A 55,346-nucleotide genomic window follows, 5' to 3' on the forward strand; every position below is an offset into this window, starting at 1 on the left:
GGTGCCGATCTGAACCGTGCGGCCGTCGCGCATCATCGCGATCCGGTCACCGAGCCGCATGGCCTCGTTGAGGTCGTGGGTGATGAACAGGATGGTCTTGCCCAGCTGCTCCTGGAGTTCCACGAGCTGGTCCTGCATCTCCCGTCTGATCAGGGGATCCAGTGCGCTGAAGGCCTCGTCCATGAGCATCACGTCGGTGCCGGCCGCCAGGGCGCGGGCCAGGCCTACTCGTTGGCGCATGCCTCCGGAGAGTTCGTCCGGCATGGATCCACCCCAGCCGTCGAGACCGACCATCTGCAGGGCCTCTTCGGCCTTGCGCTCCCGATCCGAGCGGTTGAGGCCCTGGACCTCGAGGGCATAGGCGGCGTTCTGCCCGACCGTGCGGTGCGGGAGCAGCGCGAAGTGCTGGAACACCATGGAGACCTTCTCGCGGCGCACCCGGCGCAGCTCCTTGGCCGAGAGTCGCGCGATGTCTTCACCGCCGACCTCGATGCTTCCGGCGGTGGCTGGCAGCAGGCCGTTGATCATGCGGATCAGCGTGGACTTTCCTGAGCCGGAGAGGCCCATCACGACGAAGACCTCACCGGGCTGGACGTCGAAGCTCGCGTCGATGACCGCGGCGGTGCCCAGGTCCTTGACGTCCTCGCGACCGGCCCCTCCCTTGATGCGTCGGACGATCTCATCGGGGCGCTTGCCGAAGGCTTTGAACACGTTCCGCGCTCGGACTACGGGCTCGGTGGTGCTGGAATTCAAGATTCTCCCCCGTTGAAGTAATGGTCTTCGACCTTACCAGGAGCCGCATATAACCTGTTTACAACCTGTTAACGAGCGATTTCAGTATGTCGAATGCGCGGTGTGTTCCACGCTACTCGCGTACCGGCAGCAGTGGTGTGCATCACCGGCCATGTGACTCCGGGCGGTATGCTCCATAGGTATGCGGACAGCACGAGAAACCTCACAGTCGAGGGAATCGTCCCAACGGGCCCAGCTGCGCTCCATCGAGCGCGCCTCGGTCGAGTCTGAAGAGGACGGCTTCGATCTGATCGCGCTCGGCAGGCGTCTGCGCCACCTGCGCAAACAGGCCGGAATGACACTCGATGCCCTCGCGGAGGCGCTGGGCACCGCGCCGAGCCAGCTCTCGCTGCTGGAGAACGGTCGCCGCGAACCCAAGCTCTCGCAGCTGCAGCAGCTGGCGAAGGTGCTCGAGGTCAGCTTCGACGACCTCTTCGGCGCCGAGCCGCCTTCGAAGCGCGCCGCCCTGGAGATCGAGCTGGAGAAGGCGCAGCGCGGCCCGCTCTACGCAGCGCTGAACCTGCCCCCGGTGCGGATCAGCAACCGGCTGCCCATGGACGTCTTGGAATCCCTGGTGGCGCTGCAGCGCGAGCTGCGCCGTCGTCTGGAGGAGCAGGCCGCGACTCCGGAGGAGGCGCGGCGAGCCAATACCGAGCTGCGTGAAGAGATGCGCGCCAAGCACAACTACTATCCCGAGATCGAGGCTGCCGCCCAGGGGCTGCTGGAGGCGGTGGATCACCGCGACGGTCCGCTGTCCCACCACGTCGCCGCGGACATCGCGGCGCATCTGGGGTTCTCGCTGCGCTTCGTGAAGAACCTGCCGGAGTCCACGCGCTCGCTGACGGATCAGAGGAACCGGATCATCTACCTCACCCAGGGCGCCTCCCGGCAGTGGGACGCGCGCTCGGTGCTGCTCCAGGCGCTGGGGCACCAGGTGCTGGGTCACACCGAGCCGGAGGACTACTCGGAGTTCCTGCGTCAGCGGGTCCACACCAACTACTTCGCGGCGAGTCTGCTGATGCCCCAGGCCACCACGGTGAAGTTCCTCCAGGAGTCCAAGGCGCGCAAGGAGATCGCGATCGAGGACCTGCGGGATGCCTTTGCGGTCTCCTACGAGTCGGCGGCACACCGGTTCACCAATCTCGCGACCGAGCACCTGGGCATCACGTGTCATTTCCAGAAGGTCCATGAGTCCGGGATCCTGCACAAGGCCTATGAGAACGACGGCGTGAACTTCCCGGCGGATCACTCCGGGGCCATCGAGGGCCAGACCATCTGCCGGCAGTGGACCTCCCGGCAGGTCTTCGAGGTCGACGACAAGTTCCGCTCCTTCCACCAGTACACCGACACCACGGTGGGCACCTTCTGGTGCACTGCGCGCACCGAGGCGCACTCCTCGGGGCTGTACTCGCTCTCCATCGGGGTGCCGTTTGAGCACGTGAAATGGTTCCGCGGCTCCGACACCACCTCCCGGTCCGCCTCCCGCTGTCCCGATGATCCGACCTGCTGCCGGCAGCCCCCGGCCGAGCTTGCCGCTCGCTGGGAGGGCCAGGCCTGGCCGGCGGCGCGCGCCAACAGCCACCTGCTCGCGGCCATGCCGCAAGGAGCGTTTCCGGGAGTGGACACCACCGAGGTCTATGAGTTCCTGGAGCGGCACTCGCGTCAGGACTGAGCATCCTGGTGGGCGGCCGGGCCTGTCCGGGTGCATCTGGGCGGAGAAATCCGAGCGGGATTGTTGAACAATCCTGCGTCGTCAGGCATTCTTGACTCAGCTCACACTGAGACGTGGGCAACATCTGCTCAAGGAGGACCCTGTGGCACAGATCGACCTGAACAGCGACGTCGGAGAGTCTTTCGGCAACTGGACCATCGGCGACGACGCCGCCATCCTGCGCACCGTCTCCAGTGCGAACATCGCCTGTGGATTCCATGCCGGGGACCCGATGACCATTCGTGCCACCGCCACCGAGGCGGTGGCGAATGATGCCGTCATCGGTGCGCACATCGGCTACCGCGACCTGGCCGGCTTCGGCCGCAGGCACCTGGAATGCTCCCGTGACGAGCTTGCCGCCGATGTGCTCTACCAGCTCGGCGCGCTGGAGGGGATCGCGGCCGCGGCCGGCTCCCAGATCCGCTACGTGAAGCCCCACGGCGCCCTCTACCACTCGATGATCTCGCACACCGAGCACGCCCACGCCGTCATCGACACCATTGCGGCCTATCAACAGAGCACCGGACGCGATCTGCCGGTGCTGCTGCTGCCGGGCTCGATCGCCCTGGACTTCGCCGCCGAAGCCGGTCTGCGCGGGGTCTCCGAGGCCTTCGCCGATCGCAGCTACAACCCCGATGGCACACTGGTCTCCCGGCGCGAACCCGACGCGGTGCTCCACGACACCGAGCAGATCGTGGAGAACATGCTGCGCCTGGCCGAGGAGTCGGTGCTGATCGCCCGGGACGGCACCCGCATCGAGACCCGCGCCGAGTCCATCTGCACCCACGGCGACACGGCCGGGGCGGTGGCCATGGCGCAGGCGGTGCGCACCGCCCTGGAAGGTGCCGGGGTCGAGATCCGCAGCTTCGCATGATCAGCTCCGTTCGTGAGGCCGGCCCCCGCGCGCTGCTGCTGGAGTTCCAGACCCTGGATGAGGTTCTCGCCTGCCACCAGCAGCTGCGCCGCGAACCGCTGCCCGGTCAGCTGGAGGCCGTCGCGGCGGCGCGCACGATCCTGCTGCGCTTCACCGCCCGTCCGGCGCTGCGCCAGGCGCGAGAGAGCCTCTCCACCCTGAGGTTCGAGGAGTTCTCCGCCGCAGACGCCCGCCACGTGGAGCTGGAGGTGGTCTACGACGGCGCGGACCTCGAGGACCTGGCCTCAGAGCTGGTGATCAGCGCCGAGGCACTGATCCACTGGCACAGCAGCACCACCTGGACCGGCGCCTTCGGCGGCTTCGCCCCGGGGTTCACCTACTGCGTGCCCAGCGCCGAGTCCGGTCAGGACCTCTCGGGCGAGTCCGCCTCGGTGGCGTCCGGGCGGTTCGACGTGCCGCGCCGCAGCAGCCCACGCACCGCCGTGCCCGCCGGTGCCGTCGCCCTGGCCGGTGAGTTCTCCGCGGTCTACCCGCGGGTCTCCCCGGGCGGCTGGCAGCTGATCGGCCACACCCCGGCCACCATGTGGGATCTCTCCCGCGAAGCCGACGCGGAGTCACCGGCGCTGGTCCGCCCAGGAGACTCAGTGCGCTATAAGCCCGTGCCCGCCCGGTCGGTCACCAGCGGATCCACCGCCGGGCAGCCCACCTCAGGGCAGGAGGCCCAGCAGGAGGACGACGCCGCGCTCACGGTCCTCGACCCGGGCCTGCAGGCCCTGATCCAGGACCTCGGCCGCAGCGGGCTCAGCGACCTCGGTGTCTCCCGCGCGGGGGTCGCCGACGAGGCCGCCGCCCGCCAGGTGAACCGGCTTCTCGGCAACGACCCGCAGGCCGCGGTGATTGAAGCGCTGCACGGCGGACTCACCCTCCAGGCAGAGACCACCGTGGTGCTCGCCGTGTCCGGTGCCCAGGTGCCGATGCAGGTCACCGCCCCCGACGGCGCCAGCCGCAGCGTCCCGCTGCGCGCCCCCTTCGCCCTGAGCGCGGGGGAGACTCTGAGACTGGGGAGTCCCGAGCGTGGTCTGCGCAGCGTGATCGGCCTGCGCGGAGGTGTCCACGCCACCCCGGTGCTGGGCAGCGTCTCGGCAGACACCATGTCTGGGCTGGGCCCCGACCCGCTCGCGGTCGGCGACCGGCTGCGCACCGCCGGGGCCGTCCGCGGCGCCGTCGAACCGCCGATGGACCCCCGGCCCCAGCCCGGGGCGGAGCACGGCTCCACCGAGGCCGGTCCCGTGCTGCGCTTCACCTACGGCCCCCGCGCCGACTGGTTCAGCCCCGAGGAGGCCGCCCGGCTGGCGGCTCAGCCCTGGTCCGTGTCCCAATCCTCGAACCGGATCGGAATCCGACTCGGAGTCCCCGAGAGCGCCGCCGGCACCGAGAACACCGCCGGCACTGAGCATGACACCGGCACTGAGCATGACACCGGCACGGAGCATGACAGCAACACCGAGGAGGCCGCCGGAGCCCCGCGCCCGCTGCGCCGGCTGAAGGAAGGCGAGCTGCCCAGTGAGGGAGTGGTCCGTGGTTCGCTGCAGATGCCCCCGGCGGGCACCCCGGTGCTCTTCCTCAACGACCACCCCGTGACCGGGGGATACCCGGTGATCGGAGTGGTGATCGACGAAGACCTGCCCCGCGCGGCCCAGCTGGCCCCCGGAGACCAGATCACGCTCCTGCCGGTGGACCCCGACACGCTCACCCCGCTGCCAGGTCCCCACGACCCGCCTGTCCCGGACACCCTGGCAGCCCCTGCCACCCAGACCGCCACGACCCCTGACGCAGAAGAGAAGACCTCCCCATGAAGCGCATCCTGATCGCCAACCGTGGCGAGATCGCCGTCCGCATCATCCGCAGCGCCCGCGAGTCCGGGTATCACGCCGCAGCCGTCTACGCGGATCAGGACGCTGATTCGCTGCACGTGCAGCTCGCCGACGACGCCGTCGCGCTGCACGGCACCACCCCGGCCCAGACCTATCTGGATCAGCAGAAGCTGCTCGCCGCGGCCCGCGAGGTCGACGCCGACGCGATCCACCCGGGTTACGGCTTCCTCTCCGAGAACGCCGACTTCGCCCGGGCAGTCCTCGAGGCCGGGCTCACCTGGATCGGACCCCGACCGGAGACCATCGAATCGCTGGGGAACAAAGTCACCGCCCGGGCGCTCGCGGTCAAGGTCGGTGCACCCCTGGTGCCCGGCACCGACGGCCCGGTCGCCGGCGCCGAGGAGATCCGCCGGTTCGTGGCCGAGCACGGCCTGCCGGTCGCGATCAAGGCCGCACACGGCGGCGGCGGGCGCGGCATGCGCATCGTCCGCGAGGAGGCTGAGATCGAAGACGCCTTCGCCTCGGCCGTGCGGGAGGCCGAATCGGCCTTCGGTCGCGGGGAGTGCTTCGTGGAGCGCTTCCTTGACCGGCCCCGGCACGTGGAGGCTCAGGTCCTCGCGGACACCCAGGGCAACGTCGTCGTCATCGGCACGCGCGACTGCTCGCTGCAGCGGCGCAACCAGAAGCTGGTGGAGGAGGCCCCCGCGCCGTTCCTCAGTGAGGACCAGCGCGCGGAGATCCACCGCTCCGCCCGCGCGATCTGCGCCGAGGCGGGCTACATCGGGGCGGGCACCGTGGAGTACCTGCTCAGCCCAGGCCAGGGGCAGCAGCCCGGACTCCTGAGCTTCCTGGAGGTCAACACCCGGCTCCAGGTGGAGCATCCGGTGACCGAGGAGACCTCCGGCGTGGACCTGGTGGCCGAGCAGCTGCGCATCGCCGAGGGCCAGCCGCTGCGCTTCACCGAGGATCCGCCCTCGCGCGGACACTCGGTGGAGTTCCGGCTCAACGCCGAGGAGCCAGCCCACGGGTTCCTGCCCACCCCTGGGCCGGTGGAGCTCTTCGCCGCGCCCACCGGGCCCGGCATCCGCGTGGACACCGGGGTGCGCAGCGGTGATGAGATCTCCGGGGCCTTCGACTCGATGCTGGCCAAGCTCGTGGTGACCGGCCCGGATCGGGCGACCACGCTGCGCCGCGCCCAGATGGCCCTGGCCGAGATGCGCATCGAGGGCCTGCCCACCGTGCTGCCCTTCCACCGCCAGGTCCTGGAGGCCGAGGACTTCCTCGCCGCCGAGGGAGCCGAGAGCTTCCGCGTCCATACCCGCTGGATCGAGACCGAGTTCGAGGCCGCCTACGGCGAGTCCATGGCCGAGTCCGAGCATCTGGCCGCGGCGCTGCGCCACCGTGAGCAGCGGATGCGTCGCAGCACCGTGGAGATCGACGGCCGAGCCGTGAGCCTGGGACTGCCCGGGGCTCTGCTGAACCTGCTCAACGCCGGCGGCAGTCAGGCGACCAGCCCGGACGACGACGCCGCGGCCACCACCGGGGGGCAGACCGCACCCGGCGCCGTGGTCTCGAAGCTGGCGGGCAGCCTGGTCAGCTTCGCGGTCCAGGACGGGGCCGAGGTCGCCGCAGGGGATCCGATCGCGGTGGTGGAGGCGATGAAGATGGAGTCCACCGTGGCGGCGCCGCGCGGTGGACGATTCCACCGGGAGGACCTCGCGCCAGGTGCGGCGCTGCAGGCCGGTCAGGTGCTCGGCAGCATCGAATGACACGGACTGCCAGACGTTGAGGTGCAGGGGGGGGGCGTCTCGGATAGATTGAGGTCATGACCGACGTGATGTGGAGCTCGTTGTCCGCCGAAGGGCTGCATGAGCACGCTCAGGCGCCGGAACGGGTCGCGGAGCTGCTGCGCGGAGCCATCTCAGCCGGCACCATCCGTCCAGGGTCCAAGCTTCCCGAGGTGGAGCTCACCCGGCAGCTGGACATCTCTCGACACACGTTGCGCAGCGGCTTCCAGATCCTGGCCTCGGAAGGCCTGGTGGAGCGGCACCCCAACCGCGGGGTGTTCGTGCACCAGCCCACGGCGGCCGACGTCGCGGAGGTCTACCGGGTCCGCCGGGTGCTGGAGGTCGGGGCCGTGCGGACCGCGGAATTTCCTCCGGAGGAGCTGGAGCAGCTGCATCGGATCGTCTCTGCCGCCGAACTGGCGCGTGAGTGCGGAGACGTCCCCGCCATGGCCCAGGCGAACCAGGTCTTCCACCGCACCATCGCCGCCCAGGTGCGCAGCGCGATGATCGACGCTCTCATGGAACAGGTGCTGGCGCGGATGCGACTGGCGTTCTACGCCAAGTCCGAGCAGCCGAGCTTCCATCACGCCTACATCGTGCGCAACCGGGAGCTGGCACGGCTGCTGAGCCAGGGCGATCGGGCCGCGGCCGAGGCGTACCTGCTGACCTACCTCGATGCGGCCGAGGCCGAGCTGGTAGAACATCTGGACAGCTGAGCTCGGCGGGCCCCCGGGACGGTCGCCGCGGAGCTCTTCGGGGACATGACCCTGGCGCCTTCGGGGCCGGACTGGGCGAGTTCTTCGGGGCTGGACCTGACGGGTCCAGCCCCGAAGATCAGCGTTTCTGCCGGTAGGGATCGAACTGCGGCTTCTGGTAGGCGTACTCTCCACCCTGGCGTCCCCCGTATGGGCGGCCGTGATCGGCGTACTCCTCGCGCAGGAACACCACCCGCCAGACGCCCAGGTCGATCCGGGATCCGGTGCGCAGGGTGACCGGGGCTCCGGGCTCGGCGCTTCGAGAGCCGCCGATGGAGCCGTGCCGGACGATCACATACTCATCGAACTCGTCATGCAGGATCTCGGCATGAAGCGGCTCCAACCCCGAGAGCAGGAGATCTGAGGATTCATCGCTGCCGATCAGGGTGCGATCCGAGACCAGGTTGAACTCCAGCGGGCCCGCCCCGGGATAGTCCGTCCGGCTCATGATCAGCCGGGGACGTCCCGCCCCTCGCGGAGCGTGGGTGGTCGTGACCCGGCGTCGGATCATGCGGTTGAAGGTCGGAGCTGGGGGCCAGGGGGTCTCCGGCGGGATCAGCGAGGAGGCGCCCTGGGTGTCACCCGATCCGGCACCGGCGAAGCGCGGCAGAGACTTCAGCGAACCCAGCCGAATATGCTTCGACCGGGTCAGCACCCGGCTCATCACCGTGGGCTTCACCGCCCCGAGACTCACGATCTCCCCGTCGGGACCGATGATGGAGAGCGTCAGGTCCCGCGCCGCGAGCTGACTGGCGAATCCGTCAGCGGCGCGGGTGATCGAGCGAGGCATCCCATCGAGCAGGGAAGAATCGTCCGTGCGGACCTCGATGTGGCGGCCGGCTGCTGTGATGGTGGCGTTCACCGGCGCAGCCGGGGTGCCGTCTTCTGCGACCTGGGTGAGACTCACGGCAAGATCGATGTCTAGACGCATGGCTCCTCCAACCTCAGTCGTTCACCGTCAGCTTGCGTCGTCGCTGGTGGTCACCCGCAGGGTGCCGTTGAACTTCCAGATCGCCCGTGGAGCGTCCGGGCCGATGTCGCGGGGGACCTCTACGGTCATGTCTTGGAGCGTGTAGTTCACCACGGCGCCCCGGCCGGTGAGGTAAGACCACATCTCCTGGCCGAGATCTGCCCAGTCACCGATCTGGTGGGGCTGGTTTCCCTGTGGGTTCACGCTCTCGGGGCGGGTGCTCTCAGTCATGGCTGCTTCTCCTGAACAATGTCGGCGCCGCATGGCTGCGGTGCAGAGGATCGGTGAGCTCTCGCTCACCGTCATCATCACTCGGAGAAGCCCCGTTGGGAAGACCTCGCGTGCCGCTGACCTCACATTACGTCGTATTACATGACCGGCCGTGTGACCAGATGCCGCTGCGCCGGAGCGTCTGCACCCCGGTATCGCTCCGAAGCTGCCTCCAAGCGCTCCGAAGTGCACCGGCGACCCCGACCAACGCGGCGACGCGGGGCTCCCTGTGGCGCTGCCGACAGGGTGCCGAGTCACAGAACAGCACCGGTCTGTCCCGGCAAGTAAGGTGCTGACATGGATCTTTCCCAGAAGCTGCTGGTGGCGGCGAGAGTCACCGCTCTGATCCACGTGGCCGTGGTGATCCTGCTCTTCGTCTCCGCCGGGTTCCTGGTGGAAGAGTCCCGCGCCCTGGGTGTCCATGGATTCGGCGCCATCGCGCTGCACGTGACCTCGGGAGTGCTGGCCCTGAACCTCCTGGTCCTGGCCTGGCGGGCGAAGACCGGTGGAGTCGCGGCCGCGGTATCGGTGGCCCTGTTCGCCCTGACGTTCCTCCAGGCATCCCTGGGCAGCGCGTTGGACATCGCGATGCACATCTCCGGCTCCGTGGTGCTGACCCTGATGGCAGCGAGCCTCGCATCCTGGACGTTCTCGACCAAGCTCTCGCCCCGTAGCTCCACGACCCGCCGCTCCACGCCCAGCCGTCCCACGCCCCCGTCCCTCGACGCCGACCGCCCGCTCGACGCCGACCCGCGGCGCGAGACTCTCCGAGAAGGAAGACCATGATGACTGATTCTGCCCCGAGCGCCGCGCTGCCCAAGACCCTGCTCGCGTCGCTGGCCCTGCCGGCTCTGCTGCTGCTCACCTCCTGCGGCGAAGGCTCCCAGGAGCAGTCCCCGGCCGAGGACCAGGAGGCGGAGCAGGCGGAGACGACAGAGCTCGATGAGGCTGACTCCGGCGAGGACCCCGTCGAAGAGGACCCCGTCGAGGAGGATCAGGCCGAGGAGGAGCAGCCCGAGGGCACTGACTCCGAGGGCGCGGAGCAGGCGATCTCCATGGCCGAGGTGGAGTCCAACGACTCACCAGACTCCTGCTGGGCCGTCCTGGATGAGACGGTCTATGACCTGACGACCTGGATCGAGGAACACCCCGGCGGCGAGGCGCGCATCGAGCAGCTCTGCGGCACCGACGCCACCGAGGACTTCGGGGCCCAGCATGGCGGGGACTCCGCCCCTGAATCCCAGTTGGCCGAGCTTGAGATCGGTGAGCTCGAAGGCTGATCGCACCGTCGCTTCGGGGTGGCCGCACCTCGGCTGGGTGGTCTGAAAGCTGGTCTCAGGCGCGGGGCGGATCTTCCCGCCGCACGCCCACATAGACCGTGTTCGAGGAGATCCCACCGGTGAGGTGATTGGCGAACTCCACCACGTGCGCCGCAGTGTCATCGAAGACCGTCGCGAGGGTGGCCATGAACTCCTCATCAGGCCGATCATCGGACCACAGGGTGAAGACCCCGCGCTCGGTGAGATGCTGCGCGAGGATGCCCAGCCCTTCGGTGGTGTAGAGATCGGCGTGACTGGGGTGAAGCGTGTGCCGAGGGGAGTGGTCGACGTCGAGCAGGATCAGGTCATGGCGAGCTGCGTCAGGGGCCGGCGGGGTTCCCATCACCGCGAAGAAGTCGTCGTGGCGCAGGGTGGTGCGCGAGTCATCGACGAGCTCTGCTGAGACCGGCAGCAGCTTGCGCCGGTGCCAGTCGATGACCGCTGGGAGCGCATCGATCACCTGCAGCCGGTGGACCCGGGAGTCACCGAGCGCGGTCACCGCCGTGTAGCCCAGGCCCAGACCGCCGACGACGACGTCGAGCTGCTCGCCCCTGGTCGCAGCCAGACCCAGCACCGACATCTGCTCCTCCGCCACGGTGAACAGGCTCGACATGAGGAACTCCTCGCCGAGCTTGACCTCATAGATCTGGGTGCCGGTGCCGGGCTCGGTGCGCCGACGCAGCATCAGTTCACCCATCGGGGTCTGCTGCCAGTCCAGCTCTTCGAACCGTGCGATCATGCCGGGGTCTCTCCTCGGGTAGGGGTCCTCTCGTGTGGGGGAGGGGTCGTCGCACCCTCAGTGGCGAACTGGGTCCGGTAGAGCTCGGCGTAGCGGCCATCGGCGGAGAGCAGCTCGGTGTGCGTGCCGCGCTCGACGATCTTCCCGGCCTCGACCACCAGGATCGCATCCGCTGCGCGCACGGTGGAGAGCCGGTGGGCGATCACCAGGGCGGTCCGGCCCACCAGTGCCTCGGTCAGGGCCGCCTGCACGGCGGCCTCGGAGGTGGAGTCCAGCGCGGCGGTGGCCTCATCGAGGATCACCACCTGAGGCTGGGCCAGGAGCAGCCGGGCCAGGGTCATCCGCTGGCGCTCGCCGCCGGAGAGCCGGTAGCCGCGTTCCCCGACCACGGTGTCGAGGCCATCGGGCATGGAATGCACCACCGCCTCCAGCCGGGCCCGGCGGATCGCGTCCCAGACCTGCTCGTCGGTGGAATCCGGCGCCGGCAGGGTGAGGTTGGCCCGGATGGTGTCGTGGAACAGGTGTCCGTCCTGGGTGACCACACCGAGGGTCGCGCGCAGCGAGTCGAAGGTGGTCTCGCGCAGGTCCACGCCGGCCATGCGCACCGCGCCGGAGTCCACGTCGTAGAGCCGGGCCAGTAGCGCGGCGATGGTGGACTTTCCGGCCCCGGAGGATCCCACGATGGCCACGGTCTGGCCCGGCTCCACCCGCAGGCTGATGCCGTGCAGCACCTCCTCGCCGCCGCGCTGGTCCAGTGTGGCGACCTCCTCCAGGGAGGCCAGCGAGACCTTCTCCGCAGAGGGGTAGGAGAAGCTGACGTTCTCGAACTCGACGGCGGTGGGGCCCTCGGGCAGCGGCTGGGCGTCTTCCTTCTCGGTGATCAGCGGCTTGAGGTCCAAGACCTCGAAGACCCGCTCGAAGCTGACCAGCGCACTCATCACCTCGACCCGGGCGCTGGCCAGGGCGGTCAGCGGCGCGTAGAGCCGGGTGAGCAGCAGCGCCAGGGAGACCACGGCGCCAGCCTCGAGGTTGCCGGCGATCGCGTAGAAGCCGCCCAGGCCATAGACCAGAGCCAGGGCCAGCGCGGAGACCAGGGTCAGCGCGGTGATGAAGGTGGACTGCAGCATCGCGGTCTTGACCCCGATGTCCTGCACCCGGCGGGCGCGCCGCTCGAACTCCGCCGACTCCTCCTCGGGGCGTCCGAAGAGCTTGATCAGCGTGGCGCCCGGGGCAGAGAAGCGTTCGGTCATCTGGGTGCCCATGGTGGCGTTGTGGTTTGCCGCCTCGCGCTGCAGCTTGGCCAGCCGGCCGCCCATCAGACGAGCAGGCACCACGAACACCGGAAGCAGCACCAGGGCCAGCAGCGTGACCTGCCAGGACAGCGAGAGCATCGCGATGATGGTGAGCAGCACCATCACCAGGTTCCCGACGACGCCGGAGAGGGTGCCGCTGAAGGCGCGCTGGGCACCGATGACGTCGTTGTTCAACCGGCTCACCAGCGCGCCGGTGCGGGTGCGGGTGAAGAACGCGATCGGCATCTTCTGCACGTGGTCGAACACGGCGGTGCGCAGATCCAGGATCAGACCCTCGCCGATCCGTGAGGAGAGCCAGCGGCTCAGGATGTTGAACCCGGCATCGGCCACGGCGATGATCGCGATCAGCACGGCGAGTCGGATCACGACCCCCACCTCCGCGGAGCTGGTGATCGCATTGATGACCTGGCCTGCCAGCAGCGGAGTCGCCACCGCCAGTGCGGCGGTGACCACCGAGAGGATCAGGAACCAGATCAGCCTGGTGCGATGCGGGCGGGCGAACCGGCCGATCCGGGTCAGCGTCTCCCGGTTGAACGGCCGGTAGTCCTTCTTCGCGTGGGTCATGCTGTACAGCGAGCCCCATGCCGCGCGTTCCATGCTCACGCACTAACCCCCAAGATCTTCCCGGGTGCCGCGCTGGCTGCGACGGCACCGTTGAGCGCACAGGCCACAACCGACACCACGCTACTCGCATTCCGATGCCGCGCCCCACCCCAGGTCAGCCCACCCTTGAGCCTGGAGTCGCCGCCGCTTAGGGTCGCAGACATGACCAACGCCGCCATGTCCAGCCTGATTCTGATCTTCGGGCTCGGAGCAGTCATCGCCTTCATCGTGGTCGCCCTGATCCAGGTGGCTCGCGAACCGTTGCTGCCCCCGGTGCTGCGGGTGTGCTGGGTGATCGTGCTGGTGGGCTTTCCAATCATGGGCACACTGATCTGGTTCGGGTTCGGGCACGGCATCAACCAGCGGATCCTCTCCGGGACCTGACCGCGGTGCAAGCCGCCGACCAAGCCGCTGAACGTGTGACGGGCATGTAAAACCTGGGCGGATTGTTCCACAATTCCTTGCCTGGATTGTTGAACAACAGTACTGTGAGCTGTGATCCACGGAATAGACGTGCGTCACATGTGCCACCGGCGCAGTGTCCACGGTGTTCCCCCTACTCACCCCGGAGGGCTCCTGTGGCTGACGCCTCAACCCCCAGATCCTCTGCCGCGGATGCACCCCGCAGCTCCCAGACCGAGACTCCCGAACCCAGCGGACCGGTGCTGATCCGCACCCGTCGCACCGCGCTGCTGGGTGCCATGTTCCTGATGGCCACCAGCGCCGTGGGTCCGGGCTTCATCACCCAGACCGCCACCTTCACCTACCAGCTCGGCGCCGCCTTCGGCTTCGCCATCCTGATCTCGGTGCTGGTGGACATCGCCGTGCAGCTCAACGTCTGGCGGGTGCTCGGAGTCTCCGGGCTCTACGCGCAGACCCTGGGCAACCGGATCCTTCCCGGACTGGGCTGGGCGCTGGCCGCGCTGATCTTCTTCGGCGGGGTCGTGTTCAACATCGGCAACATCGCCGGTGCCGGGCTGGGCCTGAACGCGATGACCGGCATGGACGCCCGCATCGGTGGCGGCCTCTCGGTGATCTTCGCGCTGCTGATCTTCCTCTCCAAGAAGGCCGGGGTCGCGCTGGACCGGATCGTGGTGGCCTGTGGCGCCGTCCTGATCCTGCTGATGATCTTCATGGCCGCCACCACCGCCCCACCGCTGGGCGAGGCGCTGCGCCAGACCTTCGTGCCCGACCAGGTGGAGTTCCTGTTGATCACCACCCTGATCGGCGGCACCGTGGGCGGATACATCACCTATGCCGGCGCCCACCGGCTGATCGCCTCGGGCAACACCGGGGTCGAGAACGTCAAGGCGATCTCCCAGACCTCCATCCTGGGCATCGTGGTGGCCACCGTGATCCGCTTCCTGCTCTTCCTTGCCGTGCTCGGCGTGGTCTCCACCGGTGTGGTGCTGGCTGAGGACAACGTCGCCGCGGACGCGTTCTCCGTGGCGCTCGGCGAGATCGGGTTGCGCGTCTTCGGCGCGGTCTTCTGGGTCGCCGCGATCACCTCGGTCCTGGGCTGCACGTACACCACGGTGTCCTTCCTGACGACGAAGAACACCACGGCCCGGACCAAGAACTGGTACTTCCTAGGATTCCTGGTGCTCACCACCGGCGTGTTCCTGATGTTGGGTCAGGCACCCCAGACCCTGCTGATCATGGCCGGCGCCTTCAACGGCACCGTGCTGCCGCTGGGCTTCGCGGTGATCCTCTACGCCGCCTGGCGCCGCCGCGACCTGCTCCAGGGCTATAAGTACCCCAAGTGGCTGCTGATCCTCGGCGTGCTGGTCTGGCTGCTGACCATCTACATGGGCTACAACTCGCTGGGCGGTCTGGCCAGCCTCTGGACCGAAGGATGAGCCAGGCCGCAGGTTCCACGGCTGCGCTGAGTCCCGCCGCAGCCCGCGCGCAGTTCCGCGCCGGGCTGCGGCGGCCCACCAGTGGGATCAGCCCTGGCTTCGCCCAGGTCAACCTGCTGGCGCTGCCTCGAGAGCTGGGCTTCGACATGCTGCTCTTCGCCCAGCGCAACCCGAAGTCCTGCCCGGTGCTCGGCGTCTTTGAACCCGGGCAGTTCCACGACGCCGGGGCGAGGAATCCGCTGCTGGCAGAGGGTGATCTGCGCACCGACATCCCGGCCTACCGGGTCTACCGCGATGGTGAGCTCACCGCCGAGCCTGGTGACGCAACACAGCACTGGCGCGAGGACCTGGTGGCCTTCCTGATCGGGTGCAGCTTCACCTTCGAGGCCCCGCTGCTCGAGGCCGGGATCCCGATCGCCCACATCGAGCAGGGCGTGAACGTGCCGATGTACAAGACCGCCATCCGCTGTGAACCGGCGGGCCGGCTCAGCGGGCCCCTGGTGGTCTCGATGCGCCCGCTGCCCGCGGATCTGATCGCCGACGCGGTCCGGATCACCTCGCGTTATCCCGGGGTGCACGGCGCTCCGGTGCACATCGGCAGCCCCGCCGAACTGGGGATCACCGATCTCGACGCGCCGGACTTCGGGGATCCGGTGCAGATCCCCGCGGGCTGGACCCCGGTGTTCTGGGCCTGCGGGGTCACGCCGCAGGCGGCGGTGATGGAGTCCGCACCGGAGCTGGCGATCAGCCACGCCCCGGGGCACATGTTGATCACCGACCTGCCCAACACGGCGCTGCAGGTGCCCTGAGCCTGGGGCCATCAGGCATCAGCGCGCTTGCGGCGCGGGGCTGCCGGGCGCCACCCCTCCTACCGAGGGGGCTGGGCGCCACCTGCGGTGCTGGACGCTGCGGTTCATTCCCGAGACCGGTGTGGGAAACCTCATGGGCATTGTCGTGAGACGGTCCTTGCGGGTCCTCTGGCTGCGGCCATACAGTCGAAGGCATGAGCACCGAATCAACCCAGACATCCTTCCCCGCCATCAGCGAGCTGCAGGGTACCCAGCTGGCCTTCGACGATCCCACCACCCGGCACAGCAAGATCTCCCCGCCGAAGCAGGATCAGGCCGAGCCGGGCCTGGAGGTGGACGCCGAGCCGACGCCGGACATCGGGCTGGACTCCTACCGCGGACTGGGTCGCCTGCAGGGCCGGAAGGCTCTGGTGACCGGCGGTGACTCAGGGATCGGCGCGGCCACTGCTGTCGCCTTCGCCCGTGAGGGTGCCGATGTGGCCATCGCCTACCTTCCCGCCGAGGGCAAGGACGCCGAGCGCGTCATCGCCGCGATTGAAGCCGCCGGACGCACCGCGGTCGCGCTGCCCGGTGATCTGATGGACAAGGACTACCGTGAGGGCCTGGCGGACGCCGCCGCCGAGGGCCTGGGTGGACTGGACATCCTGGTCAACAACGCCGGCAAGCAGATCGTCAACGACTCCCTGGAGGAGCTCACCGACGAGCAGGTCGATGAGGCCTTCCAGATCAACATCAAGTCGATGTACACGCTCAGCCGCGCCGCGCTGAAGCATATGGGCCCGGGTTCGACCATCGTGAACTCCACCTCGGTCCAGGCCTACCAGCCCAACCCGATGCTGCTGGACTACGCGGCCACCAAGGCCGCGATCAACAACTTCACCAAGGGTCTGGCCCAGCAGCTGGGCCCCCGGGGCATCCGGGTCAACGCCGTGGCGCCGGGCCCGGTCTGGACGGTCATCCAGCCCAGCGATGGTCAGCCGAAGGAGAAGCTGCCCGAGTTCGGCCACGACACCCCGCTGGGTCGTCCCGGGCAGCCGGTGGAGATGGCGCCGGCCTTCGTGTTCCTGGCCTCCCCGGAGTCCAGCTACGTCAGCGGTGAGACGCTCAACGCCAACGGCGGCACACCCACGCCGTAATGGTCACTGAGACCGGAGCAGCTTTTTGATGCACACAGGCGGGGCGGCGCAGATGCGTCGACCCGCCGGTGTGCGCGGCGACCGCTCATCGAACGCCGAGCAGGGAACGTGCCCTCGGCGTCAGCCGGCCAGCGCACTGGACCCGGCGCCGCCGTCGTCCTTGCCCCGGGTGCCGGAGCGTGGGATCCGTCGCGCCACGCCCTGGTGCACGTCGTGTCGGCCATGGACCAGCCAATAGAGCACCAGGGAGACCACGACGACGCCGGCGCACATCGCGTACATGAAGCGGTAGTCCGCGAAGCTGACCAGTGGGCCCAGCAGCAGCGGGGAGAAGCCGAAGCCGGCGTCGAGCATGATGAAGAAGGTCGAGATCCCGATGCTGGTGCGATGCGCCGGCAGGTCCGAGGCGATGATCGCCTGGAGCACCGGCAGCAGCGAGCCGAAGCCGAAGCCGGCCAGCACCCCGGCGGTGAGCAGCACCGACTGATTCGGGGCCCAGGCGAGCAGTCCCATGGCGATGATGTAGAAGATCACCGCCGGGTACACCGCCGCGTTGTCCCCGAAGCGGTCTTGGATCTTGCCCATGAAGAGCCTGGAGACCAGCACGGCGCCGGCGTAGATCACGAAGAAGATCGAGGCTGCGTCGACCATGTCCAGGCTGCGGGCGTAGCCGTTGAGGAAGGTCATCACCGATGCGAAGCCGATGCCCAGCAGCATCGCGACCAGCGAGATCTTGAACGCGCGCGGCTCGATGATGTCCCGGGGGCGCAGGGTCAGCTTCTCGCGCAGGCTCATGCGCCAGGGCTTGTCCTCGGGCAGGCGCAGGAACAGCGAGAAGATCAGCGCGATCACCGAGACGATGGTGACCGCGACGAACATCGCCCAGAAGTCATAGCGCTGGGTCAGCTGGATCGCGGCCAGCGGCCCGATGGCCGGGGGCAGCGAATTCGCCAGCAGGTAGTACCCGGCACCCTCGCCGCGGCGGGTATGCGGGATCATCGCGAAGACTCCGGCGTTCAGCGCGGTCTGTCCGAAGCCGAAGGAGATCCCGTGCACCGCGCGCAGCGCGATGAGCATCTCGTAGCTGTCCACCACCAGATAGGCCAGGCCCGCCAGGACATAGACCACCAGGCAGGCCAGCACGGTACGCCGTCTGCCCAAGAAGTTCACGTACTTCCCGGCGAAGATCCGGGCGGCCAGCGCGCCCACCACGAAGGCCGAGGCGGCGAACCCCGCCGCGGTCTCTCCGGCGGAGAACTCCTCTGCGGCATAGACCGCCAGGCCGGTGACCAGGACGAAGAACACGATGGCCAGGAAGAGATTGATCAGGATCGCCAACAGGAAGTCCCGGGTGAAGAGCGGCTCCTTCGGGGCAGCTGCGGACTTCTTGGGTAGGATCACAGCCTGATTGTTTCATGGTTCGCAGGGGAAACGACTGCCGGTGCCGGGTTCTCGCCCCTCCTCGGAATCCCGGTGTGTCCGCCTGGGTATGGCACGCTGGGGGAATGATTCACAGCGTCCGGGAAGTGGGGCAGCGGGCCCTCCTCATCGAGGTCACCGCGTCGAAGGACGGCCCCAGCTTGATGACGCATCTGAGCGAGCAGCCCTTCACCGGGCAGCTCGATCTGATCCCAGGGGAGAAGACCGTTCTGGTGGACTTCCGTCGCCGCCGGGACGCCCAGGCGGCGCTGAAGCCGGCCAAGCGGCTCAAGCTGCGCCGCCGCAGCGGCACAGCATCCTCGCATCCCACGATCCCGCGGTCCTATGCCGCGGGACTGCGACCGCAGGAGCGTGAGGCCGTGGTGCAGGTGCTGCCACTGCTCGCCGAGGAGATCCCTGGGGTGGTCCTGGTTCAGGACCCGGGCAGGTTCGGCTTCGGCGCCCAGGGCGTGGGCCGCGCCGGACCGGCCGACTTCTCCGCCGCGCGGCAGGCGAACCGACTGATCGGCAATGACGACTCCGCCGCCGTGTTCGAGATCTGCTCCGGCGCGTTCAGACTGCGTCTGTGCCAGACCTCGATCCTCGCGGTGACCGGCGCGGAGGTGCCCCTGGAGATCACCACGCAGGAGGCGGCCCCGGTCTCCCGCGGCGGCACCGAGGTGGCCCAGCTCACCGAACGGACCCGCAGCGTGCCAGGGCGCGCGCCGTTCTGGGTCTTCCCCGGAGAGGTGCTGCACATCGGGCCGCCGCAGCGCGGGGTCTACAGCTACCTCGGGATCTCCGGCGGGCTCGAGGTCCCGGCGGTGCTGGGCAGCGCCTCCACGGACACGGGTGCGGAGATCGGCCCGGCCCCGGTGCAGGTCGAGGATCGGTTCGGGCTTGCCGGCGCGGCGTCACGCTTCGTTGGCATCGCCTCCGTGGCGCCCACGCCGCTGCCGGTGCCGGGTGAGGCCACAGTGCTGCGCTACGTGCCTGGGCCCCGGGTGGAGTGTTTCGGCACCCGACGCGCCGGCGCCGCGGGTCTCGCCCGGCTCGAAGGTCAGCCCTGGGAGGTCATGGCCGGCTCCGGCAGGTCAGCCCTGATGCTCGAGGGCGATGACCCGATCAGACGAACCCAGCCCGAGCCGCTGCCGGCGGAACCGCTGCTGCGGGGAGCGATCTGCGTCACGGAGTCCGGTCAGCCCTCGGTGGCGCTCGCCGAACACCCGGTGACCAGCACCGAGCCGGTGCTCGGCGTGGTGGTGCGCGAGGACCTCTCCCTGGCGGCGCAGCTGCCAGCAGGGGCCGAGGTGCGCTTCCAGGCCGTGGACCCAGAGACGTTGGGAGCGGTCCGCGCCCGATGAGATAATGTCCGACGTCGTGGGGCCCAGATGAGGTCACCGCGTCCGCTTCCCGAAACTCATCACCCAGGAGTCCATCATCGCTGCCGAGTCTTCCGCCTCACCGGCCGGTCCGCAGGGCGACGTCGCGCCCGCGGCGCCCCGGGATACGCCCCACACCCCGCCGCCAGCTCGCCGCACCTCGCTGCCGGGGAACCTGATCCGCGGAGCGATGATCGGCACGGTGGAGACCGTGCCCGGAGTCTCCGGCGGCACCGTGGCGCTGGTGGTCGGGATCTACCGCCAGCTGATCGATTCAGCCTCCCACGTGGTCTCCGCCGGCAAGGCGCTGATCACCGGTCCGGACCGTCGGGCGGGTTTCATGCACCACCTGCGCCAGGCCGAGTGGAAGATCATCATCCCGGTCATGATCGGCATGGTGATCGCCGTGTTCACCGTGGCGGGTCCCATGGCCACGGCGGTGGAGACCTATCCCGAGCTCACCCGCGCGACCTTCTTCGGCATGGTGCTGGCCTCGATCTTCGTGCCGCTGCAGATGGCCTGGTTCGACCGGTCCGGGCCGTTGAAGGTGTCGCATCTGTTCGCCGGGATCCTCGCCGCAGCCCTGACCTTCTGGTTGGTCTCGCTGCCGGCCACGTCCGTGGAGCCCACCTGGTACGTGATCCTGCCCGCGGCCGCCATCGCCGTGTCGGCGCTGCTGCTGCCCGGGCTCTCCGGGTCCTTCCTGCTGCTGACCTTCGGGCTCTATGAACCGACGCTGCGCGCCGCTGCTGACCTCGACCTCGGCTACCTGAGCATCTTCGCGCTGGGCCTGGCGCTGGGCATGATCTGCATCGTCAAGGGCTTGAAGTGGCTGCTCGATCATCGGCACCGGATCACCATGATCGTGCTCACCGGGGTGATGGTCGGGGCGCTGCGCACGCTGTGGCCCTGGCAGGACGAAGCCAGGGGACTGCTGGGCCCAGGTGAGAACCTCGGACTGGCCCTGGGGCTGGGAGCCGCAGGGTTCGCCGTCGTGCTGGTGCTGGTGCTCCTGGACTACCGGCTGTCCCAGCGTCAGGCGCGCTGAGCGTGAGCCGGAGGACGACGGCGCGGCGTCGGTCCCGTGGAGCGCTGCTGGCCGCGGCGCTTTTGAACCTCCTGCCGCCGGTGGCCTTCGCGCTGGTCGTCTCCACTGTCATCAGCCCGAGCCAGTTCAACCTCGCCGCCGGGACCGGGTCACTGGCCGCAGCGGGCTGCACGCTCTACGCGCTGCACCGCGCCTCGCCGGCCCGGACCCTGCACCTGCTGCTGGGCGCGGTGGCGGTGCTGGCGGCGGCGCTGTTCCTCGGTGGCGACGCCCTGGTGCGCGCCATGCCCACCGAGAGCATCGGACCCGGGCTGGTGCCGCTGATGGGTCTGCTGCTGCACCTCTGCGCGGCGGTCACCCTGTTCACGCTGGGGCTGATCCAACAGATCCCGAGCACCTCCTCGCGACGGCGCTGAGGCGCTGCGTTGATCAGGTGACCGGGCGCTGCGGTGCTGAGGTGATCAGGGAATCAGCTGCGCGGACTGGATCGCGACCCCTGCGGCGCGTGAGACCTGCACCTCGGCGGTGTCACGGGCGGTCAGCGAGTCTGCGGCATTGAGGATCGCCAGGACCACGTTGTCGCCATCCATCTCGTAGTCCGAGATCGACTCGCCGCGCTGCTCACGAAGGTTCTGGATCTCCTGTTCATCCAGAGAGCGTTCCAGGGTCAGAGCTACGCGGTATTGAGTCAACGTGGGACCTTTCAGAAGTGAGGGGCTTGGTGCCCTGCTCTGAAAGATAGCGTGCGCAGCTGTGTCGAAACGCTCCGCCTGCGAATTGTGACATGCGGCAGCATGAGCGAATCTCGGCTCGCCCTGCGGCACCACCTCCGCGCGTGCTCAGCACGTGCTCCGCGCGTGTCCGACGCTCAGGGCTTGGTCCAGATGTGCAGCAGATAGCCGTAGGAGAGACCGAGTCGCTCCGGGTGGCTGCTCAGCCATTGCTGCGCGAGCTCCTCCGGGAACTCCAGATGCAGGACCCGCTCAAGGTCGGTGCGCCGGTGGAACGTCCACCCGCTCATCACGGCCAGGGTCTTGGCGCCCTTCTCCCGCCACCAGGTGGAGGGGTAGCTGTCCCGGCCCTGCCCCGCAGCCGGGGCGCTGGAGCGCAGCAGCGCCGCGAACTCTCCGAGCACGTGATCGTTATCGATCACCACAAGTCGACCTCCCGGGCGCAGCACTCGGGCCACCTCATCCAGCCCGGCTGAGGGGTCGAAGGACTCCGAGGGGAAGAAGTAGGCGAAGCGTGCATGGACCACGTCGACGCTGGAGTCAGCCAGCGGGATATGCTCAGCCGAGCCGTGATAGACATGGGCCCGCCGGGTCCGGGCCCGCGCCGCCTCCAGTAGCCTCTCGTCGGGCTCGATCCCGATGGTCTTCTCCGACTCGGAGTACTTCGGCAACCAGTAGCCCGAGCCGCAGCCGAGGTCCACCAGCACCTTGTGTCGCCAGTCCGCAGCACGCCGCAGCGCCTCCCAGAGCGTGCCCTGCGGGTCAATCGCCTCATTCTCGATCTCGTACACCGCAGGGTCGCCACCCTGGTTCGCTGCTGGGACGAAGTCGTGGAGAGCCATGGGCTGATTCTCCCAGAGACCAGCGCCCTGACAAGGGGCATCGTGCAGATCGGGAGCTAGAGACTCCCGGGCGGCCCGGGTCTACGCTGGACCCATGCCACCGCGGCACCGGCCCTCTGCATCGCACCCGCTTGAACTGCACCTGCCCTTTCACGGCACATGGACGGTGCAGAACAGCCCGGCGAACCGGGTGCCGAGTCACGGCACCGATCTCTTCGGCACCCGGTACGCCATCGACTTCATCGCCGTGGATCGCCAGGACCGGACCGCCGCGTCGAGAAGCTGGCGCAGCGCTCTGACCACCGAGCCGCCGGAGCTGTTCTTCGGCTACGGCCTAGGCGTGCTGGCACCGCGCGCGGGGACCGTGCGGGTGGCCCATGACGGGGAAGCCGATCACGCGGCGCGCCGCTCGCAGCTGAGCCTGCTCCGCTACGCGCTGGGTCAGCCCGCTCGGATCCGGCAGGGACCTGCGGGCATCGCCGGTAATCACGTGATCCTCGAAGAGCCGCAGAGCGGATGCTTCATCGCGGTGGTGCACCTGCGGCAAGGGTCGATCCGGGTCCGGTCCGGGGAGACGGTCAGTGCAGGGCAGCTGATCGGTGAGTGCGGGAACAGCGGAAACTCCACCCAGCCGCATATCCACCTCCAAGCCATGGATGGTCTTCAGCTTCACCGCACCCAGGGTGTGCCCATCGTGTTCCGTGATTTTCTCGAGCGGCTGCCTGCCGAAGTGGAGACCACGGTTCGCTGCGGCCTCCCGTTCAATGACTCCGTGGTCTCGCCGGTGCGGACCGATCGATTCCCCGCGGATGAGACCGTTGCCCCGGACTGGCCGAGATGAGCAGCTCATTCGAGAGCAGGCGGCCCCCTGCGGCGACCCGGGAGCGCGACTGCGTGATCGCCGGGGGAGGACCTGCCGGGATGGTGCTGGGCTACCTGCTGGCCCGCGCCGGACTTGAGGTCACCGTAGTCGAGAAGCACCGGGACTTCTTCCGTGACTTCCGCGGGGACACCGTGCATCCCTCCACGCTCACGCTGCTCGGCGAGCTTGGCCTGCGCGAGCGGTTCCTGGCGCTGCCGGTCACCCGGCTCTCCGCCCTGGACGCCGTCGTCGAGGGCCAGCGGATGACCCTGGTGGACTTCGGCGTGCTGCGCGGTCCCGATGACTTCCTGGTCCTGGCCCCGCAATGGGATTTCCTGGACTTCCTGGCCCGGGAAGCACGGCGCATGCCAGGCTTCGACCTGCAGATGGGCACACAAGCCGTGGATCTGTTGGACGGCGAGGCTGCCGTCCGCGGGCTGCGTGTCCGCTCAGCCGGAGGTGAGCAGGAGATCCGCGCCCGGCTCACCGTGGCCGCAGACGGGCGCAGCTCGCTGCTGCGAGAGGCCGCCGGGCTGGAACCTGCGGAGTTCGGGGTGCCCATCGACGTGCTCTGGTTCAGCCTCCCCAAGCCCTCCGACCCGCCACCGGCCACCCTGGCCTACGTCTCCTCAGCGGGCATGGTGCTGACCATCGACCGGGGTGAGACCTACCAGTCCGGCCTGATCGTGCAGAAGGGCGCGTTCCCCGCCATCCAGCAGGCGGGCATCGCCGCGTTCCGCACCCGGCTGGTGCAGGCGGCCCCGGTGCTCGCCGAGGTCGCAGGCAGCCTCACCGACTGGGAGCAGATCAAGCTGCTCACGGTGCAGATCAACCGGCTCCCGCGCTGGCACCGGCCGGGCTTCATCGCGATCGGCGACGCCGCCCATGCGATGTCACCGATGTTCGGAGTAGGCGTGAACTACGCCATCCAGGACGCAGTCGCGCTGGCGAACGTGATCATCCCGCAGCTGCGGCAGGGAACGGTCACGGAGCGTTCGCTCACCGCGGTGCAGGCCCGCCGGCAGCGGCCGGTGAAGCTGATGCAGGCCATCCAGGGCCGCGGGCACCGGGTGATCGCCCGCGCCACGGTGGGGCAGAGGGTGCTCTCCCCGGGCGCGGTGAGACTGCTGCGGCTGGGCTCACCGGTGCTGCGCCTGATCCTGGCCCGCCTGGTTCGGGATCGGTCTGCTCCCCGAACACGTGCAGAACCACCCCGCTGAGGCCTCCGAGCGGCAGCCCAGGAAGACTCCGGAAGCCCCAGGCGACCGCAGCGCCGGTGCCGAATGAGGGAATCATGAAACGTGGCCGAAAACACTGCTGTGGCACAATGAAGGGAAACTCAATCATCGCCACGTCCCCTGTGTGGGAGAGTCCGGCTGGCGCCCAGGGCAGTGTTCACACTGCCCACGGGGCGCGGATCCGGCGCCGAAGGAGCAATATCCTCCCCGGGAACCTCTCAGGCACTCAGTACCGTACAGGGGTGGCAACTCTGGAAAGCAGCACGTCGGGTCTGACTCCCCGAGGTGTTCACCGAAGGTGCAAGCCGGCCTGCTCCGCCCCACGGCGGTCAGCCACCGGTGAATCTCTCAGGTTCATCACAGAGCGGGGGAGGAACCCGCGCCATCTCCATGCCTGGAAGGTTCCTCTATGACCGTCACATCTGCAGTTCGCAGCTCCACCCTGGCCCCGGACGCCACCGAGTTCTCCGCCCGGCACATCGGGCCCACCTCCGAGACCGCCGGCACCATGTTGTCCGCCCTCGGGTATGACTCGCTGACCGATCTCGTCGACGCCGCAGTGCCCGAGGCGATCCGGCAGCCCGCCGCGCTGAACCTTCCCGAGGCCCTGACCGAGGCCGAGACGCTGCAGGCGCTGCGCGGCTATGCGGAGAAGAACCAGCCGCGCACCCAGATGATCGGGCAGGGCTTCTACGACACCCACACCCCGCAGGTGATCCTGCGCAACGTGCTGCAGAACCCGGCCTGGTACACCGCCTACACCCCGTATCAGCCGGAGATCTCCCAGGGCCGGCTGGAGGCGCTGCTGAACTTCCAGACCATGGTCGCGGACCTCACCGGTCTCGACATCGCCAACGCCTCGCTGCTCGACGAGGCCTCCGCCGTGGCCGAGGCGATCCTGCTGATGCGCCGTGGCAACAAGAAGCGGGCCACCGCGAAAATCGTGCTCGACGCCGACATCTTCCCGCAGACCCGCGCCGTGGTCACCGGACGGGCCGAGGCGCTGGGCATCGAGCTTCAGACCGTGGACATCGCCGCGCACGGTCTGCCCGAGGGTGAGATCTGCGGACTGGTGCTGCAGCAGCCGGCCGACTCCGGCGCCGTCGTCGATCACCGCGCGGTCATCGCCGAGGCCAAGGAGCGCGGCGCGATGGTCACCATCGCCGCGGACCTGCTGGCGCTGACCCTGATCACCTCACCGGGAGAGCAGGGCGCCGACATTGCCGTGGGCAGCTCCCAGCGCTTCGGGGTCCCGCTGTTCTTCGGCGGCCCGCATGCGGCCTTCATGGCCGTGAAGTCGGGTCTGCAGCGTCAGCTTCCCGGCCGGCTCGTCGGGGTCTCCAAGGACGCCGAGGGCCGTCCGGCCTACCGGCTGGCCCTGCAGACCCGCGAGCAGCACATCCGCCGTGAGAAGGCCACCTCGAACATCTGCACCGCCCAGGCGCTGTTGGCTGTGGCCGCCTCGATGTACGCGGTCTATCACGGCCCCGAGGGCCTGACCCGGATCGCGAAGCGGGTCCACGGCCACGCTGGCACCCTGGCGACCGCGCTGGGCAAGGCAGGCCACGAGCTGGTTGCCGAGTCCTTCTTCGACACCGTTCAGGTTCGGCTGGACTCCCACGATCGTGCCGAGGACGTGATCGCCGCCGCTGAAGCCGCCGGGGTCAACCTGCGCCGGGTCAGCCAGGACGTCGTCGGGATCTCCGTGGACGAGACGACGACGCCGGCGCAGCTCACCTCAGTGGCCCGGGCCTTCGGCGTCGAGAATCCCCTTCCCGGCGCGGATTCCTCCGAGGGTAACGCGCAGACAGAGGCATCCTCGCAGGGCTATGGCTTCGCGTTCCCGGAGTCCCTGACCCGCACCTCGGAGTTCATGACCCACCCGATCTTCCATGAGATCCGCTCCGAGACCCAGATGATGCGCTACCTGCGCCGGCTCTCGGACCGCGACCTCGCCCTGGACCGGACCATGATCCCGCTGGGCTCCTGCACCATGAAGCTCAATGCCGCCACCGAGATGGAGGCCATCTCCTGGCCTGAGTTCGCCGGGATCCACCCCTACGCCCCGGCGGCGCAGACCACCGGGTGGCGGGAGATGATCGCGGACCTGGAGTCTCGGCTCGCCGAGGTCACCGGCTACGCCGCGGTCTCCATCCAGCCCAACGCCGGCTCCCAGGGGGAGTACGCAGGACTTCTGGCAATCCGGCAGTACCACCTGGCCCAGGGCGACGCCGCCCGGGACATCTGCCTGATCCCCGCCTCGGCCCACGGCACCAACGCCTCATCGGCGGTGCTCGCGGGGCTGCAGGTCGTCGTCGTCGCCACCGCGGAGGACGGCACGATCGACCTGGCCGACCTGGAAGCCAAGATCGCAGCCCATCCGGACCGGATCGCCGCGATCATGCTGACCTACCCCTCCACCCACGGGGTGTACGAGGCCGAGGTGCGCGAGGTCTGCTCCACAGTCCACGCCACCGGCGGGCAGGTCTACATCGACGGCGCGAACCTCAACGCCCTGGTCGGCCTGGCGCAGCCCGGCGAGTTCGGCGGCGACGTCTCGCACCTGAACCTGCACAAGACCTTCTGCATCCCGCACGGCGGCGGCGGGCCCGGCGTCGGCCCGGTGGCCGTGGCCGAGCACCTGAAACCGTTCCTGCCCAGCACCTCCGTGGGTGCCTCCTGGACCACCGGTGAGCACGAGGGTGAAGGTCGCGACGGGGCTCCGGTCACCTCCACCCCCTTCGGCTCCGCCGGAGTGCTGCCGATCTCCTGGGCGTATCTGGCGATGATGGGATCCGAGGGTCTGACCAGCGCCACCGCCCACGCGCTGCTGAGCGCGAACTACATCGCCGAGCAGCTGAAAAAGCACTTCCCGATCCTCTACACCGGGGAGAACGGGCTGATCGCCCACGAATGCATCCTGGACCTGCGCGAGCTCACCAAGGCCTCCGGGATCACCGCCGAGGACGTCTGCAAGCGGCTCATCGACTACGGCTTCCACGCCCCCACGCTGGCGTTCCCAGTGAACGGCACCCTGATGGTGGAGCCCACCGAGTCCGAGGACCTGGCGGAGATCGACCGGTTCATCGCCGCGATGATCGGGGTGCGCGCGGAGATCCAGGAGATCATCGAGGAGAAGATCAGCGCAGCAGACTCCCCGCTGCGTCTGGCTCCGCACCCGGCCGCCGTCGTCGCCGGTGATGCCTGGGAGCGGGCGTATCCCCGTGAGCAGGCGGCCTTCCCGGTGGCCAACCTGCGCCAGGACAAGTACTTCCCGCCGGTGAGCCGGATCGACGGAGCCCACGGTGACCGCAACCTGGTCTGCTCCTGCCCACCCCCGGAGGCCTTCGAGCTCGAGGAGAGCACCGCATGAGAGAGACCGCGCTGAGCGCCGCCCACGCCGAACTGGGTGCCAGCTTCACCGACTTCGGCGGCTGGAAGATGCCGCTGAAGTACAGCTCCGAACTCGAGGAGCACCACGCGGTGCGCACCACCGCCGGGCTCTTCGACCTCTCCCATATGGGCGAGATCCGGATCATCGGCCCCGATGCCGCGACGTTCCTGAACACCGCACTGGTGGGCAACCTCGCCGCGGTGAAGATCGGCAAGGCGAAGTACACGCTGATCTGCCGTGAGGACGGCGGGATCCTCGATGACCTGATCGCCTACCGGATCGATGAGAACGAGTACCTGCTGGTTCCCAATGCGGCGAACCGCGAGGTGGTCGCCGCGGCACTGAGCGAACGTGCCGCGGCCGGCCCGGCCGGCGCCGCAGCCGACGGTGCCGCAGCCGACGGTGCCGCACCAGAGGGGACCGGGTTCGAGGTCGAGGTCTGGGACGAGTCCGAGGGGATCAGCCTGATCGCGGTCCAGGGACCGGCCGCGCAGAAGATCATCAGCTCCGTGGTGCGCGCCAATGAGACCTTCCTGGTCGAGGAGCTGGGCTACTACGCGTTCACCACCGTGAGCATCGGCGGCGACGAGATCCTCCTCGCCCGCACCGGGTACACCGGTGAGGACGGGTTCGAGCTCTTCCTGCCCAATGACAAGGCGCACGCGCTGTGGCTGGCGCTGCTGGAAGCCGGGTCCGATGACGGCCTGGTGCCCTGCGGTCTGGCCTGCCGGGACTCGCTGCGCCTGGAGGCCGGGATGCCGCTCTACGGCAACGAGCTCTCCACCGAACGGGTCAGCTTCGAAGCCGGCCTGCCGGTGGTCTCCTTCAGCAAGGAGGAGAACTTCGTAGGGCGCGCGGCGCTGGAGGCGGCGAAGGCCGAGGGGCGGGGCAAGACCACAGGCCAGCGGCTCGTCGGACTCAAGGGACTGGGCAAACGGGCCGGGCGCGGCGGCTACCCGGTGCTCGCGGTCGAGGGGGAGGACGCCGGGGCGACCGTGGGAGCGGTGACCTCCGGGCTGCCCAGCCCGACCCTGGGCTACCCGATCGCGATGGCCTATGTGGACATCGCCCACACCGAGCCGGGCACCCGGCTCGACGTGGACCTGCGCGGGAAGCCACAGCCCTTTGAAGTGATCCCGCTGCCCTTCTACCGCCGCGAACGCTGAGACGACCGGAACTCGAGACTCTATGACCATCAGCATCTTCGACCTGCTCCGGGTCGGCATCGGCCCCTCCTCCTCCCACACGGTGGGTCCGATGCGGGCCGCCCGGCGCTTCGTGACCGAGCAGCTCTCCAGCGCTGAGGCCCTGGCCAGGACCGAGACGGTGCAGGTGGACCTCTACGGCTCGCTCGCCGCCACCGGACGCGGGCACGGAACCTTCACCGCGGTGCTGCTCGGACTTGAGGGCTGGGACCCAGAGACCATCCTGCCCGAGCAGGTGGACGCCCGGCTGGCTGCCATGGAGGCCTCGGGCACGGTCCAGCTGGGCGCCGAGCACCACGAGACCGGCAAGGAGATCCCACTGCGGGTGGAGGACTTCATCCAGCGTCCGCTCACCGTCATGGACCGGCACACCAACGCCATGACGCTGACCGCCCGCGACGCCGCGGGGGAGCAGGTCGCGAAGGAGATCTATTACTCCATCGGCGGTGGGTTCGTGCTCTCGGAGTCCGATGCGGTGGCCTCTGACGCCTCACTGGGGGAGGCGCTGGCCACCCCGGAGGCGGAGCTGCCGTACCCGTTCACCACCTCCGCGCAGCTGATGGAGCATTGCGCCCGCTCCGGGCTGCCGGTCTCCCGGGTGATGCTGGCCAATGAGCGCGCGCTGCACCGGGCTCGCCACGGCGGTGGCGAGGCGGAGGCCGAGCAGGCGATCACCGAGCAGGTGCTGCACCTCTGGCAGGTCATGGAGGACTGCAAGAACTCTGCCCTGGAGCGGGAGGGACACCTGCCCGGCGGGCTCAAGGTCCGCCGTCGGGCTCCGGACTGGCACGCCCGAATGTGGAAGGACGACCCGGGGCGCACCCACGCCTACTGGCAGGAATGGGTGAACCTGGTGGCGCTGGCGGTCAATGAGGAGAACGCCTCGGGCGGCCGGGTGGTCACCGCCCCCACCAACGGGGCCGCCGGGATCATTCCCGCCGTCGGCTTCTACGCCACCCATTACGGGCCCGGCGCCAGCTACGCGGGGGAGGAGGACCGGGAGGACATCGCCGTGCGGTTCCTGCTCACCGCGGCCGCCGTCGGTGTGCTCTATAAGGAGCAGGCCTCCATCTCCGGCGCCGAGGTCGGCTGTCAGGGAGAGGTTGGCTCCGCGTCCTCGATGGCCGCTGCCGGACTCTGTGAGGTGCTCGGCGGCTCACCGATGCAGGTGGAGAACGCCGCGGAGATCGCAATGGAGCACAACCTCGGGCTCACCTGCGATCCGATCGCCGGACTGGTCCAGGTTCCCTGCATCGAGCGCAACGCCATGGCCGCGACCAAGGCCGTCAATGCCGCGCGGATGGCGCTGATGGGCGACGGCGAGCACCGGGTCTCCCTGGATGAGGTCATCGTGACCATGCGCGAGACCGGCAAGGACATGTCCTCGAAGTATAAGGAGACGGCCCTCGGTGGCCTCGCGGTCAACGTCGTCGAGTGCTGAGTGCTGAGCGCACAGCGCCCGGCGTCCGAGGCCCAGGGATCAGACTCCAGGGCCTCGGACGGTGGGGTCTCGGGACGGCAGGGGCTTGGGACGGCAGGTCGCCTCAGGCGAAGGCCGAATAGCCGGTCAGATCCCGCCCGATGATCAGGCTCTGCACGGATTCGGTGCCCTCATAGGTGTGGATGGCCTCGATGTCTGCCATGTGGCGCGGGACCTTGTTCTTGAGCAGGATCCCGTTGCCGCCGAGCATGTCGCGTGCGACCTGAGCGATCGCCCGGGCCTTTCGGGTGTTGTGGTACTTCGCCAGCGAGGCCTGCGGTCCGGTCAGGGTCCCGGCCATATCGCGTTCGGTCACCTGGCGCACGTGCAGCTGCATCGAGGTCAGCTCTGAGACCATCCAGGTCAGCCGCTCCTGGACGAGCTGGAAGCTGGCCAGCGGCCGGCTGAACTGCTCGCGTTGCTTCGAGTAGCTCAGTGCCGCCTCAACCAGGGCTGAGGCATGTCCGACGGCGGACCAGGCCACGCCGAGTCGGGTGGCGAAGAGCACCTTGGAGGCATCCTTGAAGGTCTTGGACCCGGGCAGCACCGCGTGTGCTGGAACCTCCACGTCCTCGTACTGGATCAATGCCTGGTGGATGGCCCGCAGCGAGGCCTTGCCCTGGATCACCTCGGCCCGGTACCCACGCGTGTCCTGATCCACCAGGAAACACCGCACGTTGCCGTCATGGACGCCGCCGGCCACTCGAGCCCAGGTGAAGGTCAGGCCGCCGGAAGCCCCGTTGCCGATCCACTTCTTCGCGCCGTTGAGCACGTAGTACCCGGAGTCCTCGTCACCGACCAGACGAGCTGTGGTGGACAGGGACACCGAATCGGACCCGTGCGCCGGCTCGGTCAGGGCGAAGGAGCCCAGGGTCTCTGCGGTGGCCAGCTTGGTCAGATGCTCGGCCTTCTGGTCGGCCGAGCCGAAATAGGCGAGCGTACGCAGCGCGAGTCCGCCCTGCACCGCCAGGGCTGTGCCCAGTGAGCCGTCGGCGCGGGAGGTCTCCATGTTGACCAGGCCGGCGGCCATGGGGGAGAGCGTCTCCATCGAGGCCGCGGAGACGTCCACACCGTCGGTCAGCAGGCCCAGTCCACCGGCTTTGCGGACCAGGTCCACCGGGTATTCGGCGTGCTCCCAGTGCTGGGCCATCCGAGTCTCTAGCCCGGAGGTGAACTCTCTCGCGCGCGCCCACCACAGCCGGTCAGCCTCGGGGAGGTCATCGAACACCCCGTAGTAGTCGAGGTCCTGCGCGGTGGAGACGTCGTAGACCGGGTCAACGGAGGCATCGGGAGCATGGTGTGTCATGGCACACATGTTACTCGATAGTCACAAGCTGTGGTGCTTAGTTGCATCTTCAAACACTGGACCAAAGTCCACTAGTCAGGCCGGGGCGTAGGTCTATAATTGAAGCTGGACGTGCATCTCTAATGCATGATTCAGGGAAGAGGCATCAGCCTCGAGGAGCTCCGAGTTACGGTGCAAGGGTTCGGAGCGGAACCTCGGCTGATTCCAGTGCTCGGGCGGTGGGAACGGCACCGCCCGAGCCTCTCTGTGTCCAAAGTCAGTCTCGCGTGACGAGCTATTTGCGCGCCTGAAGCCCTGCCGCTGTTCAGGGGTCTTGCAGCACCGAAGAGTGCGGTCCCAGTCTCAGCGCAGCAAGCGCATCTGGATGCCAGTGACCTGCACGCTCCAGATCCCATGGGCAGGAGCTCCGGCGTCCACGGTGCCCCCGAAGGTTGCCGCGCGATCCTCCATGCTGATCAGCCCGGTTCCCGAGGAGGGGTGTCGCAGGGCAGAGACGTGATTGTCCTCGGTGCGGTTGGTCACGGCGAGGTTCACTGTATCTGCCTTCACCTCGACCTCGATGGTGCAGTCGTTGCTCTCGTGTCCCTTCGAGCCGTGCTTCACCACGTTCGTGGTGCACTCCTGGAGGATCCTGTAGAGGCATGCCCCCACGGACTGCGAGAGCCGCCCCAGGTCGCCGTGCACCGAGGTCTCCACCTTGAAGCCGAGGTCCTGCAGCCGGTCGGTGAACCTCCGAAGTCCGGACTCCAGGTCCAGCTCGGGCGCGTCGCCCGGTCCGGCCTCGATGATGTTCTCCCGCTGTAGCACCAGGAGTACGCGGCGCAGATCGTGCAGGGCCGCGCTGGCAGAGGTGGAGATCTGCTTCAAGGCGGCTGCGCGAGATTCGGGGGTACCGGTGGCAGCGGCCACCTGGGTCTGCATGGAGATCACGGTGAGGTCGTGGGCCAAGATGTCATGGAGGTCCCTGGCGATCGAGCGACGCTCTCCTGCGAGAGCCTCCTCGTGGGTCGCCTGAAGTTGTACAAGGTCGCGTTCGGCCGACAGGCGGGATGACATCTGCTTTCGAGTGGCTCGGCCCACGGTGTAGGAGAGAGTCATCAAGGCTCCCGTTGTCAGGCCGAATCCGGCGGCGAGGATGGGGTCACTCTCCGCGAGGCCGACGTTGACGGCAAGGCATAATGCCAGCGCCAGATAAATACGCCGTGCCCACGGAGCGCAGTACAGCGCAGACAGCCCGCTGAACAGGGTGACCAGGATGAGAGTTTCGAATGGGGAACCTGTGACCAGTCCCAAGGCCGCCCCAGCGAGTGCTGCGAGTGCCCCAGCCGCGGGGTGCAGCCAGAAGAGGGCGACGGCGAGAACCCAGATCAGGTACCCGTACTGCAGCGTCACGCTGAGGTAATCCGGATCGAAGATCAGTGCCAGCGTGATGTCGGCCGATATTCCGCCGAGGGTGCCCAGCGTGAGGATCGTCAGGACTCGACGGCTGGGGGTCACATCACTCGAAAAAGTCACTCTCCAGGATACGCCTCAAGACCCGATGTCAGGAAGGGGTCAGCAGGCCGAAGCGTTGGGAAAGGCTCGACAAAAGAATGAACGTATAAACCCTTCAGCCTCGACGCCTGTGATATCAAAGAATCCAAGAACAGCAGTGGTCACTAATGCGAAAGTGACGGCAATTTGGTAGACAAACAAAGATAGAGACATTTTCTGTTCCTTTCGAGGGTGTACCTGAGAGTTTGTAGCGTGTAATGTTAGATTAAGGTGCGCCTAGATTTAGGCATAGTGGACTTAAGTAGCTAATTTATCCGGAATTGCTTGATTTTGGTGTCTCAGGCCACAGAAAGCTCCCCGTCGAGGGGCGCCACCGGGTAGGTCGGATAGGCTGGAGCACCGCGCCAGGTGCCTAAGGCCGAGGAAGATACAGGTTCAGCCATGCTCCGTCTCGTTGTCGCAGACGACCACCCGATCATGCGCGCCGCATTGCGCGCCTACGTGGACTCCGCCCCTGATATGGAGTGTATTGGCGAGGCGGCCAACGGGCTCGAGGTCGTAGAAGTCGTTCGCGAGACGAGGCCCGACGTCGTCATCATGGATCTGAAGATGCCCGAGATGGGTGGGGTCGAGGCGACTGCGGCGGTCATGGCGATTGCGCCGGAGACCTCGGTGTTGGCCGTGACCACGTTCAGTTCGGAAGGTCATGCGCTGCAGGCCCTGAACGCCGGAGCCAAGGGCTATATCGTCAAAGACGCCACCGCGGATGAGGTGTTGGAGGCGGTCAGGCAGGTGCACGGCAGCTCGGTGCCGATCTCTCCGGACGTGGCGCGAAGGCTTGAGTTCAACGCCGTCAATGAGGCCGAGGAATTCTCTGTGGCGCTCGCTGGATCGGACTATCTGCCGCGGATCCCGCCCCGGGAATCAGAGGTGTTGAATCTTCTGGCGCGGGGATACAGCAACCGCGAGATCGCGACGCGGATGGTGCTCACCGAGGGAGCCATCAAGGCACATCTGGGTCGACTATGCACCCGTTTCGGCGTGCGGGACCGGGTGCAGCTGCTGATCCGGGCGACTCAGCTGGGTTTCATCGAACCAGAGCTCGAAGACGAGCGCGACGCGGAACAGTCTGGCTGAAGCAGACTTCAGTCATTCACGGGCAGCTGGGTTCATGAAGCCCTGAGTGCCCACGTGCTCGGCTGACGCGGGGAGCGCGCGGATCAGCCGCGCAGCCCGCCCTGCCAGAGTGCGTCGAACGGGGTGTTGCCGGCCACGCGCTGTTTGATCCCAGCGGTGACGAACTCCTTGGCGCGCCGAGCCGCCTCCCGAGGCGTCGCACCCTTGGCGAGCTCGGCAGTGACCGCGGCGGCCAGGGAACAGCCAGCGCCTGAGACCGCATGCTCACCGATCTTCGGCGCGCGGAGCACCTCGAGGCCGTCGGCGTCGACGAAGACATCAACTGCGTCCTCCCCGGCAATCCGGACTCCGCCCTTGGCGAGCACCGCCGCACCGGAGAGCCGATGGATCTCGGCCGCCGCCGTCTGCAGGTCCTCCAGGGTCTCGACCTTCATCCCGGCGAGCTGTTCGGTCTCGAAGTGGTTGGGCGTGACGAAGCTGGCCAGCGGAAGCAGCTCAGCCTTCAGCGCGTTGTCGGTGTCCTGGGCATGTCCGGGCTCTTGGCCCTTGCAGATCAGCACCGGATCCAGCACCAGGTTCTTGGGCTTCCGCGCTGCGATCGCGGCGGCCACGGTGCTGATCGTCGCCGGCGAGCCCATCATGCCCAGCTTCACCGTGTCCAACACCTCAGGCCCGTAGTTGCCGAAGATCGCTTCGATCTGGTCCTGGATGACCTGGGTCTCCACCGGAACGAAGCGGTGGTTCCACTGATCCTTGGGATTGAAGGACACGATGCAGGTCAGCGCCACCATGCCGAAGGTGCCCAGTTCCTGGAAGGTCTTGAGATCCGCCTGCGCGCCGGCGCCGCCGGTGGCTTCAGACCCCGCGATGGTCAGTGTCATGGCGGGAGTGTCAGTGGTCTCAGGCATTCTCAGGGTCCTTTGCGTCGTGGGTCTGGACGGGGCCGTGGCTTGCGTTCGGATCGGTGGTCAGGGTCTCGGCGTCGTCCTGGTCCGGGTGCTCCACCCGGGCCAGAGGCTGGGCCATCCAGCGGCCGATCCCCAGCAGCAGCCCGGCCGGGAAGCCGATCAGCGGGATGAGCATCGGGATCAGCCCTCCGGCTCCGACCACCAGCACCACGGGGCCGTAGAGCAGCCCCACGAGGATATAGCCCAGGATGTGGACCGTGGGGCGCAGCTGGTGCCGATAGAGCCGGCCCACCAGCAGGGTGCCGGGGATCCCGACGACGACGGCGGCAGCCGCGATCAGCGGAATCAGCGGGGCCAGGAACCCGTCGTCGGTCAGGCCCGGGATGAAGCCCAGCGTCAGCAGCAGGCCGCCCATCACCGCGGTGGGGATCAACCAGGAGACGATCCACCCCGCCACCCCGAGTCGCAGCACCGGACGCGGTCCGGAATCGCGCTGACGGGCTGGTCTTCTGCGGCGGGCGGACTTCTCTGGGGCGGGGGTGGTCATTGGCCTGATTCTACCGGCCGGAGCTGGAGGAGCTCAGCCGGTGTGACCCAGGTGGGCGAGAGCCTGCCGGATCAGCTTCTCCCGTCCTCCGAGGAACTCGGCCTGGACCTCTGGGCTGAGCACCTGATCGGGTGTCATCCAGCTCAGTTCCAGCGCATCCTGGCGAGGTGAGCAGTCCCCGGAGACGGGCACGATGTAGGCCATCGAGACCGCGTGCTGGCGGTCATCGACCAGGCCGGTCTCCGAGGGGTAGGGGAAGTATTCGGCCACCGCGAACGGCACCGGGGAGGCTGGGATCTGAGGCATCACCATCGAACCCAGATCCTTCTCGATGTTACGCAGCAGCGCCGCCCTGATGGTCTCCCGGTAGATCACTCGTCCGGAGACCACGGTGCGGTAGAAGTGTCCCTCAGCGTCTGCGGTGTAGAGCAGCCCCAGCTCGGTGATGCAGCCCAGCGGATCCAGCCGGACCGGGATCGCTTCCACATAGACCATCGGAAGTCGACGCCGGGCCTCGTACAGGTCATCCTCGTTCAACCATCCGGGGTTCGGATCTGGGGTTCGAATGCTCATAGTCCCATCATGCACCACAACCCAGCCCGTCGCGGATCAGGGCTCAGCTGCGAGTCACTGCTCGGTGGCGAGGTCCACCACCAGGCGGGTCGGTTCCTCGAGCAGCTGGACCTGGAAGGGCAGTTCCTCCTCCATGCCGATCAGGTACTGAGAATGCGCCTCGAAGGGTCCCTGGACGAAGATCTCCTCGAAGGCCCCGCCACGGTCGCGCTCGTAGTACTCCTGGGTCGGAAGCTGATCCGATGGCTCGTCCCCCAGCATCCAGGAGGGTCCGTTGACGTTGATCTCCAGGATGTTCCCGCCCGCGACATCGATCGGTTCACCGCGGCCAAGTTCGGCTGCGGACTCGGTGTACTCACCGCGCCAGCTGGGCACGACGTCGCCGGCGAACTCGAAGACCACCCGGTCGAAGCCGTCGTGGACACCGGAGCGGATGTCCACCAGGTACGAGGGCTCATCACCGGTGGTGAACTCCCCGGGGAAGCCCTCGGACTCCTGGGCCTCAGTGCTGAAGTCCGCTGCGCCGGCGTCGTCGTCCTGCTCCTCAGACGGGGCCGCGGAGTCAGGGGTGGCGGTGTCCTCCGGCTGCTGGGTCTCCTGCGGGGATTCCTCCGAGGACGGCGCGTCCTCGCTCTCCTGCGGCGAGGGGGCGGCGGTCGAGTCAGCGGTGGGCTGGGATGCCTGATCAGAGGTGGAGTCCTCCGCCGGGGCGGAGTTCTGCTCGGCGGCAGGGGAGCCGCAGGAGACCAGCATCAGCATGGCTGCCCCGAGTGCGGTGAGATGGCTGCTGCGGGGGTGCCTCATCGTGCCTCCTGTGCGGTGGTCCGGTCGGGCCGGCTCAGATTCAGATGATGTCTTCGAGTGGGCGTCCCATGGCGGCGCGTCGCTCTGCGTGGTTGATCTTGTGCCGGCGGGACTCGGTGGCCAGGATCACCACGAAGGCTCCCATCGCGGCCGAGATCGCCACCCATACCGAGGTGACGTCGGAGAGCAGCCGCGGGAAGATCAGCCAGAACATGCCCCAGCCCATGCCGACGGCCAGGACGATCCTGCCGCGCTCGGTCATCGCATAGTAGGCAGCGGCCCAGATGCAGACACCCAGTCCGAGCAGCGCCCAGAGCACCGCGGGTATCCCGGGGACGCGCCATCCCATGGCGGTCAGCCACACCGAGAGCGATGACATCGCCGCAACCATCGCCCAGCCCGTGAAGAGCCCTGTTGGGGTGTCGGTGAAGCGCCGCTCCGAGCTGGTGCGTGCGGTGCGGAAGGTGAACTGGCGGATCGCGTCGATCAGCGCCAGCGCGGTGGCCAGCGCGGCCAGCGCCGCGAGCGTGAGCAGGTCGTGATGGACGGCCGCGGTCCAGATCAGCATCAGCAGCGACGCCGAGCCGACCTGCCAGCCGGAGCGGCGCTGCCGCGGCGTGGAGATCTGCGTGGTGGTCCACTGGTGGACCGCGTGCGCGAGCAGGCCCAGCACGATGATGGGCCAGAACCAGTAGAAGTTCGCATCCGGAGAGAGCAGCGCCTGGCCTCCGGAGTACCAGCCGTCAGCGAGCTCATCGAGTCCGTTGCCGCCCAAGATCGCCGGGGCGTCCGTGAAGATCCCGAACATCCACAACAGGGAGGCCAGGGACGCCAGGGCGCCGGCGGTCACGAAGATCTGCCGGTACAGGTCGGTGCGCGACGGCGCCGGGTCAGGATCCCGGGAGGGCAGGTTATAGGGCGGGATGTAGGTGAAGAGGTCCTCTTCATCGTCGGCGGACTCGAAGACTTCGCGTCCTGCCGGCCGGTGGTTCCAGTCGGTGGCCGCCTCGATGGCCGCAGCCTTCCTCAAGATGACGTCGCGCTGGCGCTGTTCGTCCAGCGCGCGACGAGGCCGGGGAAGGTTCAGCGGGGCCGCCTCCGAGGTTGAGCTCGTCTCGTCTAGCTCCGAGTCGGAGTAGCCCACGCCGTTGCTGCGCGCCGGCTCGGGGTGGGACGAAGAATCCCGGCCACCGGCAGGGGGAGCTGGAGGGGCATGGCTCGGAGCGGTCGAAGGCTGATCCCAGCTGCCCGCATCGGAGCGATCAGAGGTGGCGTCGGGCGCTGTGCGGCGGAAGTAGGATCCGAGTCTGCGTGCACCGGCCATGAACTTCTCGTCGAGGTCATCGAAGAAGCTGCTGATGTCGGAGTCTGCGCTACCGGTGTCCTTCGCTGTCTGCAGTTTGGGAGTCGGCTGGCTCCAGCGCACCGCGGATTCGGCGGCCGCCGGGTCTGTCGAAGGTTCCTCGTCCTGCGGATCTGCCGCGTCTTTGTCCCCAGAGTGCGCTGCGGAACCAGGCTCGGAATCGGGCTCTGAATCGGGCGTGGGCTCGGCGGCGGAGGCGGCTCGGGCGTCGGCGGATGTGGCCGCGGCGTCGGCGGGGGAGCCGTCCGGTGTAGCCGCGGAGTCGTGTGAGGGGGAGTCGCCTGACGGGGCGTGTTCCGTCTCAGCATCGGCCGCAGAATCCGTGGCGCCTGACTCGGGTGAATCGGTGGACCCTGGAGTCATCGTGCCCGGAGTCGTGGTCCCGGGGATCGTGGTGGCGGGATCCTGCGTCTGGGGAGAACCTTGCGGCCCGGTCGAGGTGTCCTCGGCGGAGCTGTCCTTGCTGGACGCCGGTGAGTTCGCGGATTCCGCGCCGGCTGTCTCGGCGGCGGTCAGCGTCTCGGCGGACTCGTCCTGGGACTTCTCGGTCAAGCCCGTGTTCCCCCTCTAAGTCATGGGTGGCGTATCTGGTCGCTGCCGGAGCCTGGCACCCCGTCAAACGCGCTGGTCAGGTTCTCGCCGGCTCTCGTTCGGACCCCCGACGCGAACGCTGCCGGGTCATCAGCACCGTGATTCCCAACCCCACCAGGGTACCCACAACGATGGCCGCTGCCGTGCTGGCCCAAGGTGGGAGCCCGGTAGTTGTTCCCGTAATGTAACCTAAGCCGACCAGCCAGAGGCTCCAGGTGAGCGACCCGAGCAGGCACAGTGCCACGATGGAGCGACCGCCCAGCCGGACGATCCCCGCGGTGGCCATGGAGGCCGAACGGCCCCCCGGAATGCCGCGGATGAGCAGCAGGCCGACCCAGGTGGAGGCGCCGCCAGCGCGGAGCGAGATCCGCAGCATCTTTCGGTGCATCCGACGTCCCCATCTCCACCGGTAGAGCAACCGGATGAGCTTGTAGCGGAAGAGCAGATACACCCCGATGTCACCGGCGAGACAGCCCAGGAACGTGACAGAGAGCACCAGCAGCAGCGGAAAGATCTCCTCGGCGGCCATGGTGCCCGAGGCGATCACCATGACCTCGGAGGGGAACGGGGGCACGATCGCGGTGAAGGCCACCGCCACGGCCAGCACGAGGAAGTAGTAGAGTCCCCACTCCTGGTAGAGCGCCGGATCGCCGAGGTCGTTCATGCCGAAGGCGATCGCGGGGTTGGTCACTGCGGAGACTCCTGGAGGGTTCGAGACGAGATGAAGCGACGCGGCATCCCGCTCAGCGGATCGGTGAAGTCCAGCGTCCTGGCCAGCAGCTGGAGCGGCTTGTCGAACTCATCCGGGGCGTCATCGAGAAGGTCGGGGTAGAACCGGTCATTCAGAATACCCAGGCCCAGCAGTGCCATGTGGATGCGCAGCTGGTGAGTCTTCCCGGTATGCGGGTTGAGCCGAAAATGGCCGACGTCGTGCCCGGAGGGGCTGCGGCCCGTGGTGAGCAGCTCGATCTGCGAGGAGGAGTTCGCCCCTGGTATGGGGTCGGTGCGGCGCTTGCCCTGCCGGGCGGTGCGATCGTGCGGGCGCTTGCCTGAATGCTCCGGGGCGTAGGAGGCCAGCTGGGAGATCACCACCCCCTTGGTCTTCTCGATCTTATTGCGCACGGTGAGCGGGAACCGCGAAGCCATGGCGGCAGGGCTCAGCCCGGTCGGGATCGCGCTGACGCACTCATAGGACTTCTGCACCACACGGTTCTCAAAGAGCAGCTGATACGCGCCCCGCGTGGCGGGCTGTTTGGAGAACAGCACCACCCCGGCCGTCCCGCGGTCCAACCGGTGGATCGGCACCAGGTCGGGGAGGTTCAAGGTGTTGCGCAGCCGCACCAGCAGTGACTCCTGGACGTAGCGTCCAGCCGGTGTGGTGGGAAGGAAGTGCGGCTTGTCCACCACGACGAGGTGTTCGTCCTCGTGGATGAGCTCCTCGGTCACCGGAAGCGGAACCTCCTGGCTGACCGAGCGGTAGTACCAGAGGAACTCGAGGGCGCCCAGCGCGGTGGAGGTGCTCAGCGGCTGCCCGTGGACATCGACGACGTCGCCGTCGTCGAAGCGCCGGGTGATTCCTCCGTGGTCGATGTGCCCGAAGGTCTCCAGGACATAGTCATGCACGGTGGGCCACGGCCCGGTCAGCGGGACCCGCAGGCGCGTGGCGTTGACGCCGTTGCGCACGGGGAGAGGAGACTTCTGCGTCACTGGTCAGTGCTCGGAGCGGTGCCGGCGGCTCAGCCCCAGACCGGCGCTTCTGCGCTGGCGGTGGGCTCGGGCTGCGCCAGGGGCTGGTTGACCTGCCAGGACATGCCGAACCGGTCCTTGATCCAGGCGAAGTTCGTGGCGAAGTCGTAGTCGCCGGGCTCCATGAGGAACTCCCCACCGGAGGCGAGGCTGTCGACGATCTGGTGGAACTCAGCTGAGGAGTCCACGACCACGGCGACAGAGATCGAGGGGGTGAAGCTGAACTGGTGCTTCATCAGACTGTCCTGGATCATCAGGACCTGTCCACCGATCTTCAGCTGCGCGGTGGCGACCAGCGGGACCGGGACGCTGACGCTCTCTCGCTCCTCCGAGTCGTCCTGCTCGTGCTCCACGGTGATCAGGGTGGTCTCCGTGGAGGCATCGGCCTCGGAGGCACTCTCGCCGAGATCTGCGGATGCCTCGGGGGCTTCTGCGGCGTCGGGGCTGCTCGGTGCGTCCCCGGCGTCGGAGTCCTCGGGGACCTCAAGGTCTGCGGGATCTACGGATTCGGTCTCCTCAGAGGGCGCCGGGGCGGGGTCGTAGATCTCGGTGCCCTCAGGGTGGTGCACGATCTCCAGGAGTTCAGCGTCAGGGAAGACCTCGAGGTAGTGATCGATCGCTTCTTGAGCCTGACCCTGGAACATCAGAAACGGAATGCAAAGAGTCATGCCATCACCCTAACTGGAAATCCTGGGTCCCCGGTCTCTGCGTGCGGGGCGCCGCTCGCGGGGCAGTGCGGCGGAGTCGGGGTGCCTGGTCCTGGACGCTGATTCTGCCGTTCGCGGGGCTGACACGGGGCTGCTGCTGTGGTGGTCATGGGGCGAACCTGAGCCCGGAGGGTGAGGAGTTGAAGCCGGCGTCGCGCAGCAGCTGCCCCAGCGGGTGGGTGAGGATGCGGTCGCCGTTGACCCGTTCCACGGCGATCCGGCCGGTCTTCGCGGATCGCAGGGCAGGGACCAGGGCGCGAGAGATCAGGTCCATGGTGGACTCGTCCTCGGTGAAGAGCAGCAGCGTCCGGCCTCCGCGCTCCATATAGAGCACCAGCTGTCCGCGGTAGAGCACGACGACGGCGCCCGCCTTGCGTCCTGGCCGGTGCGTGGAATTCTCCAGCTCCGGCCAGTCCAGGGCCGCCCCGTAGGGATTGGCTGGGTCGGTGGCGGCGAGCACCACGGCGACATCCTGCTTCTTGGCTGCCCCCGTGGCCGCCGGGCCGGAGGTCCCCGCCCAGGAGGATCCGGCGCCCGATTCCGTGCTGGTCTGTTCGGCGGCGTCTTCGAGGCGCTCGGAGATCCAGCGCAGCTGGTCGATGGTCGCTGAGGATGTGAACTGGGCGGCGCCGAGCTGTTCGATGAAATAACCGCGGCGGATCTGCCCGGAATCCTCCGCGGCGGAGAGCACCTTGTACACCGCGGCGAAGCCACCCTTCGACGCTGCGCCGAGCCCGGACTGCTGTTCAGACATCACCGAACCTCGGGTGACCACGCCGTAGCGGTCCAGCAGGATCTCGGCGCGGGTGTGTGCGGCCACCGTGGGGTCCACCGACCCGGTGGGGACCAGCTGCCAGCGTCCGCCCGCACCGCCGCCGGTGGGCCCGGTGGCGGAGGATCCTGCGACTCGGGTGCGATGGGACTGAGCGGCGTGGCGCAGCGCCATCCTCCGGGAGATATGCCGCGGCCGCGCCGGGGTGGGCTGCTTCTTATGGGCGGTGGTCCCGGTGGACATGAACCTGCGCAGTGCGGCGAAGCTGTCCGGGGCGACCTGCCCGGCCCAGAACAGTTCCCAGAGCGCGTTCTTCGTGGTCTCCCGCGAGCCGCTGAGCTCGGAGTCCAGCTGATCGTGCAGCGCCTCGATGAACCAGGCACCGCCACGCCCCAACACCTCGAGGATGGCAGTCTGCAGCGCAGTGGGGGTGAAAGCATCCCCGGCGTTGTTGAGCCCAGCACCGTTCGAGCCTGCACCGTTCGAGCCTGCACCGCGCAGGCCGGCGCCGCCGGGCTGCGCCAACAGGGTCTCGGCATCCTCCCGGGGGTAGAACGCCAGCCAGCCGTCGTGTCCGCTGAGCGCGCCCTTGCCCACGGCGAGGAACTCCCCGGCGGAGAGCAGCTCATCGAGCATTCCGGGGCGGTAGTCCGGGACCCTGGCGGGCAGGATGTAGGACTCCCACGCGCTGGCCGGGGCGGCGGCCCCGGAGAGCTGCGCCAGGGAGTCCGCCACCGCGGAGACTCCCGAGGAGGAGGAGCCTCGGCCGCGGGCTGCGGTGATGCCCTGCCATTCCAGGAGGAACTGGGCGTAGGCAGGGGTCGGCACGGGCTCGACCTGGGCGCGCAGCGCGGCGAGGGAGCGGCGTCGTATCCGGCGCAGCATCTCGGCGTCGCAGTACTCCACCGTCTCGGTGCGAGCATCGCTGGGCAGCACCCGGTCCGGGCGGAACAGGCCCTCGACCACGCGGTGCTCCCGCACCAGCCGGGTCAGCGTGTCCACGACGACGGCGCGGCTGAGGCCCAGCTCAGCGCTTGCTTCTTCCACCAGGAAGGGGCCGTGGGTGCGGGCATAGCGCCCCACGAGATCCCCGAGCGGGTCATCCACCGGGTCCAGGAAGGCGTAGGGGATGCCCACCGGGATGGGTGTCCCGAGCCCATCGCGCAGCCGGGAGGCGTCCTCGATGGCGGCGTAGCGCTCTTCGGTCTGATCGGGGTCGGAGGCCGAGCCAGCAGCGCCCGGGGACGCGGTGCGCCACTTCACGCGGAAGGCGCGCTGGTTCGCGACCAGGGCCTCGGCATGGTTCCGGGCGGGCTCACCCTCCTCGAGCCGGGCGGTGAGCTGCTCGACGCTGAGCGGGCCGAGCAGGCGCAGCAGGTCCGCGACGCCCTCTTCCCCGCGCAGGTGCCGGGAGGGGATCAGCCGTTGGGCATAGGCCTCGGACTCGGCGATGATCGCGGCGTCGAGGAACTCGCGCAGCTCCACCCTGCCCAGCAGCTCGCCCAGCAGTGCGGGATCCACCGAGAGGGCCGCGGCCCGGCGTTCGGCCAGCGGGGAGTCCCCCTCGTAGAGGAACTGGGCGATGTAGCCGAAGAGGATGGACTGGGCGAAGGGGGAGGGCTTCGGGGTGGTGGTCTCCACGATCTTGAGCTTGCGCGCCGCGATGCTGCGCAGCAGCTCCAGCAGCGCCGGCATGTCATAGACGTCCTGGAGGACCTCGCGCATGGCCTCCATGATGACCGGGAAGTCCGGGTAGCCGGAGGCGACCTCCAGCAGCTGGGAGGACCGCTGCCGCTGCTGCCACAGCGGGGTGCGCTGACCCGGGTTCTGCTTGGGCAGCAGCAGGGCGCGGGCGGCGGCTTCTCGGAATCGCCCGGCGAACAGGGCCGAGGAGCTGACCTGGCCGGTGACCAGGTCCTCGAGCTCATCGGGATCGAAGATGAAGAGTTCCGCGCCGGGCGGGTCCTCATCCATCATCGGGACCCGCAGCACGATCCCGTCATCACTGGCCATCGCGGAGCCGTCCAAGCCGAAGCGATCATGCAGGCGCTCGCCGACCGCCAGCGCCCAGGGCGCGTGGACCTGGAGCCCGTAGGGGGAGAGCAGCACGATCCGCCAGTCGCCCAGCTCATCTTTGGTCTGCTCCACCACCAGGGTGGTGTCGCTGGGGAGCACCCCGGCGGCGTCGTGCTGTTCGGTGAAGTAGCGCAGCAGGTTCTCCTGCGCCCAGGTGTCCATGCCCAGGGCGGTGAGCCGCTCCGCAGTGGGCTCGGACGCCCCGGAATGGACCTCACGGGTGAACCGGCCCAGTGCGCGGCCGAGCTCGGCGGGGCGGCCGAAGCCGTCACCGCGCCAGAAGGGCAGCGACGCGGGCTGCCCGAAGGCTGGGGAGACCAGCACCCGATCGAAGGTGATCTCCTCGATCCGCCAGCTGGTGGCGCCCAGGGCGAAGACATCCCCGATCCGGGATTCGTAGACCATCTCTTCGTCGAGCTCCCCGACCCGGCGTCCGCCGGAGCGCGCCGAGCCGGAGTCCTCCCCGCCGGCGAGGTAGACCCCGAAGAGCCCGCGGTCGGGAATGGTGCCGCCCGAGGTGACCGCGATCCGCTGCGCCCCGGGGCGCCCGCTGATGGTGCCGGCGTCGCGGTCCCAGATCACCCGGGGGCGCAGCTCGGCGAACCGGTCTGAGGGGTACTTCCCGGCGAGCAGGTCCAGGGTGGCCTCATAGGCCGAGCGCGGCAGGGTGGCGAAGGGGGCGCTGCGGCGCAGCGTCTCGAACCAGGCCTCCACGTCCAGGGCGTCCATGGCGGAGGCGGCCACGGTCTGCTGGGCCAGGATGTCCAGCGGGTTGCGTGGGATGTGCAGCGCCTCGATCTGCCCGGCGAGCATCCGTTCCACGACGACGGCGGTGCTCACCAGGTCACCGCGGTGCTTGGGGAAGAACCATCCCACCGAGACCTCGCCGACCTGGTGACCGGCGCGGCCGATGCGCTGGAGTCCGGCAGAGACCGCGAAGGGAGCTTCCACCTGGATGACCAGGTCCACGGCGCCCATGTCGATCCCCAGCTCCAGGGATGAGGTGGCGACCACGCAGCGCAGACGTCCGGATTTCAGCGCCTCCTCGGTGAGCTTGCGCTGTTCCTTCGAGACCGAGCCGTGGTGGGAACGGGCCAAGGGGTCTGGCTCGGCGGACTGCGCGTCCTCTCCAGGGCCTGGCGCCTCGGCCTGGGTGGCTTCGGCGGCCGGAGGCTGGCGCTCGGTCCAGATCTCGTTGATCCGCCCGGTCAGCTTCTCCGCAAGACGACGAGAGTTCACGAAGACGATCGTGGAGCGATTCTCGGTGACCAGGTCCACGATCCGGTGTTCCACGTGCGGCCAGATGCTGGGCTGCAGCGGCTGGTCGCTGAGCAGCGCATCATCCGTTGCGAGATCGGCGAGCACATCGGAGAGCACCTTCGGCTGCCCGTCATCCGCGGAGTCCTCCGCGCCTGAGGCAGCCTTCGAGGCAGCGTCCGGGCCAGCCGCGGCAGGCTCTGGGCGGGTCGCGCTCTGGGGAGGGGCGGTGCTGGGGGAGGCAAGGTCCTCCACGGGGACGGAGACCGTGATGTCCCAGGTCTTCTCCGACTTCGGCGCCACGATCTCCACCGGCGCCGAGCCGCCCAGGAAGCGCGCCACCTCCTCGCGGGGCTCCACCGTGGCGGAGAGCCCGATCCGCTGGGCCGGGGTCTCCAGCAGGTTGTTCAGCCGCTCCAGGGAGACCGCCAGGTGCGCCCCGCGCTTGGTGCCGGCCAGGGCGTGGACCTCATCGAGGATCACGGTCTTGATCCCGGCCAGGGTGCTGCGCGCCTGGGAGGTGAGCATCAGGTAGAGCGATTCAGGAGTGGTGATCAGGATCTGTGGCGGCTTGCGGACAAGGTCCCGGCGCTCCTTGGGGGTGGAGTCCCCGGTGCGCACCCCCACGGTGATCTCTGCCGGCTCCGCCGCCGCACCCTCCGCGGCGAGCCGGCGGGCGGTGTGCGCGATCCCGACCAGCGGGCTGCGCAGGTTGCGTTCGATGTCCACGCCGAGCGCCTTCAGCGGGGAGATGTAGAGCACCGAGGTGCCCTCGGTGGGTTCGGCGAAGAGCCGATCGATGGACCAGAGGAAGGCTGAAAGCGTCTTGCCTGAACCGGTCGGGGCGACCACCAGCGCGTTCTTCCCCCGCGCCACGGCCTCCCACGCTCCGGCCTGAGCCGCCGTGGGCTGGCCGAAGGAGGCCTGGAACCAGCGCCGGGTCGGCTCGGTGAAGGGTCCCAGGGCGGTCATGTTCTCACTCTAAAGGGCGGCACGGACATGGTCTGACGCATCCCGGTGGCCGCGGGAGCATAGCGGTCCCTCAGACCCGGGAGTAGCGTGGGGGCGATCACACCTATGAGCACCTTGGGGAGACGCCATGTCCCTGGTCCGCGTGCACAACTTCTCGGTCTCCCTCGACGGCTTCGGCACCGGGGCCGGACAGACCTTCGAGGCTCCCTTCGGTCACGCCGACCAGCGGCTCATGGAATGGGCGTTCAAGACGCGCACCTTCCGCAAGATGGGCCTTCCCGGGAAGACCGCGGGGTCACGAGGCGTGGATGAGGCGTTCGCCAGCCGATGGGCTGCCGGGGTCGGTGCCGAGATCATGGGGCGCAATAAGTTCGGCCCACAGCGTGGTCCCTGGGCCGACAACGAATGGGAAGGGTGGTGGGGCGCCGAACCGCCCTTCCACACCCCCGTGCTGGTGCTGACCCATCACCCGCGGCCGATGCTGGAGATGGCAGGCGGGACGACCTTCCACTTCCTGGACGCCGATCCGGTCTCCGCCCTGTCCCGGGCGCGGGAGCTCGCCGGGAATCGGGACGTGCGGATCGGCGGTGGGGTGACCACGCTCCGGCAGTTCCTGGCGGCAGACCTGATCGACCTCATGCATCTTGTCCTGGTGCCGATCCTGCTGGGACGGGGTGAGCGGCTCTGGGACGGGCTCGAGGGCCTCGAGGAGCGCTTCGACATCGAGGCGACCCCGTCACCGAGTGGCGTCGTGCATCTGATCTTCGTTCGCCGCCCGGAATGAGCCGGTGCGCCCGGACCGGGCAAGCCGTTTACCCGGTCAGCGGGCGAAGCGCAGGATGTCCTCGCGGCGCAGCGGACGGTTGAACAGCGGACCATCGGGCTCCATGATCCGTCCCGCGGCGAGGCCGCCCACAGAGACCGGGTCGAACCCCATGCGGACCAGAAGCCCCATGACCAGGCCGCGGGCGTCGTCGTCGCCAGCCACAGCCAGCGCCCGGCGCTGGGTGAGCTCGGCGCCGGGCTGGGCGGCGTCGTCGAACTCGGTGTGGGCGATGTGGTTCAGCGCCTTGACCACCCGGGCGGCGCCGAACCGGCCCGCCAGCGCCATGGAGGTGGGCAGCTGTTCATCCACTGCGGCCTGCAGCCAGCCCGGAAGCAGCTCGTCCTGCCAGGTGTTGGTCGCGTCGATCAGCACGGTGCCGGTTACCCAGTCCGGGTCGACCTCGTCGAGCTCCTCCTGCGGGACCGCGAGAATCACCAGCCCGCTGCTGGTCCGGGCGCGGACGGCGATGTCTGCACCGAGGACCGGCTCGGCGCCGGGGGCGTAGATCTTCAGGTGATGCTGCAGCGCGCGGGGCGGTCGTGTGGAGGCGATGTCCACGGCGATCCCGGCGCGCAGCAGGGCCCGGGCGAAGGCGGTCCCGGCGCGTCCGGCTCCGAGGATCCCGACCACCGCTTCGGGCTCAGACATGGTGGTAGGACCGTCCGCCGGAGATCTCCTGGGCGCGGTAGACCTGCTCGGCGAGCAGCATCCGCACCAGCTGGTGTGGGAACACGAGTCTGGAGAGTGACCAGACGAAGTCAGCGCGGTGGTTCAGCTCATCGGTGACCCCGTAGGCCCCGCCGATGATCACCACCACGTGCTGCCCGGCGTCGAAGCTGCCCTGGAGATGCTCGGCCAGGCTGGTGGAGCTGATGTTCTTGCCGCGCTCATCGAGCAGGATGACGTGGTCCTTCGGCTTCAGGGTGGCGAGGATCCGCTCGGACTCCTCCTGCCGCGCGGCATCGTGTTCCCGGGAGGAATGCGGGAGCAGCTTCCAGTCAAGGTCATAGGGCTTGCGCAGTCGCTTGGTGTAGCGCTCGATCCCCTCCAGAGCCCATTTCTCATGCTTCTTCCCGATGGCCAGGGCAGTGATGCTCATGCGCCCGAGACTACCGGCAACCCTAGGATGGGGCCCATGCCTGTTCAGTTTCACGCCGCCCCGGTGGCGCAGATGGATCCCGTCACGCTCTACCGGATCCTGCAGCTGCGCATCGAGGTGTTCGTGGTCGAGCAGCAATGCGCCTACCCGGAGCTCGACGGCCGGGATCTGGAGCCCGGCGCGGTGATGCTCTGGGCGGAAGGCGGCACCCCTGATGAGCAGGCCACCGACGACGACGCCGCGCCCACCGCCACACTGCGGGTGCTCCTGGAGCCGGAGGGTTTCCGGATTGGACGCGTGGTGGCGAGTCCTGCGGCGCGGGGGACCGGGGTAGCGGGGGACCTGATGCGCCGGGCACTGGAGTTCTGCGCCTTGCAGTCAGCCTCCTCTGCGGTGGTGCTCGATGCTCAGGAGCCGCTGCAGGGCTGGTATGAGTCCTTGGGCTTCACCCGGTGCGGGGAGGCGTTCTTAGAAGACGAGATCCCGCACGTGCCGATGCGCCGGGGCTGAGGTTCGGCCTGAGGTTCGGCAGGGGGTTCTGGCCGGGGCTCATTCTGGGCCTGAGGCTGCGGCTCAGAAGCGTCGGCGCACCCGTCCCGCGACGGAGGCGACGAGGAAGATCGCCACCCAGGACACCAGGTACCAGCCTGGGGTCAGCTGGAGCTCCGTGGGGGCCAGATACATCCACGCGATGAGCGGGATGCCCATGATCGCCACCGCGCTCTGCCAACGGGTCCAGAATCTGCCACCGGTGGCCCACTCGAGCACAGCTGGGTCAGCGGTGAACTCTTCCACGCGCTGATTTTCGCCGGATGTGCGCCGTTGTGCCATGTCAGCACGATAGTGCCTCAGTCATTGCCCTCGCATCCGACGCCGTCCCCATCGCGGTCCAGGCCATGGACGTCGGTGCCGATGACCCTGACCGAGACGTCGAGATCGCCGCAGTTGATGTCCGGCGGGAAGGCCGGGATGCAGGGGGTGTAGTTGGGATCGCAGTTCGCGCCCTGTTGCCCCGGTGCCGGGGCCGGCGCGGGAGCTGGCGCCGGCTCTGGCGCGCAGGTCTGCAGCGGGGCGCCGTCGTCGGCGGAGATGTAGTCCGGCTCCCGGGTGTGGAAGCCGTAGCCGTCCCGGGAGTCATAGCGTGCCTTGGCGAGACCCTCTTCGATCAGCGTGATGCCGGCGTCAGTGCCGTCGACGTCGACATAGCGCAGGATCCGGTCATAGCGGTCGGTGTCCTCGCGATCGCGGGTCAGCGTGACGGTCTTGCCCAGCACCAGTTCACCCATCCGAGCGGAGGCGGTGTCGAAGTGGCATTCCCCGCGTTCCGGGGTGTCGATCCCACTGATCCGCACGGTGTCCCCGGAGTCCAGCTCCACGGTGTCTCCGTCGATGATGCGCACCACGACCGCCGTGTGCTCGTTCGGGTTCGCGGTCGGGGTTCGGCTGGGGGAGGGAGCGGGGGTGGGGCTCGGTGTGGGAGACGGCGTCGGCGTCGCTGTGCGGGTCGGAGATGCCGGGGGCGTCTCCGATTCGGTCGGTTCCTCCGAGGGCTCCTCAGATTCCTGTGGTTCCTCAGACGCCTCGGGCTCTTCAGACTCCTCGAGGACGAGCTCCTGCTCATCGGTCTCCGCGGCGCGCTCCTCTGCGCCCTCGGGGCTGAGCATGACCGCGACGATGGCCACGATCAGGGCCAGCACGAACAGTGCGATCAGACCGCCGCAGCCAAGGGTCGCGACACGCAGGACCACGGGCCAGCGCTTGAACCTCTGCCAGGCCGACCGCTTCTGAGCGCCCACGTCCTGAGAGCCTTCAGGCAGGGGGCATCGCCCCGGGGCGTGCTGAGACATCAGGGGAACCTCATCAAGTTCGAGTGACCGACTCGCGCGGGGTGCAGGAGTCTGTGCTCACAGTAGCCTGACCTGGACGCCCGCCCTCGTCGCTCCGAGGGGGTGAGGCTAGTGTTCTGCCATGGAGTTTGAGATTCCCGAGAACTGCGGCAACTCGCCGCGGATGCTGATCGTCGCAGAGCTGGCCCGAGCCTGGGGCGAGGAGGATCGGTCGCACCTGGACGACTGGTCGGAGCCGGACGCGTCCTGGACCGTGCATCCCGGGGAAGTGGCACGGGGCTTCACGAAGCTGTGGCTGGAGAACGTCGTGACCCACGGCCGCGTCGGCTCCTGCGACGGCGTCGCGGTGCGGCCCGACGGATCCAGGGTCCACTTCGCGCACTTCTTCGGATTCACTTCGACGGCGAAGACCGCGAAGGTCCGCAGGGTCACCTCGTATGTGGTGCCTGCCGGGGCAGCTCTCTGATGGCCGCCCAGCCCAGCGGTGAATATCAGGGGTTCATCGGATGGGTGCTCAGCCTCATGGATCGCTTCGGTGAGCCCGGAGTTGGTCTGGCGATCTTCCTGGAGAACTTCATCCCGCCGATCCCCTCCGAGGCGATTCTGCCTGGCGCAGGTTTCCTGGCCTATGCCGGCCTGATGAGCCCGTGGGGTGCCTGGCTCTGGGCGAACCTCGGCTCGCTGGTCGGCGCCGTGCTCTGGTATGTGGTGGGTGCCGCGCTGGGCGCTGACCGGACCCGGGGCATCATGGGGCGGGCGCCGCTGCTGAAGGTGCAGGATTTCGACAAGGCGGAGCGCTGGTTCCATCGCTGGGGCCCCTGGGCGGTGCTCCTGGGGCGATGTGTGCCGATCGTCCGGTCCTTCATCTCGATCCCTGCGGGCATCACCCGGATGCGGGTGACCACCTTCCTGTTCTTCACTCTGATCGGTTCAGCGATCTGGAACGGCATCTGGATCGGCCTGGGATTCGGTCTGGGGCCGAGCATCGCACCGATCCTCGAGGAATGGAGCGGGGTGCTCTCGAACATCGTGGTCGCGCTCGCGGTCCTCGCGGTGCTGGTCTTCGTGGTGCAGCGGCTGCGGACGGTGCGGCGCCGGGATTCGGTCTGATAGCTGGGAGGACCGGGTGGACTGCAGTGCACACCCTCACCCTGGGGGCGGAGGTGAGGTTCCTCCTACGAGTTGATGTGGGAAACTCGCCAGCTCCATAGCGTGGGAGATATGGAGAATCTTCTGAACGGGTTGGATGCCGCATCCAAGATATCGACTGTGACCTTCGGAGTCTTTGTCCTCGCGGCGACGGCGCTCGCGGCGGTGAGCAGCTATCGCCGCCACCGGAGGCAGGTCGGGTGACCCTCAACCCGCAGCGTGTTACACCCCAAACGCCGTCCAATGCCAAGCGCCGTCCACCCCTCCGACGCTGGCCGGCCCACGGTCGCCGCAGCCGCCCTTGGGCACAGTGGACCATCGCCGGGGATACAGAAAACCCCGCTGACTGCATGGCTGCAGATCAACGGGGTTCTCACATGGCGGTGACGGTGGGATTTGAACCCACGGTGCGGGGTAACCGCACACAGCATTTCGAGTGCTGCACCTTCGGCCGCTCGGACACGTCACCAGGCCCGTTGAGTATACGCAAACATCTCGCGCTCACCCAAAAGTGCCCGCCGCGCGAGGGCTGCGGCAGGTGAACTCGGCCTTGGCGGGCCGCGCCGGGGCCTCGGTTCCGGACCCTCAGCTCTGGAACAGCGCGTGGACCTCGCCGCAGAGCTTGCGTCCGCCGAGTGCCTGGATCTCCAGGACGACGGCGGCGCCAGCCACCTCGCAGTCCAGCTGGCCGATCAGCTCGCGGGTCGCGGCCAGGGTGCCGCCGGTGGCCAGCACGTCATCGATGATGAGCACCCGGTGCTCAGGCTGGAGCACATCGGGGGCCTCGATCACCGCGGTGCCGTACTCCAAGGTGTACTCCACCCGACCGGCAGGTGCGGGCAGCTTCCCCGCCTTACGGATCGGCATGAATCCGGTGCCGGTGAGCGCGGCGATCATCCCTGCCAGGGTGAACCCGCGCGCCTCGATCCCGGCGACCATGTCGAAGCTCCCGGTGAAGGGCGCGAGCAGCCCCTCCGCGATGGTGCGCAGCGCTGCCGGATCCGCCAACACGGGGGAGATGTCCTGGAAGAGGACCCCGGGTTCAGGGAAGTCAGGGGTCACGGCGAAGAGCGACTCCGCGTGCGCCAACCGCGCGGGGGAGGGCATGGACAGCTGAGGCGAGGAGGGTGTGGACACGGCCCCAAGCCTATCCGCGGAACGCTTCGAAGAACGCCCGCAGCTGGGCGGCGCACTCCTCCGCGCGAACCCCTGGGTGAACCTCCACCCAGTGATTGAGCCGGGGTTCACGCAGGATGTCGAACACCGATCCGGCCGCCCCGGCCTTCTCGTCCCAGGCGCCGAAGATCACATGTCCGATCCGTGACTGATAGATCGCCCCCGCGCACATCGGACACGGCTCCAGAGTCACCGCCAACACGCACCCGTCCAGCCGCCAGGTCCCCAGGGACGACGCGGCGGCCCGCAGCGCGGCGATCTCCGCATGGCCGGCCGGATCCGCATCGCGCTCCCGAGTGTTGAATCCCTCGCCGAGCACCGTCCCCTGAGCTGAGAAGACGACGGCGCCCACCGGCACGTCCTCGCCGTCGCCGGCTTCGGCGGCCAGCTCCAGGCAGCGCCCGATGGCCACCTCCTGATCGGCTCGCGCGCGTGGTGACCACGATGGGCTGAGCTCAGAGTTCCCCGTCACCGCCCCAGCATATTCTGCGCCGCGATCGGGGGCCTTCTGGGGCCTGGTCGAAGGCGTGCTGGTAGTTTTGAGACCATGCGCGTACAGGTTGTGGAACACCCACTGATCTCCCATAAACTCACCCAGCTGCGACGGGTGGAGACCGCCTCGAACCAGTTCCGGGAACTCACCCGCGAGCTGGTGATGCTGCTCTCCTACGAGGCCAGCGGCTCCATCGCCACCGAGCCGGTGGAGATCCAGACCCCTGTGGCCACCATGACCGGCACCCAGCTGGCGGACCCCAAACCGCTCGTGGTGCCGATCCTGCGTGCCGGACTCGGCATGCTGGATGGGATGACCGCGATGGTCCCCACCGCCGAGGTCGGATTCCTCGGAATGGCCCGCAACGAAGAGACCCTGGACATCATCACCTACGCCGAGCGGCTCCCGGATGACCTCACCGGGCGCCACGTCTTCGTGCTGGACCCGATGTTGGCCACCGGCGGCACCCTCGCGGAGGCGATCCGCTTCCTGAAGAAGGCCAACGCCGCGAAGATCACCTGCATCTGCCTGCTGGCAGCACCTGAAGGCATCGAGCGGCTGCGCGAGAAGGTGGGGGACATCGAGGTCGAGCTCTACCTCGCCGCCATCGACGAGAAGCTCAACGAGAAGTCCTACATCGTCCCCGGCCTGGGTGACGCCGGTGATCGTCTGTACGGGCTCGCTCAGTAACACTTCCTGCCCGCAGTCAAGGGCCCAGTTGGCCCCTATTGGGTGGTCCCGGTCACAAATAGGTCTCGCGATCTCATTATGTGGAAGATCCCCCCTTTTGTTACTTGCGGATTCCAAATGTGACGGACACGCTGTAATGGAAACCACCGTCCACCTGCAGCGGGGGAGTTGCCCACCATGTCCGCACACCTGAGTCAGCCCCAGAACCCTGGCTACGTCCATGTCTCGGTGCGCAACGCCGCTCGCCGCGCCGAGATGGCCCGACGAATCCGCGCAGCGAACGCCACCCATGAGTCCGGGGACGCGCACCCGCGCACCGCACCGGTGCCGGTGGTGGCGCAGAACGGCGGAGGACCGCAGATGGTCCAGCCCGACATCGTCACCCGCGGCTTCGTCGTCTACGTCGGCCTGGATGAAGACGCCGCCAGTGCGGCAGGAACCTCGCTGCACAAGATCGCCACCGAGCTGCGCGACTACGTGGAGCACATCGCGGCCGAGTCCCAGGTGCACATCGCCATGGCGATGGCCTCCGCTGCCCACGAGGGCAGCAACCTGGAGGTCGTCCGGCAGGCACTCGGAGACCCCACCGTGACCCACCGCGGAGTCGAGGTCCCGATCAACACCCCGCCGGCCCCCTCAAGCTCGGGAGTCCTGATCGACCTGTCCCGCCGCGAGGTGCGCCTGGACGGGGAGGGCCTGAACCTGACCTTCAAGGAGTTCGAGCTGCTGAACTACCTGGTGGACAACGGGTCCCGCACCGTGGGGCGCGAGGAGCTGCTGACCACGCTGTGGCGCAACGTGGACCCGGACCAGATGCCCAACGAACGCACCATCGACGTGCACATCCGCCGGCTGCGCTCCAAGCTGGGGCGCCTGGCCAACACCGTGCGCACCGTGCGGGGCCAGGGATACCGCTTCTATGAGCACCCCGAGGTCACCGTCTGGGCGGCCCCGGAATACTCGATCTGAGTCCGCCGTGCCTGAACTGCTGATCCTGCGCCACGGCGAGGCCGGCCATTCCTTCTCCGGGGAGGATCACAGCCGCACCCTCACCGGCCACGGGCAGGACCAGGCTCGCGCCGTCGGACGCTGGCTGGTCGGCTCGGGCAATCTGCCGGACAACACGGTCTGCTCGGACGCGATGCGCACCCGGCAGACCTGCATCTGGGTCAACCACGAGCTGGGGGAGAAGGCTCCGACGCCGTACCTGGACTCCCGGCTCTACCTGGCCGCCCCGCGGACCATGCTCTCGATCATCAATGAGGTTCCGGAGACGGTGCGCACGCTGCTGGTGGTCGCCCATATGCCCGGGGTCCAGGAGCTCAGCATGGACCTGGCCTCCGCGCAGTCCCAGGAGGACCCCGTGATCCAGATGGCGGGGTCCTGGCCGCCTGCCGGAAT

53 protein-coding genes, 1 tRNA gene and 2 riboswitches (2 of these 56 running past the window's edge) are annotated in these 55,346 nt (G+C 68.3%); of the genes, 28 read left to right on the top strand and 26 right to left on the bottom strand.

Features of this window, described 5'->3' with window-relative positions; translation table 11 throughout:
- Nucleotides 1-753, bottom strand: partial view of a quaternary amine ABC transporter ATP-binding protein gene (locus tag HNR24_RS13280; RefSeq protein WP_058887460.1) — the 5' portion only. Its footprint begins 477 nt before the window's first position; the window shows 753 of its 1,230 coding nt (coding positions 1-753); it begins with the start codon at nt 751-753; its stop codon lies beyond the left edge, outside the window.
- 181 nt (nt 754-934) lie between these two features.
- Here HNR24_RS13280 and HNR24_RS13285 point away from each other — a divergent pair, with 181 nt between their 5' ends.
- The 5 genes from HNR24_RS13285 to HNR24_RS13305 all read left to right on the top strand — a co-directional run bounded on the left by HNR24_RS13285 (nt 935) and on the right by HNR24_RS13305 (nt 7,754).
- Nucleotides 935-2,464, top strand: coding sequence for a helix-turn-helix domain-containing protein (locus HNR24_RS13285; protein WP_182495993.1), 1,530 nt, complete (start codon nt 935-937; stop codon nt 2,462-2,464).
- 142 nt (nt 2,465-2,606) lie between these two features.
- Nucleotides 2,607-3,377: a LamB/YcsF family protein gene (locus HNR24_RS13290; protein WP_058887459.1), complete on the top strand. Its 771-nt coding sequence runs from the start codon at nt 2,607-2,609 to the stop codon at nt 3,375-3,377.
- On the top strand, nt 3,374-5,233 hold the full coding sequence (locus HNR24_RS13295) for a 5-oxoprolinase subunit B/C family protein (RefSeq protein ID WP_182495994.1): 1,860 nt from the start codon (nt 3,374-3,376) through the stop codon (nt 5,231-5,233). Before HNR24_RS13290 ends, HNR24_RS13295 begins: the two co-directional genes overlap by 4 nt.
- A complete protein-coding gene (locus tag HNR24_RS13300) occupies nt 5,230-7,020 on the top strand; it encodes an acetyl/propionyl/methylcrotonyl-CoA carboxylase subunit alpha (RefSeq protein ID WP_182495995.1) in 1,791 nt (596 codons plus the stop codon). The genes HNR24_RS13295 and HNR24_RS13300 overlap by 4 nt, the downstream gene beginning before the upstream one ends.
- A 56-nt stretch (nt 7,021-7,076) precedes the next feature.
- A complete protein-coding gene (locus tag HNR24_RS13305; protein WP_058887456.1) occupies nt 7,077-7,754 on the top strand; it encodes a GntR family transcriptional regulator in 678 nt (225 codons plus the stop codon).
- Between the two features lie 118 nt (nt 7,755-7,872).
- Here HNR24_RS13305 and HNR24_RS14175 read toward each other — a convergent pair whose 3' ends face one another.
- Nucleotides 7,873-8,724 carry an FHA domain-containing protein gene (locus HNR24_RS14175; protein WP_058887455.1) on the bottom strand — a complete coding sequence of 284 codons (852 nt, stop codon included), beginning with the start codon at nt 8,722-8,724 and terminating at the stop codon, nt 7,873-7,875.
- Between the two features lie 27 nt (nt 8,725-8,751).
- Nucleotides 8,752-8,994, bottom strand: a complete 243-nt coding sequence (locus HNR24_RS13315; protein WP_058887454.1) for a hypothetical protein — start codon at nt 8,992-8,994, stop codon at nt 8,752-8,754.
- 336 nt (nt 8,995-9,330) lie between these two features.
- Here HNR24_RS13315 and HNR24_RS13320 point away from each other — a divergent pair, with 336 nt between their 5' ends.
- On the top strand, nt 9,331-9,819 hold the full coding sequence (locus HNR24_RS13320) for a hypothetical protein (protein WP_182495996.1): 489 nt from the start codon (nt 9,331-9,333) through the stop codon (nt 9,817-9,819).
- The gene (locus tag HNR24_RS13855; RefSeq protein WP_083504561.1) at nt 9,816-10,313 is read left to right on the top strand and encodes a cytochrome b5-like heme/steroid binding domain-containing protein; all 498 of its coding nucleotides are present in this window, start codon (nt 9,816-9,818) and stop codon (nt 10,311-10,313) included. Before HNR24_RS13320 ends, HNR24_RS13855 begins: the two co-directional genes overlap by 4 nt.
- Nucleotides 10,314-10,368: 55 nt before the next feature.
- Here the strand turns inward: HNR24_RS13855 and HNR24_RS13330 are convergent, their stop codons facing one another.
- Together HNR24_RS13330 and HNR24_RS13335 are read right to left on the bottom strand one after the other, a co-directional pair.
- Nucleotides 10,369-11,091 carry a polyamine aminopropyltransferase gene (locus tag HNR24_RS13330; RefSeq protein WP_058887452.1) on the bottom strand — a complete coding sequence of 241 codons (723 nt, stop codon included), beginning with the start codon at nt 11,089-11,091 and terminating at the stop codon, nt 10,369-10,371.
- Nucleotides 11,088-13,007, bottom strand: coding sequence for an ABC transporter ATP-binding protein (locus HNR24_RS13335; RefSeq protein ID WP_058887451.1), 1,920 nt, complete (start codon nt 13,005-13,007; stop codon nt 11,088-11,090). The genes HNR24_RS13330 and HNR24_RS13335 overlap by 4 nt, the downstream gene beginning before the upstream one ends.
- Before the next feature lie 162 nt (nt 13,008-13,169).
- Between HNR24_RS13335 and HNR24_RS13340 the strand changes: the two genes are divergently transcribed.
- From HNR24_RS13340 to HNR24_RS13355, 4 genes are all read left to right on the top strand, one after another.
- On the top strand, nt 13,170-13,391 hold the full coding sequence (locus tag HNR24_RS13340; protein ID WP_058887450.1) for a hypothetical protein: 222 nt from the start codon (nt 13,170-13,172) through the stop codon (nt 13,389-13,391).
- 194 nt (nt 13,392-13,585) lie between these two features.
- Complete coding sequence (locus HNR24_RS13345) at nt 13,586-14,866, top strand: NRAMP family divalent metal transporter (RefSeq protein ID WP_375139281.1); 1,281 nt, start codon at nt 13,586-13,588, stop codon at nt 14,864-14,866.
- Nucleotides 14,863-15,675 (top strand): putative hydro-lyase, encoded by an 813-nt coding sequence (locus HNR24_RS13350; protein WP_058887449.1) that lies wholly within the window; start codon nt 14,863-14,865, stop codon nt 15,673-15,675. Before HNR24_RS13345 ends, HNR24_RS13350 begins: the two co-directional genes overlap by 4 nt.
- A gap of 194 nt (nt 15,676-15,869) precedes the next feature.
- A complete protein-coding gene (locus HNR24_RS13355) occupies nt 15,870-16,811 on the top strand; it encodes an SDR family oxidoreductase (RefSeq protein ID WP_058887448.1) in 942 nt (313 codons plus the stop codon).
- Between the two features lie 120 nt (nt 16,812-16,931).
- On the opposite strand, the gene HNR24_RS13360 is transcribed toward HNR24_RS13355, so the two are convergent.
- On the bottom strand, nt 16,932-18,212 hold the full coding sequence (locus tag HNR24_RS13360; RefSeq protein ID WP_182495997.1) for an MFS transporter: 1,281 nt from the start codon (nt 18,210-18,212) through the stop codon (nt 16,932-16,934).
- Nucleotides 18,213-18,316: 104 nt separating this feature from the next.
- Between HNR24_RS13360 and HNR24_RS13365 the strand changes: the two genes are divergently transcribed.
- The 3 genes from HNR24_RS13365 (at nt 18,317) to HNR24_RS13375 (ending at nt 21,076) form a co-directional block, all read left to right on the top strand.
- Nucleotides 18,317-19,594, top strand: a complete 1,278-nt coding sequence (locus HNR24_RS13365) for a 5-oxoprolinase subunit C family protein (RefSeq protein ID WP_182495998.1) — start codon at nt 18,317-18,319, stop codon at nt 19,592-19,594.
- A gap of 208 nt (nt 19,595-19,802) precedes the next feature.
- On the top strand, nt 19,803-20,660 hold the full coding sequence (locus HNR24_RS13370) for a DUF368 domain-containing protein (protein WP_182495999.1): 858 nt from the start codon (nt 19,803-19,805) through the stop codon (nt 20,658-20,660).
- A 2-nt stretch (nt 20,661-20,662) separates the two neighbouring features.
- On the top strand, nt 20,663-21,076 hold the full coding sequence (locus HNR24_RS13375; RefSeq protein ID WP_182496000.1) for a hypothetical protein: 414 nt from the start codon (nt 20,663-20,665) through the stop codon (nt 21,074-21,076).
- A gap of 45 nt (nt 21,077-21,121) precedes the next feature.
- Here the strand turns inward: HNR24_RS13375 and HNR24_RS13380 are convergent, their stop codons facing one another.
- Together HNR24_RS13380 and HNR24_RS13385 are read right to left on the bottom strand one after the other, a co-directional pair.
- On the bottom strand, nt 21,122-21,352 hold the full coding sequence (locus tag HNR24_RS13380; RefSeq protein ID WP_182496001.1) for a hypothetical protein: 231 nt from the start codon (nt 21,350-21,352) through the stop codon (nt 21,122-21,124).
- Nucleotides 21,353-21,528: 176 nt separating this feature from the next.
- Nucleotides 21,529-22,233, bottom strand: coding sequence for a class I SAM-dependent methyltransferase (locus HNR24_RS13385; protein ID WP_182496002.1), 705 nt, complete (start codon nt 22,231-22,233; stop codon nt 21,529-21,531).
- A gap of 94 nt (nt 22,234-22,327) precedes the next feature.
- On the opposite strand from HNR24_RS13385, the gene HNR24_RS13390 reads away from it, so the two are divergent.
- The 5 genes from HNR24_RS13390 (at nt 22,328) to HNR24_RS13410 (ending at nt 30,373) form a co-directional block, all read left to right on the top strand.
- Nucleotides 22,328-23,074, top strand: coding sequence for a M23 family metallopeptidase (locus HNR24_RS13390; RefSeq protein ID WP_182496003.1), 747 nt, complete (start codon nt 22,328-22,330; stop codon nt 23,072-23,074).
- Entirely contained in the window at nt 23,071-24,315 is a 1,245-nt protein-coding gene (locus tag HNR24_RS13395; protein ID WP_259392460.1) for an FAD-dependent oxidoreductase, read from the top strand. Before HNR24_RS13390 ends, HNR24_RS13395 begins: the two co-directional genes overlap by 4 nt.
- A gap of 133 nt (nt 24,316-24,448) precedes the next feature.
- Nucleotides 24,449-24,578: riboswitch (glycine riboswitch) on the top strand.
- Nucleotides 24,579-24,706: riboswitch (glycine riboswitch) on the top strand.
- Between the two features lie 36 nt (nt 24,707-24,742).
- The gene (gene gcvP / locus HNR24_RS13400; protein ID WP_182496004.1) at nt 24,743-27,706 is read left to right on the top strand and encodes an aminomethyl-transferring glycine dehydrogenase; all 2,964 of its coding nucleotides are present in this window, start codon (nt 24,743-24,745) and stop codon (nt 27,704-27,706) included.
- Nucleotides 27,703-28,893: a glycine cleavage system aminomethyltransferase GcvT gene (locus HNR24_RS13405; protein ID WP_182496005.1), complete on the top strand. Its 1,191-nt coding sequence runs from the start codon at nt 27,703-27,705 to the stop codon at nt 28,891-28,893. Before gcvP ends, HNR24_RS13405 begins: the two co-directional genes overlap by 4 nt.
- A 22-nt stretch (nt 28,894-28,915) precedes the next feature.
- Entirely contained in the window at nt 28,916-30,373 is a 1,458-nt protein-coding gene (locus HNR24_RS13410; protein ID WP_182496006.1) for an L-serine ammonia-lyase, read from the top strand.
- A gap of 103 nt (nt 30,374-30,476) precedes the next feature.
- On the opposite strand, the gene HNR24_RS13415 is transcribed toward HNR24_RS13410, so the two are convergent.
- The gene (locus tag HNR24_RS13415) at nt 30,477-31,718 is read right to left on the bottom strand and encodes an acyl-CoA dehydrogenase family protein (protein ID WP_058887436.1); all 1,242 of its coding nucleotides are present in this window, start codon (nt 31,716-31,718) and stop codon (nt 30,477-30,479) included.
- A 342-nt stretch (nt 31,719-32,060) separates the two neighbouring features.
- Nucleotides 32,061-33,233, bottom strand: a complete 1,173-nt coding sequence (locus HNR24_RS14330; RefSeq protein ID WP_157075315.1) for a sensor histidine kinase — start codon at nt 33,231-33,233, stop codon at nt 32,061-32,063.
- Between the two features lie 420 nt (nt 33,234-33,653).
- Between HNR24_RS14330 and HNR24_RS13425 the strand changes: the two genes are divergently transcribed.
- On the top strand, nt 33,654-34,349 hold the full coding sequence (locus tag HNR24_RS13425) for a response regulator transcription factor (RefSeq protein ID WP_058887434.1): 696 nt from the start codon (nt 33,654-33,656) through the stop codon (nt 34,347-34,349).
- 83 nt (nt 34,350-34,432) lie between these two features.
- Here the strand turns inward: HNR24_RS13425 and HNR24_RS13430 are convergent, their stop codons facing one another.
- The 9 genes from HNR24_RS13430 to HNR24_RS13470 form a co-directional block, all read right to left on the bottom strand.
- On the bottom strand, nt 34,433-35,257 hold the full coding sequence (locus tag HNR24_RS13430) for a hydroxymethylpyrimidine/phosphomethylpyrimidine kinase (protein WP_058887433.1): 825 nt from the start codon (nt 35,255-35,257) through the stop codon (nt 34,433-34,435).
- The gene (locus tag HNR24_RS13435) at nt 35,250-35,804 is read right to left on the bottom strand and encodes a hypothetical protein (RefSeq protein ID WP_083504559.1); all 555 of its coding nucleotides are present in this window, start codon (nt 35,802-35,804) and stop codon (nt 35,250-35,252) included. The genes HNR24_RS13430 and HNR24_RS13435 overlap by 8 nt, the downstream gene beginning before the upstream one ends.
- A 33-nt stretch (nt 35,805-35,837) precedes the next feature.
- A complete protein-coding gene (locus HNR24_RS13440; RefSeq protein WP_058887432.1) occupies nt 35,838-36,377 on the bottom strand; it encodes an NUDIX hydrolase family protein in 540 nt (179 codons plus the stop codon).
- A 54-nt stretch (nt 36,378-36,431) separates the two neighbouring features.
- Nucleotides 36,432-37,181: an AMIN-like domain-containing (lipo)protein gene (locus tag HNR24_RS13445; RefSeq protein ID WP_058887431.1), complete on the bottom strand. Its 750-nt coding sequence runs from the start codon at nt 37,179-37,181 to the stop codon at nt 36,432-36,434.
- 40 nt (nt 37,182-37,221) lie between these two features.
- The gene (locus tag HNR24_RS13450) at nt 37,222-39,096 is read right to left on the bottom strand and encodes a TspO-related membrane protein (protein ID WP_182496007.1); all 1,875 of its coding nucleotides are present in this window, start codon (nt 39,094-39,096) and stop codon (nt 37,222-37,224) included.
- A 76-nt stretch (nt 39,097-39,172) separates the two neighbouring features.
- Nucleotides 39,173-39,826 (bottom strand): DedA family protein, encoded by a 654-nt coding sequence (locus HNR24_RS13455; RefSeq protein ID WP_058887429.1) that lies wholly within the window; start codon nt 39,824-39,826, stop codon nt 39,173-39,175.
- Complete coding sequence (locus tag HNR24_RS13460; protein WP_083504558.1) at nt 39,823-40,818, bottom strand: pseudouridine synthase; 996 nt, start codon at nt 40,816-40,818, stop codon at nt 39,823-39,825. The genes HNR24_RS13455 and HNR24_RS13460 overlap by 4 nt, the downstream gene beginning before the upstream one ends.
- 53 nt (nt 40,819-40,871) lie before the next feature.
- Nucleotides 40,872-41,549, bottom strand: coding sequence for a VOC family protein (locus tag HNR24_RS13465; RefSeq protein ID WP_083504557.1), 678 nt, complete (start codon nt 41,547-41,549; stop codon nt 40,872-40,874).
- A 145-nt stretch (nt 41,550-41,694) separates the two neighbouring features.
- Nucleotides 41,695-46,665 (bottom strand): DEAD/DEAH box helicase, encoded by a 4,971-nt coding sequence (locus tag HNR24_RS13470; protein WP_182496008.1) that lies wholly within the window; start codon nt 46,663-46,665, stop codon nt 41,695-41,697.
- Between the two features lie 127 nt (nt 46,666-46,792).
- Between HNR24_RS13470 and HNR24_RS13475 the strand changes: the two genes are divergently transcribed.
- Nucleotides 46,793-47,449, top strand: coding sequence for a dihydrofolate reductase family protein (locus HNR24_RS13475; RefSeq protein ID WP_182496009.1), 657 nt, complete (start codon nt 46,793-46,795; stop codon nt 47,447-47,449).
- Nucleotides 47,450-47,485: 36 nt separating this feature from the next.
- Here HNR24_RS13475 and HNR24_RS13480 read toward each other — a convergent pair whose 3' ends face one another.
- Together HNR24_RS13480 and HNR24_RS13485 are read right to left on the bottom strand one after the other, a co-directional pair.
- Nucleotides 47,486-48,139 carry an NADPH-dependent F420 reductase gene (locus HNR24_RS13480; protein ID WP_182496010.1) on the bottom strand — a complete coding sequence of 218 codons (654 nt, stop codon included), beginning with the start codon at nt 48,137-48,139 and terminating at the stop codon, nt 47,486-47,488.
- A complete protein-coding gene (locus tag HNR24_RS13485; protein ID WP_058887423.1) occupies nt 48,132-48,590 on the bottom strand; it encodes a 23S rRNA (pseudouridine(1915)-N(3))-methyltransferase RlmH in 459 nt (152 codons plus the stop codon). Before HNR24_RS13485 ends, HNR24_RS13480 begins: the two co-directional genes overlap by 8 nt.
- 36 nt (nt 48,591-48,626) lie before the next feature.
- Here HNR24_RS13485 and HNR24_RS13490 point away from each other — a divergent pair, with 36 nt between their 5' ends.
- Nucleotides 48,627-49,100: a GNAT family N-acetyltransferase gene (locus HNR24_RS13490; protein WP_058887422.1), complete on the top strand. Its 474-nt coding sequence runs from the start codon at nt 48,627-48,629 to the stop codon at nt 49,098-49,100.
- Nucleotides 49,101-49,163: 63 nt separating this feature from the next.
- Here the strand turns inward: HNR24_RS13490 and HNR24_RS13495 are convergent, their stop codons facing one another.
- Both HNR24_RS13495 and HNR24_RS13500 read right to left on the bottom strand, forming a co-directional pair.
- Nucleotides 49,164-49,385, bottom strand: a complete 222-nt coding sequence (locus HNR24_RS13495; RefSeq protein ID WP_182496011.1) for a hypothetical protein — start codon at nt 49,383-49,385, stop codon at nt 49,164-49,166.
- A 53-nt stretch (nt 49,386-49,438) separates the two neighbouring features.
- Entirely contained in the window at nt 49,439-50,386 is a 948-nt protein-coding gene (locus HNR24_RS13500) for a thermonuclease family protein (protein ID WP_182496012.1), read from the bottom strand.
- A gap of 172 nt (nt 50,387-50,558) precedes the next feature.
- Between HNR24_RS13500 and HNR24_RS13505 the strand changes: the two genes are divergently transcribed.
- The 3 genes from HNR24_RS13505 to HNR24_RS14185 all read left to right on the top strand — a co-directional run bounded on the left by HNR24_RS13505 (nt 50,559) and on the right by HNR24_RS14185 (nt 51,790).
- Nucleotides 50,559-50,903 (top strand): hypothetical protein, encoded by a 345-nt coding sequence (locus HNR24_RS13505; protein WP_058887419.1) that lies wholly within the window; start codon nt 50,559-50,561, stop codon nt 50,901-50,903.
- Nucleotides 50,903-51,547, top strand: coding sequence for a DedA family protein (locus tag HNR24_RS13510; RefSeq protein ID WP_182496013.1), 645 nt, complete (start codon nt 50,903-50,905; stop codon nt 51,545-51,547). The genes HNR24_RS13505 and HNR24_RS13510 overlap by 1 nt, the downstream gene beginning before the upstream one ends.
- 111 nt (nt 51,548-51,658) lie before the next feature.
- Nucleotides 51,659-51,790: a hypothetical protein gene (locus tag HNR24_RS14185; RefSeq protein ID WP_259392461.1), complete on the top strand. Its 132-nt coding sequence runs from the start codon at nt 51,659-51,661 to the stop codon at nt 51,788-51,790.
- A 174-nt stretch (nt 51,791-51,964) separates the two neighbouring features.
- Here HNR24_RS14185 and HNR24_RS13515 read toward each other — a convergent pair.
- The 3 genes from HNR24_RS13515 to tadA all read right to left on the bottom strand — a co-directional run bounded on the left by HNR24_RS13515 (nt 51,965) and on the right by tadA (nt 53,168).
- Nucleotides 51,965-52,055, bottom strand: a tRNA-Ser gene (locus HNR24_RS13515).
- Nucleotides 52,056-52,171: 116 nt separating this feature from the next.
- Nucleotides 52,172-52,693, bottom strand: a complete 522-nt coding sequence (locus tag HNR24_RS13520) for an adenine phosphoribosyltransferase (protein ID WP_182496189.1) — start codon at nt 52,691-52,693, stop codon at nt 52,172-52,174.
- Between the two features lie 40 nt (nt 52,694-52,733).
- The gene (gene tadA, locus HNR24_RS13525; RefSeq protein WP_310735464.1) at nt 52,734-53,168 is read right to left on the bottom strand and encodes a tRNA adenosine(34) deaminase TadA; all 435 of its coding nucleotides are present in this window, start codon (nt 53,166-53,168) and stop codon (nt 52,734-52,736) included.
- Nucleotides 53,169-53,309: 141 nt separating this feature from the next.
- On the opposite strand from tadA, the gene upp reads away from it, so the two are divergent.
- The 3 genes from upp to HNR24_RS13540 all read left to right on the top strand — a co-directional run.
- Nucleotides 53,310-53,945 (top strand): uracil phosphoribosyltransferase, encoded by a 636-nt coding sequence (upp, locus tag HNR24_RS13530; RefSeq protein ID WP_036473377.1) that lies wholly within the window; start codon nt 53,310-53,312, stop codon nt 53,943-53,945.
- 177 nt (nt 53,946-54,122) lie between these two features.
- Nucleotides 54,123-54,914 carry a winged helix-turn-helix domain-containing protein gene (locus HNR24_RS13535; protein WP_058887417.1) on the top strand — a complete coding sequence of 264 codons (792 nt, stop codon included), beginning with the start codon at nt 54,123-54,125 and terminating at the stop codon, nt 54,912-54,914.
- 7 nt (nt 54,915-54,921) lie between these two features.
- A protein-coding gene (locus HNR24_RS13540) for a SixA phosphatase family protein (protein WP_058887416.1) crosses the window boundary here: on the top strand, nt 54,922-55,346 show its 5' portion. 82 nt of this gene lie beyond the right edge of the window; the window shows 425 of its 507 coding nt (coding positions 1-425); it begins with the start codon at nt 54,922-54,924; the stop codon falls past the right edge of the window.

This window comes from Nesterenkonia sandarakina (assembly GCF_014138825.1).
Classification (GTDB): domain Bacteria; phylum Actinomycetota; class Actinomycetes; order Actinomycetales; family Micrococcaceae; genus Nesterenkonia; species Nesterenkonia sandarakina.

What these genes read in the sequence shown, in the direction of transcription:
- HNR24_RS13285 (WP_182495993.1), top strand. Translation starts at nt 935, where the DNA reads ATGCGGACAGCACGAGAAACCTCACAGTCGAGGGAATCGTCCCAACGG.
- HNR24_RS13295 (WP_182495994.1), top strand. Translation starts at nt 3,374, where the DNA reads ATGATCAGCTCCGTTCGTGAGGCCGGCCCCCGCGCGCTGCTGCTGGAG.
- HNR24_RS13300 (WP_182495995.1), top strand. Translation starts at nt 5,230, where the DNA reads ATGAAGCGCATCCTGATCGCCAACCGTGGCGAGATCGCCGTCCGCATC.
- HNR24_RS13305 (WP_058887456.1), top strand. Translation starts at nt 7,077, where the DNA reads ATGACCGACGTGATGTGGAGCTCGTTGTCCGCCGAAGGGCTGCATGAG.
- HNR24_RS14175 (WP_058887455.1), bottom strand. Translation starts at nt 8,724, where the DNA reads ATGCGTCTAGACATCGATCTTGCCGTGAGTCTCACCCAGGTCGCAGAA.
- HNR24_RS13315 (WP_058887454.1), bottom strand. Translation starts at nt 8,994, where the DNA reads ATGACTGAGAGCACCCGCCCCGAGAGCGTGAACCCACAGGGAAACCAG.
- HNR24_RS13320 (WP_182495996.1), top strand. Translation starts at nt 9,331, where the DNA reads ATGGATCTTTCCCAGAAGCTGCTGGTGGCGGCGAGAGTCACCGCTCTG.
- HNR24_RS13855 (WP_083504561.1), top strand. Translation starts at nt 9,816, where the DNA reads ATGATGACTGATTCTGCCCCGAGCGCCGCGCTGCCCAAGACCCTGCTC.
- HNR24_RS13330 (WP_058887452.1), bottom strand. Translation starts at nt 11,091, where the DNA reads ATGATCGCACGGTTCGAAGAGCTGGACTGGCAGCAGACCCCGATGGGT.
- HNR24_RS13340 (WP_058887450.1), top strand. Translation starts at nt 13,170, where the DNA reads ATGACCAACGCCGCCATGTCCAGCCTGATTCTGATCTTCGGGCTCGGA.
- HNR24_RS13350 (WP_058887449.1), top strand. Translation starts at nt 14,863, where the DNA reads ATGAGCCAGGCCGCAGGTTCCACGGCTGCGCTGAGTCCCGCCGCAGCC.
- HNR24_RS13355 (WP_058887448.1), top strand. Translation starts at nt 15,870, where the DNA reads ATGAGCACCGAATCAACCCAGACATCCTTCCCCGCCATCAGCGAGCTG.
- HNR24_RS13365 (WP_182495998.1), top strand. Translation starts at nt 18,317, where the DNA reads ATGATTCACAGCGTCCGGGAAGTGGGGCAGCGGGCCCTCCTCATCGAG.
- HNR24_RS13370 (WP_182495999.1), top strand. Translation starts at nt 19,803, where the DNA reads ATGATCGGCACGGTGGAGACCGTGCCCGGAGTCTCCGGCGGCACCGTG.
- HNR24_RS13385 (WP_182496002.1), bottom strand. Translation starts at nt 22,233, where the DNA reads ATGGCTCTCCACGACTTCGTCCCAGCAGCGAACCAGGGTGGCGACCCT.
- HNR24_RS13390 (WP_182496003.1), top strand. Translation starts at nt 22,328, where the DNA reads ATGCCACCGCGGCACCGGCCCTCTGCATCGCACCCGCTTGAACTGCAC.
- HNR24_RS13395 (WP_259392460.1), top strand. Translation starts at nt 23,071, where the DNA reads ATGAGCAGCTCATTCGAGAGCAGGCGGCCCCCTGCGGCGACCCGGGAG.
- gcvP (WP_182496004.1), top strand. Translation starts at nt 24,743, where the DNA reads ATGACCGTCACATCTGCAGTTCGCAGCTCCACCCTGGCCCCGGACGCC.
- HNR24_RS13405 (WP_182496005.1), top strand. Translation starts at nt 27,703, where the DNA reads ATGAGAGAGACCGCGCTGAGCGCCGCCCACGCCGAACTGGGTGCCAGC.
- HNR24_RS13410 (WP_182496006.1), top strand. Translation starts at nt 28,916, where the DNA reads ATGACCATCAGCATCTTCGACCTGCTCCGGGTCGGCATCGGCCCCTCC.
- HNR24_RS13415 (WP_058887436.1), bottom strand. Translation starts at nt 31,718, where the DNA reads ATGACACACCATGCTCCCGATGCCTCCGTTGACCCGGTCTACGACGTC.
- HNR24_RS13425 (WP_058887434.1), top strand. Translation starts at nt 33,654, where the DNA reads ATGCTCCGTCTCGTTGTCGCAGACGACCACCCGATCATGCGCGCCGCA.
- HNR24_RS13430 (WP_058887433.1), bottom strand. Translation starts at nt 35,257, where the DNA reads ATGCCTGAGACCACTGACACTCCCGCCATGACACTGACCATCGCGGGG.
- HNR24_RS13435 (WP_083504559.1), bottom strand. Translation starts at nt 35,804, where the DNA reads ATGACCACCCCCGCCCCAGAGAAGTCCGCCCGCCGCAGAAGACCAGCC.
- HNR24_RS13440 (WP_058887432.1), bottom strand. Translation starts at nt 36,377, where the DNA reads ATGAGCATTCGAACCCCAGATCCGAACCCCGGATGGTTGAACGAGGAT.
- HNR24_RS13445 (WP_058887431.1), bottom strand. Translation starts at nt 37,181, where the DNA reads ATGAGGCACCCCCGCAGCAGCCATCTCACCGCACTCGGGGCAGCCATG.
- HNR24_RS13465 (WP_083504557.1), bottom strand. Translation starts at nt 41,549, where the DNA reads ATGACTCTTTGCATTCCGTTTCTGATGTTCCAGGGTCAGGCTCAAGAA.
- HNR24_RS13470 (WP_182496008.1), bottom strand. Translation starts at nt 46,665, where the DNA reads ATGACCGCCCTGGGACCCTTCACCGAGCCGACCCGGCGCTGGTTCCAG.
- HNR24_RS13475 (WP_182496009.1), top strand. Translation starts at nt 46,793, where the DNA reads ATGTCCCTGGTCCGCGTGCACAACTTCTCGGTCTCCCTCGACGGCTTC.
- HNR24_RS13480 (WP_182496010.1), bottom strand. Translation starts at nt 48,139, where the DNA reads ATGTCTGAGCCCGAAGCGGTGGTCGGGATCCTCGGAGCCGGACGCGCC.
- HNR24_RS13485 (WP_058887423.1), bottom strand. Translation starts at nt 48,590, where the DNA reads ATGAGCATCACTGCCCTGGCCATCGGGAAGAAGCATGAGAAATGGGCT.
- HNR24_RS13490 (WP_058887422.1), top strand. Translation starts at nt 48,627, where the DNA reads ATGCCTGTTCAGTTTCACGCCGCCCCGGTGGCGCAGATGGATCCCGTC.
- HNR24_RS13505 (WP_058887419.1), top strand. Translation starts at nt 50,559, where the DNA reads ATGGAGTTTGAGATTCCCGAGAACTGCGGCAACTCGCCGCGGATGCTG.
- HNR24_RS13510 (WP_182496013.1), top strand. Translation starts at nt 50,903, where the DNA reads ATGGCCGCCCAGCCCAGCGGTGAATATCAGGGGTTCATCGGATGGGTG.
- HNR24_RS14185 (WP_259392461.1), top strand. Translation starts at nt 51,659, where the DNA reads ATGGAGAATCTTCTGAACGGGTTGGATGCCGCATCCAAGATATCGACT.
- HNR24_RS13520 (WP_182496189.1), bottom strand. Translation starts at nt 52,693, where the DNA reads ATGCCCTCCCCCGCGCGGTTGGCGCACGCGGAGTCGCTCTTCGCCGTG.
- upp (WP_036473377.1), top strand. Translation starts at nt 53,310, where the DNA reads ATGCGCGTACAGGTTGTGGAACACCCACTGATCTCCCATAAACTCACC.
- HNR24_RS13535 (WP_058887417.1), top strand. Translation starts at nt 54,123, where the DNA reads ATGTCCGCACACCTGAGTCAGCCCCAGAACCCTGGCTACGTCCATGTC.